At 63.9% G+C, this 57,671-nt stretch carries 48 protein-coding genes and 1 tRNA gene (1 of these 49 running past the window's edge); 17 read left to right on the plus strand and 32 right to left on the minus strand.

Annotated features, from left to right (window positions below):
* Nucleotides 1-95: 95 nt before the first annotated feature.
* Nucleotides 96-980 (minus strand): alpha/beta fold hydrolase, encoded by an 885-nt coding sequence (locus A3AC_RS0110220; RefSeq protein ID WP_025598717.1) that lies wholly within the window; start codon nt 978-980, stop codon nt 96-98.
* 84 nt (nt 981-1,064) lie between these two features.
* On the minus strand, nt 1,065-1,988 hold the full coding sequence (locus tag A3AC_RS0110225) for a ferritin-like domain-containing protein (protein ID WP_025598718.1): 924 nt from the start codon (nt 1,986-1,988) through the stop codon (nt 1,065-1,067).
* Between the two features lie 353 nt (nt 1,989-2,341).
* Here A3AC_RS0110225 and A3AC_RS0110230 point away from each other — a divergent pair, with 353 nt between their 5' ends.
* The 3 genes from A3AC_RS0110230 to A3AC_RS0110240 all read left to right on the plus strand — a co-directional run bounded on the left by A3AC_RS0110230 (nt 2,342) and on the right by A3AC_RS0110240 (nt 4,435).
* Nucleotides 2,342-2,866, plus strand: coding sequence for a gamma carbonic anhydrase family protein (locus A3AC_RS0110230; protein WP_025598719.1), 525 nt, complete (start codon nt 2,342-2,344; stop codon nt 2,864-2,866).
* A gap of 72 nt (nt 2,867-2,938) precedes the next feature.
* Nucleotides 2,939-3,889, plus strand: a complete 951-nt coding sequence (gene hslO, locus A3AC_RS0110235) for an Hsp33 family molecular chaperone HslO (protein WP_025598720.1) — start codon at nt 2,939-2,941, stop codon at nt 3,887-3,889.
* Between the two features lie 159 nt (nt 3,890-4,048).
* Complete coding sequence (locus A3AC_RS0110240; protein WP_025598721.1) at nt 4,049-4,435, plus strand: hypothetical protein; 387 nt, start codon at nt 4,049-4,051, stop codon at nt 4,433-4,435.
* Nucleotides 4,436-4,638: 203 nt separating this feature from the next.
* Here the strand turns inward: A3AC_RS0110240 and ftsB are convergent, their stop codons facing one another.
* The 9 genes from ftsB to A3AC_RS0110285 form a co-directional block, all read right to left on the minus strand.
* Nucleotides 4,639-5,070, minus strand: a complete 432-nt coding sequence (ftsB, locus tag A3AC_RS0110245; protein WP_025598723.1) for a cell division protein FtsB — start codon at nt 5,068-5,070, stop codon at nt 4,639-4,641.
* A gap of 118 nt (nt 5,071-5,188) precedes the next feature.
* Nucleotides 5,189-6,472 (minus strand): phosphopyruvate hydratase, encoded by a 1,284-nt coding sequence (eno, locus tag A3AC_RS0110250; RefSeq protein WP_013588905.1) that lies wholly within the window; start codon nt 6,470-6,472, stop codon nt 5,189-5,191.
* Between the two features lie 186 nt (nt 6,473-6,658).
* A complete protein-coding gene (kdsA, locus tag A3AC_RS0110255) occupies nt 6,659-7,513 on the minus strand; it encodes a 3-deoxy-8-phosphooctulonate synthase (RefSeq protein WP_025598725.1) in 855 nt (284 codons plus the stop codon).
* Nucleotides 7,510-9,183, minus strand: coding sequence for a CTP synthase (locus A3AC_RS0110260; RefSeq protein WP_025598727.1), 1,674 nt, complete (start codon nt 9,181-9,183; stop codon nt 7,510-7,512). Before A3AC_RS0110260 ends, kdsA begins: the two co-directional genes overlap by 4 nt.
* Before the next feature lie 121 nt (nt 9,184-9,304).
* Nucleotides 9,305-10,108 carry an alpha/beta fold hydrolase gene (locus A3AC_RS0110265; protein WP_025598728.1) on the minus strand — a complete coding sequence of 268 codons (804 nt, stop codon included), beginning with the start codon at nt 10,106-10,108 and terminating at the stop codon, nt 9,305-9,307.
* A gap of 206 nt (nt 10,109-10,314) precedes the next feature.
* On the minus strand, nt 10,315-13,065 hold the full coding sequence (locus A3AC_RS0110270; RefSeq protein WP_025598729.1) for a ComEC/Rec2 family competence protein: 2,751 nt from the start codon (nt 13,063-13,065) through the stop codon (nt 10,315-10,317).
* 151 nt (nt 13,066-13,216) lie between these two features.
* Entirely contained in the window at nt 13,217-14,005 is a 789-nt protein-coding gene (locus A3AC_RS0110275) for a TatD family hydrolase (RefSeq protein WP_025598730.1), read from the minus strand.
* Between the two features lie 93 nt (nt 14,006-14,098).
* Complete coding sequence (gene lolD, locus A3AC_RS0110280) at nt 14,099-14,842, minus strand: lipoprotein-releasing ABC transporter ATP-binding protein LolD (protein ID WP_025598731.1); 744 nt, start codon at nt 14,840-14,842, stop codon at nt 14,099-14,101.
* The gene (locus tag A3AC_RS0110285; RefSeq protein WP_025598732.1) at nt 14,835-16,088 is read right to left on the minus strand and encodes a lipoprotein-releasing ABC transporter permease subunit; all 1,254 of its coding nucleotides are present in this window, start codon (nt 16,086-16,088) and stop codon (nt 14,835-14,837) included. Before A3AC_RS0110285 ends, lolD begins: the two co-directional genes overlap by 8 nt.
* Before the next feature lie 324 nt (nt 16,089-16,412).
* On the opposite strand from A3AC_RS0110285, the gene A3AC_RS0110290 reads away from it, so the two are divergent.
* From A3AC_RS0110290 to A3AC_RS0110315, 5 genes are all read left to right on the plus strand, one after another.
* Nucleotides 16,413-17,537 (plus strand): hypothetical protein, encoded by a 1,125-nt coding sequence (locus tag A3AC_RS0110290; protein WP_025598733.1) that lies wholly within the window; start codon nt 16,413-16,415, stop codon nt 17,535-17,537.
* A gap of 37 nt (nt 17,538-17,574) precedes the next feature.
* A complete protein-coding gene (gene recJ, locus A3AC_RS0110295) occupies nt 17,575-19,281 on the plus strand; it encodes a single-stranded-DNA-specific exonuclease RecJ (protein WP_025598734.1) in 1,707 nt (568 codons plus the stop codon).
* Between the two features lie 165 nt (nt 19,282-19,446).
* Nucleotides 19,447-20,551, plus strand: a protein-coding gene (gene prfB, locus A3AC_RS0110305; RefSeq protein WP_156924600.1) for a peptide chain release factor 2 whose coding sequence is annotated in 2 segments (ribosomal slippage) — nt 19,447-19,527 and nt 19,529-20,551 — 1,104 coding nt in all. Because the reading frame shifts where the segments join, the coding sequence is not laid out codon by codon here.
* Nucleotides 20,552-20,668: 117 nt separating this feature from the next.
* Complete coding sequence (lysS, locus tag A3AC_RS0110310; RefSeq protein WP_025598737.1) at nt 20,669-22,195, plus strand: lysine--tRNA ligase; 1,527 nt, start codon at nt 20,669-20,671, stop codon at nt 22,193-22,195.
* 270 nt (nt 22,196-22,465) lie between these two features.
* The gene (locus A3AC_RS0110315; protein WP_025598738.1) at nt 22,466-23,269 is read left to right on the plus strand and encodes a glycine zipper 2TM domain-containing protein; all 804 of its coding nucleotides are present in this window, start codon (nt 22,466-22,468) and stop codon (nt 23,267-23,269) included.
* A gap of 112 nt (nt 23,270-23,381) precedes the next feature.
* On the opposite strand, the gene iscX is transcribed toward A3AC_RS0110315, so the two are convergent.
* The 10 genes from iscX to A3AC_RS0110370 all read right to left on the minus strand — a co-directional run bounded on the left by iscX (nt 23,382) and on the right by A3AC_RS0110370 (nt 30,531).
* Nucleotides 23,382-23,579 carry a Fe-S cluster assembly protein IscX gene (iscX, locus tag A3AC_RS0110320; RefSeq protein ID WP_013338769.1) on the minus strand — a complete coding sequence of 66 codons (198 nt, stop codon included), beginning with the start codon at nt 23,577-23,579 and terminating at the stop codon, nt 23,382-23,384.
* A gap of 15 nt (nt 23,580-23,594) precedes the next feature.
* Complete coding sequence (gene fdx, locus A3AC_RS0110325; RefSeq protein ID WP_013338768.1) at nt 23,595-23,936, minus strand: ISC system 2Fe-2S type ferredoxin; 342 nt, start codon at nt 23,934-23,936, stop codon at nt 23,595-23,597.
* A 158-nt stretch (nt 23,937-24,094) separates the two neighbouring features.
* Nucleotides 24,095-25,966, minus strand: a complete 1,872-nt coding sequence (gene hscA / locus A3AC_RS0110330; protein ID WP_025598741.1) for a Fe-S protein assembly chaperone HscA — start codon at nt 25,964-25,966, stop codon at nt 24,095-24,097.
* Nucleotides 25,967-26,103: 137 nt separating this feature from the next.
* A complete protein-coding gene (hscB, locus tag A3AC_RS0110335) occupies nt 26,104-26,631 on the minus strand; it encodes a Fe-S protein assembly co-chaperone HscB (RefSeq protein ID WP_025598742.1) in 528 nt (175 codons plus the stop codon).
* 109 nt (nt 26,632-26,740) lie between these two features.
* A complete protein-coding gene (gene iscA, locus A3AC_RS0110340) occupies nt 26,741-27,064 on the minus strand; it encodes an iron-sulfur cluster assembly protein IscA (protein ID WP_013338765.1) in 324 nt (107 codons plus the stop codon).
* Between the two features lie 131 nt (nt 27,065-27,195).
* Nucleotides 27,196-27,609, minus strand: a complete 414-nt coding sequence (iscU, locus tag A3AC_RS0110345; protein WP_025598743.1) for a Fe-S cluster assembly scaffold IscU — start codon at nt 27,607-27,609, stop codon at nt 27,196-27,198.
* 82 nt (nt 27,610-27,691) lie between these two features.
* Nucleotides 27,692-28,915: an IscS subfamily cysteine desulfurase gene (locus A3AC_RS0110355; RefSeq protein ID WP_025598744.1), complete on the minus strand. Its 1,224-nt coding sequence runs from the start codon at nt 28,913-28,915 to the stop codon at nt 27,692-27,694.
* Nucleotides 28,916-28,988: 73 nt separating this feature from the next.
* Nucleotides 28,989-29,519 carry a Fe-S cluster assembly transcriptional regulator IscR gene (gene iscR, locus A3AC_RS0110360; protein WP_013338762.1) on the minus strand — a complete coding sequence of 177 codons (531 nt, stop codon included), beginning with the start codon at nt 29,517-29,519 and terminating at the stop codon, nt 28,989-28,991.
* Between the two features lie 133 nt (nt 29,520-29,652).
* Nucleotides 29,653-30,150, minus strand: a complete 498-nt coding sequence (locus A3AC_RS0110365; protein ID WP_025598745.1) for a low molecular weight protein-tyrosine-phosphatase — start codon at nt 30,148-30,150, stop codon at nt 29,653-29,655.
* Nucleotides 30,151-30,291: 141 nt separating this feature from the next.
* Nucleotides 30,292-30,531, minus strand: coding sequence for a hypothetical protein (locus tag A3AC_RS0110370; RefSeq protein ID WP_025598747.1), 240 nt, complete (start codon nt 30,529-30,531; stop codon nt 30,292-30,294).
* A 269-nt stretch (nt 30,532-30,800) separates the two neighbouring features.
* Between A3AC_RS0110370 and A3AC_RS30970 the strand changes: the two genes are divergently transcribed.
* The gene (locus tag A3AC_RS30970) at nt 30,801-31,316 is read left to right on the plus strand and encodes a hypothetical protein (RefSeq protein WP_025598748.1); all 516 of its coding nucleotides are present in this window, start codon (nt 30,801-30,803) and stop codon (nt 31,314-31,316) included.
* Between the two features lie 82 nt (nt 31,317-31,398).
* On the opposite strand, the gene A3AC_RS0110380 is transcribed toward A3AC_RS30970, so the two are convergent.
* On the minus strand, nt 31,399-32,814 hold the full coding sequence (locus A3AC_RS0110380; protein WP_025598750.1) for a lactate utilization protein B: 1,416 nt from the start codon (nt 32,812-32,814) through the stop codon (nt 31,399-31,401).
* 10 nt (nt 32,815-32,824) lie between these two features.
* Nucleotides 32,825-33,547: a (Fe-S)-binding protein gene (locus tag A3AC_RS0110385; protein WP_025598751.1), complete on the minus strand. Its 723-nt coding sequence runs from the start codon at nt 33,545-33,547 to the stop codon at nt 32,825-32,827.
* A 180-nt stretch (nt 33,548-33,727) separates the two neighbouring features.
* Here A3AC_RS0110385 and A3AC_RS0110390 point away from each other — a divergent pair, with 180 nt between their 5' ends.
* Nucleotides 33,728-34,540 (plus strand): IclR family transcriptional regulator, encoded by an 813-nt coding sequence (locus A3AC_RS0110390; protein WP_025598752.1) that lies wholly within the window; start codon nt 33,728-33,730, stop codon nt 34,538-34,540.
* Between the two features lie 102 nt (nt 34,541-34,642).
* On the opposite strand, the gene pbpG is transcribed toward A3AC_RS0110390, so the two are convergent.
* Nucleotides 34,643-35,824 carry a D-alanyl-D-alanine endopeptidase gene (gene pbpG, locus A3AC_RS0110395; protein ID WP_025598754.1) on the minus strand — a complete coding sequence of 394 codons (1,182 nt, stop codon included), beginning with the start codon at nt 35,822-35,824 and terminating at the stop codon, nt 34,643-34,645.
* A 752-nt stretch (nt 35,825-36,576) separates the two neighbouring features.
* Between pbpG and A3AC_RS0110400 the strand changes: the two genes are divergently transcribed.
* The gene (locus A3AC_RS0110400) at nt 36,577-37,149 is read left to right on the plus strand and encodes a phasin family protein (RefSeq protein ID WP_006051259.1); all 573 of its coding nucleotides are present in this window, start codon (nt 36,577-36,579) and stop codon (nt 37,147-37,149) included.
* A gap of 355 nt (nt 37,150-37,504) precedes the next feature.
* Here A3AC_RS0110400 and lpdA read toward each other — a convergent pair whose 3' ends face one another.
* From lpdA to aceE, 3 genes are all read right to left on the minus strand, one after another.
* Nucleotides 37,505-39,286, minus strand: coding sequence for a dihydrolipoyl dehydrogenase (gene lpdA, locus A3AC_RS0110405; protein WP_025598755.1), 1,782 nt, complete (start codon nt 39,284-39,286; stop codon nt 37,505-37,507).
* Between the two features lie 213 nt (nt 39,287-39,499).
* Entirely contained in the window at nt 39,500-41,167 is a 1,668-nt protein-coding gene (gene aceF / locus A3AC_RS0110410; RefSeq protein WP_025598756.1) for a dihydrolipoyllysine-residue acetyltransferase, read from the minus strand.
* A gap of 96 nt (nt 41,168-41,263) precedes the next feature.
* Complete coding sequence (gene aceE / locus A3AC_RS0110415; RefSeq protein WP_025598757.1) at nt 41,264-43,960, minus strand: pyruvate dehydrogenase (acetyl-transferring), homodimeric type; 2,697 nt, start codon at nt 43,958-43,960, stop codon at nt 41,264-41,266.
* Between the two features lie 275 nt (nt 43,961-44,235).
* Between aceE and fixL the strand changes: the two genes are divergently transcribed.
* From fixL to folD, 3 genes are all read left to right on the plus strand, one after another.
* Entirely contained in the window at nt 44,236-46,752 is a 2,517-nt protein-coding gene (gene fixL / locus A3AC_RS0110420; protein WP_035475014.1) for an oxygen sensor histidine kinase FixL, read from the plus strand.
* A complete protein-coding gene (gene fixJ / locus A3AC_RS0110425) occupies nt 46,749-47,393 on the plus strand; it encodes an oxygen response regulator transcription factor FixJ (protein WP_006051254.1) in 645 nt (214 codons plus the stop codon). Before fixL ends, fixJ begins: the two co-directional genes overlap by 4 nt.
* Nucleotides 47,394-47,753: 360 nt before the next feature.
* Nucleotides 47,754-48,614 (plus strand): bifunctional methylenetetrahydrofolate dehydrogenase/methenyltetrahydrofolate cyclohydrolase FolD, encoded by an 861-nt coding sequence (gene folD / locus A3AC_RS0110430; protein ID WP_025598759.1) that lies wholly within the window; start codon nt 47,754-47,756, stop codon nt 48,612-48,614.
* Between the two features lie 247 nt (nt 48,615-48,861).
* Here the strand turns inward: folD and A3AC_RS0110435 are convergent, their stop codons facing one another.
* Nucleotides 48,862-50,016 (minus strand): acyltransferase family protein, encoded by a 1,155-nt coding sequence (locus A3AC_RS0110435; RefSeq protein ID WP_025598760.1) that lies wholly within the window; start codon nt 50,014-50,016, stop codon nt 48,862-48,864.
* 304 nt (nt 50,017-50,320) lie between these two features.
* Here A3AC_RS0110435 and A3AC_RS0110440 point away from each other — a divergent pair, with 304 nt between their 5' ends.
* Nucleotides 50,321-52,429 carry a M3 family metallopeptidase gene (locus A3AC_RS0110440; protein WP_025598761.1) on the plus strand — a complete coding sequence of 703 codons (2,109 nt, stop codon included), beginning with the start codon at nt 50,321-50,323 and terminating at the stop codon, nt 52,427-52,429.
* A gap of 141 nt (nt 52,430-52,570) precedes the next feature.
* On the opposite strand, the gene A3AC_RS0110445 is transcribed toward A3AC_RS0110440, so the two are convergent.
* Complete coding sequence (locus A3AC_RS0110445; protein WP_025598762.1) at nt 52,571-53,863, minus strand: amidohydrolase family protein; 1,293 nt, start codon at nt 53,861-53,863, stop codon at nt 52,571-52,573.
* 215 nt (nt 53,864-54,078) lie between these two features.
* Here A3AC_RS0110445 and A3AC_RS0110450 point away from each other — a divergent pair, with 215 nt between their 5' ends.
* Complete coding sequence (locus A3AC_RS0110450; protein ID WP_025598763.1) at nt 54,079-54,777, plus strand: aspartate/glutamate racemase family protein; 699 nt, start codon at nt 54,079-54,081, stop codon at nt 54,775-54,777.
* Nucleotides 54,778-54,878: 101 nt separating this feature from the next.
* Here the strand turns inward: A3AC_RS0110450 and A3AC_RS0110455 are convergent.
* Both A3AC_RS0110455 and A3AC_RS0110460 read right to left on the minus strand, forming a co-directional pair.
* Nucleotides 54,879-54,955, minus strand: a tRNA-Met gene (locus tag A3AC_RS0110455).
* Nucleotides 54,956-55,047: 92 nt separating this feature from the next.
* Nucleotides 55,048-55,335 (minus strand): hypothetical protein, encoded by a 288-nt coding sequence (locus A3AC_RS0110460; RefSeq protein WP_025598764.1) that lies wholly within the window; start codon nt 55,333-55,335, stop codon nt 55,048-55,050.
* A gap of 191 nt (nt 55,336-55,526) precedes the next feature.
* Here A3AC_RS0110460 and xth point away from each other — a divergent pair, with 191 nt between their 5' ends.
* Entirely contained in the window at nt 55,527-56,303 is a 777-nt protein-coding gene (gene xth / locus A3AC_RS0110465) for an exodeoxyribonuclease III (protein WP_025598765.1), read from the plus strand.
* Between the two features lie 6 nt (nt 56,304-56,309).
* On the opposite strand, the gene A3AC_RS0110470 is transcribed toward xth, so the two are convergent.
* Nucleotides 56,310-57,671: the 3' portion of a prolyl oligopeptidase family serine peptidase gene (locus A3AC_RS0110470; RefSeq protein ID WP_025598766.1), read on the minus strand. Its footprint extends 783 nt past the window's final position; the window shows 1,362 of its 2,145 coding nt (coding positions 784-2,145); the start codon falls outside the window, past its right edge — the gene reads right to left on this strand; its stop codon occupies nt 56,310-56,312.

Raw genomic sequence — 57,671 nt, forward strand, 5'->3', positions numbered from 1 at the left:
CCCGCCTCTCGCCTCCCGCCTCTCGCCTCCCGCCTCACGCCTCCCGCCTCCCGCCTCCCGCCTCCCGCCTCTCGCCTCTCGCGCCACCGCCTGCGCTATGCGCAGAATCCCTCGATCAGCGCGGCGACCTGTTCCGGCTGATCGTGGTGCACCATGTGCCCCGCCTCATCGATGATCTTCTCGCGCCAGTCGGCAAACGCCTGAAAGCGCGCCTTGAATTCGTCGAGCGGAATCTCGCCGGCGAGTGTGGCAAGCGTCGGCGAATTGGCTGCTTCCACGTGCAGCACTTTCGCGCTCACCTTGCGCCAGACGGCCATCACCTCGTCCAGACGGTACAGCGTCGGGCCGCGCAGCTTGTGCGCCGGATCCGCGAGCAACATGAAACGGCCCTCACCGTCCGGCTTCGACCAGTGCTTTGCCAGGAACTGTGCGCGAGCCCGGGCAAGCCGAGGATTCGTTTTGACGAGCCGCCCGGCGACTTCATCGAGCGACGCGTAGCGCTTCAGTTGCGGCGGATCGCGCAACTCGTCGAGCCAGTTTTGCAGACGTTTCGGGGCTTGCGCGGCGTGCGCGGGCGCGAGTCCAAAGCCTTCCAGATCCACCACGCGCCGCACGCGCTCGGGCCGCGCGCCCGCATACAGGCAGACGACGTTCGCACCGAGGCTATGCCCGATCAGGTTCACCTGACCGGTCGGCGCGTAATGGTCGAGCAGCGCATCCAGATCGGCGAGGTAATCGTGGAACCAGTAATGCCCGCCGCCGCCTTGCGCGACAGGCCAGTCGGACAGACCGAAGCCGCGCATGTCGGGCGCGATGACCTGCCAGTCACCCCCGAGCGCATCGACGACAAACTGGAACGACGCCGCCACGTCCATCCAGCCGTGCAGCATGAAGAGCGCAGGCGCATCGGGATGCCCCCAGCGCCGCACATGCAGACGGATGCCGCGCACAGCGACGAACTCGGAGCGGGAGGTATTCATGGTGGGACGCACGCCGGAAAAGAATGATCGTTCGATTATAACGAGATAAGCGGACGGCAGGCGGCAACCAACTGATGGAACAAGTCAGTCGCGAGGCGCCGGCCCGATCTGCGCGTTGTCGACCTCGACACCCGCGAAAGCCGCCAGTTCGGCGAGTTCGGCGTCATCGAAACCAGCGTCGCGGCGTGCCTCGAAGTTGAACGGACCGCGCAATTTCGGCGCGTGATACTCAGTGGCAAGGCGCGTGTAGGTCGCATGCGGATCCAGCCCGCCCTCGTCGCACAGATGACGGAACCAGCGGTTGCCGATCAGCACGTGACCGATTTCGTCGCGCAGTATCACGTCGAGAATCGACGCCGACTGCTGGTCTCCCGCCTGCAGCAGACGCGCACGAATGGGCGGCGAGGCATCGAGGCCGCGCGCTTCGAGTGTGCGCGGCACCAGCGCCATGCGCGCGAGCACGTCGCCGCGGGTGCGCTCGCACATGTCCCACAGACCGTCGTGGGCGGGAAAGTCGCCGTACGCATGACCGTACTCCGCGAGCCGCGCGCCAAGCAGCGAGAAGTGGTAGGCCTCTTCGGCGGCGACTTTCAGCCAGTCGGTGTAGAAGGCAGCGGGCATGCCGGCGAAGCGCCACACGGCGTCGAGCGCCAGATTGATCGCGTTGAATTCGATATGGGCCAGCGCATGCAGCAGCACTGCGCGCCCTTGCGGCGATTGCATGCTGCGCCGTCCCAGCTGGCGCGGCTCGACGAGTTCCGGGCGCGCGGGCCGGCCGGGCAGTCCCGGCGGTTCGTCCAGCGTGATATTCGCGTCCCACGGCAAGTTGCCGTCGACCACCGCTGCGTGGAGGGCGCGCGCGGCGCCTGCCTTCTTCGCCGGATCGGCTTCGCGTAGCGCGGCGAGCGCCGCCGTACGCGCGCAACGCGGCTCGCCGCTCGTCGCGAGCGCGGACTGAACGGGCGAAGCGGAGGGCGCGAAGCAACCAGGTGTGGCGGCGGACATCATGAAAACGTAGTCGGCAAAGTTAATGAACGTGACGGATATCGCGTGAATGACGCGGACGGCGGCAGCGCGCGGATGGAACGGGCGCCGGTTGGCGAGCGTTTGCGGGCCTGACGTGCGAGTCAAGCTGAGCGCTCGGCCTGTCCAGGAGCGACGGCAGCCCAGCCGGCAACCCAGGCCACGGCGCCCACCGTGAGGCACATACGGCGAAGCGGCCGAACCACACAACCGTTTACAATACTCGATTCGACGTTCCCAGGCGCCCAAAAGCGCCGACCGAGAACCCGCGAAGAGCCGTCGAACCCGACACGCCGCGAGCCGTCCCCCGCCCGGCGACCGATCCACGAGGAGACAACGTGACCATTTACAAGCTTGGCGACGCCGCACCGAACATCCATGAAAGCGTGTTCGTCGCGGATTCCGCGACCATCCTCGGCAACGTGACGCTGGAAGAAAATTCGAGCGTCTGGTTTGGCGCGACGCTGCGCGGCGACAACGAGCCGATCACGCTCGGCGCCGGCAGCAACGTGCAGGAAAACGCGGTCTTGCACACCGACCCCGGCTTTCCGCTGACGATCGAGGCCAACGTGACAATCGGCCATCAGGTCATGCTGCATGGCTGCACGATCAAGGAAGGTGCGCTGATCGGAATTCAGGCGGTGGTCTTGAATGGCGCGGTAATCGGCCGCAACTGTCTGGTCGGAGCGGGCGCCATCGTAACCGAAGGCAAGGTGTTTCCCGACAATTCGCTGATTCTCGGCGCGCCCGCGAAAGTGGTGCGCGAACTGACCGAGGCGGACATCGCCAACATGCAGCGCGGCACGGCAAGTTATGCCGAGCGCCGCGAGTATTTCAAGGCGCAGCTCGTGCGCATCGGCTAAACCGGCCGGGCGCGCGGCGCACGGCGCATGCACGCATTTCGCCGTGCTGCGCCATTCGATAGAGGAAAAGTTGTGAGCGACCAGTTGCAAAAATTCATGTTCAGCGCGGCGCCGGTGCGCGGCGAAATCGTTTCGCTGCGCAATACGTGGCAGGAAGTGCTGACGCGCCGCGAGTATCCGGCGCCGGTGCGCACGATCCTCGGCGAAATGATGGCGGCCTGCGCGCTGCTGTCGGCGAATCTGAAGTTCGACGGCACGCTGATCATGCAGATTTTCGGCGACGGCCCGGCCAAGATGCTGGTGGTTCAGTGCAGCTCAGACCTGTCGATGCGCGCGACCGCCAAGCTTTCCGGCGACGAAGGCAGCACGATTAGCGAGACCACCTCGATGGTGGAGCTGCTCAACGCAAGCGGTCACGGTCGTTGCGTGATCACGCTCGATCCGCGCGACAAGAAGCCCGGTCAGCAGCCGTATCAAAGCATCGTGCCGCTTTCAGGCGAGAACGGGCCGCTTGGCTCGATGGCCGAAGTCCTCGAGCACTACATGCATCACTCGGAGCAGCTCGACACGCGTCTATGGCTCGCGGCGAACTCCGAGCGCGCGGTCGGCATGCTGCTGCAAAAGCTTCCCGGCGACGGCGGCATCGTCCCACATCCGGGCGAACTCGACGCGGACACGTGGGAGCGCGTTTGCACGCTCGGCGGCACGCTGTCGCAGGACGAGTTGCTGAAGGAGGAGCCGGAAACCGTGTTCCGCCGCCTGTTCTGGCAGGAGAACGTTCAGCATTTCGAGCCGGCCACCGCGCGATTCGAATGTACCTGCTCTCGCGAAAAAGTCGGCTCGATGCTGAAGATGCTCGGTCGCGACGAAGTGGACAGCGTGATCGCGGAGCGCGGCCACGTCGAGATTCATTGCGAATTCTGCAACCAGCGCTACGAGTTCGACCCGGTCGACGTGGCGCAACTTTTTCTCGCCAATGCACTCTCACAAGGTGTGACGCCGGCCGCCGAGCAACGGCACTGAAACGGCCGGCGGGCCGGCGCTTGCGCATGTGCCTGAGGTTCGCCCGGCGGCTGGCCGGCGTGCGCTTTGTGTCTGGTTGGGGGGCGCCTGGTTGCGGCCTGGTTGCCGCCTGGTTGCCGCTTCATGTCCGTTTAGGTATCCGATCTATCGAGACTCAACATGAGCATTTCCACTTCGTTGCCAGGTGCCGCACGCACGCTCTCCGTGCTGACGGTGCTCGCGGGCCTCGCGGCACTGACCGGTTGCATGATGGACCCGCCCGGCCCGTCGCCCATCTACAGTCGGCTGCCTGCTGACCAGTCGGACATGGTGAGCACCGCCCAACCGCTGACGCCGGCCGAGCGCCAACGTTACGATGCGATCGATCAGCAGGTCATGGCCGAGCAGAATCAGGCGATTGCCGCTGAAAACGCCGCGCAGGCCTGGTCGCGTTATTACAGTCCGCCTGTACCCGTCTCCGTGTACGGCAGCTACTACGGCGGTGGATGGGGACACGGCTGGGGCACGGGAGTTGGCGTCGGCTTCGGGCCGTACTGGGGCTGGTGATGAACTGACCGGCGTCATGCCTGCATGCACGGATGCCGGCGAATGACGCTTTTCCGCGGATTTTCAGCTGTTGCACGGCCCATGCATGCAAAAAGGCGCGGTTCACACCGCGCCTTTTTACGTTCCGGCTCTGTGTTGCTGTTGGCCTTGCGCAGCCCTTCACCCTCCTGAACCGCCGCCACGCACAACAATTGCCGTCAAGCTCAGTGCGCGGGCTTCTTCTCTTTTGCCGCCTTGCCGCCGTGCTTGCGCTCAGGCCTGGCACGCGACTCCGGATTCGGCACCACGTGCAGCGGCGCGGCAGACACCTCGCCGCGAGTCGACGTGGTGGCCGAAGGCGCGTTGGCGGTCGGCAACGGTGCATTCGGCGACACGAACTGCACGAACACTTCGCCGTCCTTGACCATGCCCATTTCGTAGCGGGCGCGCTCTTCGACGGCAGCCGTGCCGTTCTGCAAGTCTTGCACCTCGCCTTGAATGCGCTCGTTGCGCAGCTTCGCGTCGGCGTTCTTTTGCACCTGCTGCGCGAGTTGCTGCTGCAGTTCGTGAACGCGCAACCATCCGCCATGGCCCCACCACAGCGGATACTGGATCAACACCAGCAGAACGATCAGTACAGCAGTGACGAGCCGCATGAAGTAAGCACAATAAATACGCGCCGCCCTGCGCTTTACGCAGGGCGGCGAGGTCAATCAGACACGAAGAAAAACCGGCTCATCGGTCAGCGCAGAAAACAGTGGTCACAACCATTGATTAGCGCAGATTGTAGAACGCCGACTTGCCCGGATAGCTCGCGATATCGCCGAGGTCTTCTTCGATACGCAGCAGCTGGTTGTACTTCGAGATACGGTCCGAGCGCGACAGCGAACCCGTCTTGATCTGCCCGGCGTTCAGGCCGACGGCGATATCCGCAATGGTCGAATCTTCCGTTTCGCCCGAGCGGTGCGAGATCACAGCCGTGTAGCCCGCGCGCTTCGCCATTTCGATTGCGGCGAAGGTTTCGGTCAGCGTGCCGATCTGGTTGATCTTGATCAGGATCGAGTTCGCGATGCCCTTCTCGATGCCTTCCTTCAGGATGCGCGTGTTGGTGACGAACAGGTCGTCGCCCACCAGCTGGATTTTCTTTCCGAGCTTTTCCGTGAGGAGCTTCCAGCCTTCCCAGTCGCCTTCGTGCATGCCGTCTTCGATCGACACGATCGGGAACTTGTCGGCGAGCGTGGCCAGATAGTCGGTGAATTCCGCCGACGACAGTTGCAGGCCTTCGCCCGCCAGCTGGTACTTGCCGTCGTGGTAGAACTCGCTTGCGGCGCAGTCGAGCGCGAGGAGCACGTCTTCACCGGCGCGGTAGCCCGCTTTCTCGATGGCTTGCAGGATCGTGGACAGGCATTCGTCGTTGCTGCCGAAGTTCGGCGCAAAGCCGCCTTCGTCGCCCACCGCCGTGCTCATGCCACGGTCCGACAGAATTTTCTTGAGCGCGTGGAACACTTCGGCGCCGCAGCGCAGCGCTTCGCGGAAGGTCGGCTGACTGACCGGGACGATCATGAATTCCTGGATGTCCAGGCTGTTGTTCGCGTGCGCGCCGCCGTTGACGATGTTCATCATCGGGACCGGCAGTTGCATTGCGCCCGAGCCGCCGAAGTAACGGTAGAGCGGCAGGCCGGCTTCTTCTGCGGCGGCCTTCGCGACGGCCATCGAAACGGCCAGCATCGCATTTGCGCCGAGGCGCGACTTGTTGTCCGTGCCGTCGAGCTCCAGCAGGGTCTTGTCGAGGAAAGCCTGCTCGGAAGCGTCGAGGCCCATGATCGCTTCGGAGATTTCGGTGTTGATGTGCTCGACTGCCTTCAGCACACCCTTGCCGCTGTAGCGGCCAGTTTCGCCGTCGCGCAGTTCGATCGCTTCGCGCGAGCCGGTGGACGCGCCCGACGGCACCGCGGCGCGTCCCATCGTGCCGGACTCGAGCAGCACGTCGCATTCGACGGTGGGGTTGCCTCGCGAATCGAGAATCTCTCGACCGATGATATCTACGATAGCACTCATGGTTTCCTCAAGAAATGACGATGAATTCGTTACTGTGACACTGCACCTGGCGCTTGCCGTGGCGTTGCCCGACCACCCCGACAGACAACTTGCGCGCCGATACGTTCGACAACCACTGTGTGCATTTGCCGCGCGCCTACTGTGGACCGGCTGATGATGCGAGCCGACGCGCGGCGAATGCCTGAATCAGTTGAAATCGCTTTCGAGGAACGGCGCGCGCTTTACCGCCTGATCGAGCGTAACGAGCGTCTCCAGCAGATCGGCCATGCGGTTGAGCGGCACGGCGTTCGGGCCGTCGGACCTGGCTTCTGCCGGGTTCGGGTGCGTTTCCATGAAGAGGCCCGCCACGCCGACTGCCACTGCCGCACGCGCGAGCACCGGCACGAATTCGCGCTGACCGCCCGAACTCGTGCCCTGCCCGCCCGGCAATTGCACCGAGTGCGTGGCGTCGAACACGACCGGCGCATTGGTTTCGCGCATGATCGCGAGCGAGCGCATGTCCGAGACGAGATTGTTATAACCGAATGACACGCCGCGCTCGCAGGCCATGAAGCGGTCTTCGGAAAGACCCGCCTCGCGTGCCGCGTCGCGCGCCTTGTCGATCACATTCTTCATGTCGTGCGGCGCGAGAAACTGGCCTTTCTTGATGTTGACCGGTTTGCCCGAACGCGCGCAAGCGTGAATGAAATCGGTCTGACGGCACAGAAAAGCCGGCGTTTGCAGCACGTCGACCACCGAGGCGACCTGTTCGATCTCGTGCTCGGCATGAACGTCGGTCAGCACCGGAAGACCGAGCTGACGTTTCACTTCCGACAGAATGCGCAATCCTTCGTCCATGCCAAGACCGCGGAACGACTTGCCGCTGCTGCGATTGGCCTTGTCGTACGACGATTTGTAGATGAACGGAATGTTCAGCTTCGCGCAGATTTCCTTCAGGCGGCCCGCAGTGTCGATCGTCATTTGCTCCGATTCGACAACGCAAGTGCCCGCGATCAGGAAAAACGGCTTGTCGAGCCCGATTTCGAAATCGCCCAGCTTCATGCTTTCTCCCCGACTTCGTTCGCGATGCGCGACTGCTGATGCGCAAGCGCTGCCTCGACGAACGACTTGAACAGCGGATGGCCGTCACGCGGCGTGGACGTGAATTCCGGGTGGAACTGCACGCCGACGAACCACGGGTGCATGCTGCGCGGCAATTCCATCATTTCCGGCAGGTCTTCACTCGGGGTACGGGCGCTGATGATAAGACCACCGGCTTCGAGCTGGGGCACGAAGCGGTTATTGACTTCATAACGGTGACGATGGCGCTCGTTCACATCGCGGCCGTAGATCTCTTCGGCCATGGTGCCTGGCTTGATCGGGCAGCGTTGTGAACCGAGGCGCATCGTGCCGCCGAGATCGGATTCTTCAGTGCGCTTTTCGACCCGGCCTTCGCGGTCGTACCACTCGGTGATGAGCGCGACGACGCGGTTCGGTGTTTCCTGATCGAACTCGGTGCTGTTCGCGTCTTTCAGGCCCACCACGTCGCGTGCGAATTCGATCACGGCCAGTTGCATGCCGAGGCAGATGCCGAGGTACGGCACCTTCGCTTCACGCGCATAGCGGATTGCAGCAATCTTGCCTTCGGTGCCGCGCCGGCCAAAGCCGCCAGGCACGAGCACGGCGTCCAGATGCTTGAGACTGTCGACGCCCTGCGTCTCGATCTCTTCCGAATCGATGTACTCGATGTTCACGCGCGTCGACGTATGCATGGACGCGTGGCGCAGCGCTTCGATCAGCGACTTGTACGATTCCGTCAGATCGACATACTTGCCGACCATGCCGATCGTGACTTCGTGTTCCGGGTTCTGCAGCTTTTCGACGAGCTCTGCCCACATGGACAGGTCGGCAGCCTTCGGCGTGAGCTTGAGTTCTTCGCAGATGATCGCGTCAAGACCCTGGTCGTGCAGCATCTGCGGAATCTTGTAGATGCTGTCCGCGTCCCACACGGAAATGACGGCGTCTTCCGGGACGTTGGAGAACATGGAGATCTTCGCGCGTTCGTCGTCCGGAATGCGGCGGTCGGCACGGCACAGCAGCACGTGCGGCGAAATACCAATTTCGCGCAGCTTCTGCACGCTGTGTTGCGTGGGCTTGGTTTTCAGTTCGCCGGCGGTGGCGACCCAGGGCACCAGCGTGAGATGCACGAAGCATGCACTGTTGCGGCCCATGCGCAGGCTCATCTGACGCGCGGCTTCGAGGAACGGCAGCGATTCGATGTCACCCACCGTGCCACCTACTTCGACGATCGCGACATCCGGCTCGCCGCAGGTGGCGGAAGCCGCGCCGCGCTCGACGAACGCCTGGATTTCATTTGTGATGTGCGGAATGACCTGCACCGTCTTGCCGAGATAATCGCCGCGGCGTTCCTTGCGGATCACCGATTCGTAGATCTGGCCTGTGGTGAAGTTATTGGCCTTGCGCATCTTCGTGCTGATGAAGCGCTCGTAGTGGCCAAGGTCGAGGTCGGTCTCCGCTCCGTCTTCCGTCACGAACACTTCGCCGTGTTGGAACGGGCTCATCGTGCCGGGGTCGACGTTGATGTAGGGATCGAGCTTGAGAAGGGTGACTTTAAGACCGCGCGATTCGAGGATCGCGGCGAGGGAAGCGGCGGCAATACCCTTGCCGAGGGAAGATACTACGCCGCCGGTGACGAAAACATATTTGGTCATCGCTGGATGCTCGCGGGAAAAACGGATTATACCGTAAAGCAGGGTCCCAACCGAGCAAAATGCGAGCAACCCCGGCGCGCCCACGCGCCGTGCAAACCGCCCGTGATCGACGAGCGCCGCCTCAGCCGCGCGCGTTCAGTTCGCGCAACATCCGCTGCACGGCGCGCGCGGTTTCGATCGGCTTTTCCATCGGAAAGAGATGGCTGCCCTCGATCCATTCGATATGGCCGCCCGTCGCGCGGCGCGTGGCGCTCAAACCAACCTGGCGGATCTCTTTCGACCGCGTGCCGGCGATGAAACCGACCGGTACCGGCGCGCCGCGCGCGAGCCGCGCGCCGAGCGTGTGCGGCAAGGTTCGGTAGATCTGATATTCGATGCGGCGATCGAACGCGAGGCTGCGCGAGCCGTCATGCGAAACCTGCGGAATGCCGAAGTCGATGTAGTCGGACAGCATGCGCTCGTCCCAGCGCGCGAACGCGGGCTTCGCATGGAAATGCCGCCATACCTCGTCGCGGCTCGCCCAGTGCGTGCGGCGCGTGCGCGTGGCGGCCGCGGGCGAGAGCCGCTCGTCGAGCCCCGTCCACTGCGAGACGCGCAGGATGCTGCTGCGCCAGCCCGCGACCACCGGAGAATCCAGCATCACAACGCCCCTCACCCACTGTGGCTTTTTCAGCGCGGCCATCAGCGACAGATAGCCGCCGAGCGAATGGCCGACGAGCCACACGGGCTCCTCGTAGCTGCGACCGATGTCGTCGAGCAATTGTTCGACGAGATGCGGCCAGTCCTGCGTCACCGGAAAGCGCGGATCGTGCGCGATGCGTTCGATATAGCGCACCTCGTAGTCATCGGAGAGTTCGGCGAAAATCGTCCGGTAAGTCGAGGCCGGAAAGCCGTTCGCGTGCGAAAAGTGAATGATGTTTTTCAACTGCGGTTGTCTCCCTTCTGTTTTCTCGCAGCGGATGAAGCTTTGCCGCATACGGCAGATGTGTTGCGATGCGGTCGTGGCGACGCGTGCTGTGTGGCTCGCTGCCCACGTGTGGAAACGCGTGTGGAAACCGCCACTCTTTAGCCTGTCCTTTTGTGATGTTTCCGTGATCCCCGGCCACGATCTATGAATGGCCGAGCGAGCAATCAACGATCCATCCAGTAGCGCCGGTGCGTGTCGCGATAACGCTCGACCGTGAGCGCGGCGTCTCGCGCAGACGGGCCTTCACGCGTCGCGAAGTATGGATCGACGAAAACGCGCACCGCGCCGTCCGCATCGCTCCTGCCCAGCTCGATATGCCGCGCCGAATAGCGCGCCAGCACGCCCGCACTCGGATGATGAAAGCGGTTGCGATAGCCTACCTGAAATAGCGCGACGAGCGGGTCGATAGAATCGAGGAACGGTTCGGTCGACGAAGTCTTGCTGCCATGATGCGGAACCACGAGCACCTGGGCGCGCAGCATTTCGCGATCGCGCGACAGCAGCATGCGTTCGGCGGGGGCCTCGATGTCCGCCGTGAGCAGAGCGGCAAGCGGCGCCTCTGCGGCTTGCGGGTTTGGAGTGCCGGTCGGTCCGCCGTGCTGCTCACTATTTGCCTGGCTATCCGCCGCGCTGACCATTGCGTCACGCGCAGCCGACCCGGTCACCGCCCGAGGCAACGTGCTCACGCGCAGCACGCAGCAATGCGCGTTCGGCTTTCCTTGCAGCGGCCCCGCGTCGGGCCAGAGCATCGCGAACTCGACGCCGTCCCATTGCCAGCGCTGCCCAGCGGCGCACGGCAACGTATCCGCGCCGCGTTGCCGCGCATTCGCCCACAGCGCGTTAGCGGGCGCAAGTGCCGCGACCATCTGACGAACCTCGATTGCGTCCAGCACGGCCGGCGCGCCGCCCGAGTGGTCGGAATCCGCATGACTGACGATCAGGGTATCCAGCGCGTTCACGCCTTGCGCGCGCAAGAACGGCACCACCACTCGCTCGCCCGCATGGGTCGATTCGGGCCCCGGCCCGGTATCGAACAGCAGCGCATGATGCGCGGTCTCGATCAGCACGGAGGTGCCTTGCCCGACATCCAGCGCGGTCAACCGGAAGCTGCCGTGCGGCGGCCCGGACGGTGCCGGGACAACCAGCGGCAACCACGTGAGCGGCGCCGCCCAGCGCAGCGGCCAGCCGCGCGGTGCGAGACACCACAGCACGCCCGCCACGGCGGCGGCGAGCGCCCAGCCATCCGGCTGCGGCAGCCACCAGAGCATCCAGCGCGGGCCGGAGAGCCACTGCAGTCCCGTCATCATCACGTCGAGCAATGCGTGGGCGGTTCGCAGCGCCCATGCATCCAGCGGCGCGGGCAGCGCCATGCCGGCCAGCACCGCAGGCGTGACGAACACGCTGACCCACGGAATGGCGAACGCATTCGCGAGCGGCCCGATCAACGGAATCTGCGCGAACCACAAGACGGTCAGCGGCGCGAGCGCGAGCGTTACCGCAAGCTGTACATGCGCGGCACCACGAAGCCGTTCGCCGAAGGCCCGCATGCGCCGCGCGGCAGCGGCGCGCAAGCGCTGGAGGCGCAACAAGCGCAAGAAGCCCGAGGAGCGCGAGGAGCGCGAGGAGGGGCCGGGTACGGCGTCGTTTTCGTCGTCGATCTCGTCAGTGTGCTGCTCATGGTTCTGCACGCGTGGCCGCCCCGACGCGGCGTAAAGAATCGCCGCGACCGCGCAAAACGACAACCAGAATCCCGCCGACACCACCGCCCACGGATCGATAAGCAGCACGAGCCCGAGCGCCCATGCAAGCACGGCCGAGCGCGGCACATTGCGCCCGCTCACGTAGGCAAGCGCGACGACGCTCGCCATCCATAGCGCGCGCTGCACCGGCACGTTGAATCCGGCGAGCGCGGCGTGCAACGCGGCAAATAGTGTGCCGCCCATCACCGCGACGATTTGCGCGGGAAGCCGCAACGGCCAGTGGCGGCCTATCCATCCGGAGCGTCGCCAGACAGTGCCGACAAGCCACGCCGCAAGGCCCGCGGCAAAGCCGATATGCAAACCGGAAATCGCCACCAGATGACTGGTGCCGGTGGCGCGCATCAGTTGCCAGTCGGCGGCGCTGATTTCGTCCTGTGCGCCGATCGAGAGCGCGACCACGATGCCGCGATGCGCCGCGCTCGCGAGCACGGTGTCGATCCGCGCTCGCAGCGTCGCGCGCCAGCGGTCCACGGTCACGCCGATGCCACGTGCGTCTTTGGGCAACCTGGCCGCCTGCGCCGCCGCGCTCACATAGCCGGTGGCCCGCACGTTGCGCGCAAGCAACGCAGCTTCCGCGTCGCGCAGACCGAAATTCGCATTGCCATGCGGCCGTTTCAGACGCACCCGCAAACGCCAGCGCTCGCCCGGCGCGAGCGGCGGTGCGGGCGCTTCGTCGTCGATCCATGCGAGCTGAATCACGCGCGGAAAAGCGGCCGCCGCGGATGAAGCAAGGCCAGGCGGGAGCGCCTCGGTCGACTCCACCTCGAAAAGAAAGCGCACGCCCTGGTCGTCGCGCACGGGCAAGCCTTTAATGCTGCCGACCACGTCGATGTCGCGCCCCTCCCACGCAAGCGGCAAGCTCGACGCAAGCCGTGCCTCGGCACGCCACGCGGCATAGCCGAAGCCCGCGCACCAGGCCGCACAGCATAGCGCGCCCCAACCGGCGCAGGACCGCCAAGGTGAAAATGGCCCATGCGCGGACGCGCCGTGCCCGTCGCGCGGCCCATGAAAACGCTCGCGCAGGCCCCAGATGGCGGCAGCCAACGCCGCACAGCCTACCGAGACAAGCGCGCACCAGCCGCTCAAGCCCGGCAGCACCGCCTGCTGCTGCAGCCACACGACGCCCAACGCAAACCCACACCACCATGCACGCATCCGCCCTCCGCCCGCCATGCGCCGGACGCACGAGCCACGCCTACCACCCGGCGTACTGGACGCGAGGCACGACCCGCACGGCGCGCGAGCGCAGGCATGGCCGGGGCGTGGGTTTCGCCCGGCGCGAACCACTGTGAATCAACCGCTTGAATTATGCAGAGGAAAGTGCGAGCCGCGGCAGCGCGGCGAGCGCGTTAGCCGTTGTGCGTAGGGCGGTTTCGTCGACGGCAGTGCCGCGCAACTTCGCAAGGCCCGCGCCGATGCCGGGAATCTGCTCGGGCGAGTTGCGCTGCTTGTAGATCCAGGCCGGCGGGATGTCGGGCGCGTCCGTCTCGACCACTAGCGCGTCGAACGGCAACTGTTCAGCAAGCCGGCGAATCTGCCGCGCGCGCTCGAAAGTCAGATTGCCGCCGAAGCCGAGATGCATGCCCTGATCGATATACGCCTCGGCCTGCTGGAAGCTGCCGTTGAACGCGTGCGCAATGCCGCGGTGAATCTGGTGCCGGCGCAGTCCCTTGATCACCTGGTCCTGCGATTTGCGCACATGGCAGATTACCGGCAGATCGAATTCGCGCGCGATCTCGAGTTGGCCGTTGTAGAAGAATTGCTGGCGGGCGTCGTCGAGCCCGTCGACGAAATAGTCCAGACCGATTTCGCCGATGCCCACGAAACGCGGATCATCGAGACTCGCCTCGATTTCCGCGCGCAGCAATTCGAGATCGTGGTCCTGTGCGGACGGCGTGAAGAGCGGATGAATACCGAGCGCGTAGGCACCGCCCTCGAAGCTATGCGCGAGCTCGCGCACGGTCGCGAAGTTCTGCCGGCCGATCGCCGGAATCACGATACGCCCGACGCCCGCGCTTTGCGCCGCCGCTGCGACACGCTCGCGGTCGGCGTCGAATTCCGAAGCGTCGAGATGGCAGTGCGTATCGATCCACATGACTTGCCTCGCTTACAGAGCTGATTATGCCGGCCTGAGGGCCAACACCCGGGGTCACAAACGCCCCGCGCGTCGGTCAATCGGGCCGCGCAGTCACACCGGCACCGGCGGCTCTTCGTGCAGCACGCCGTCGCGCAGCCGCATGATCCGGTCGCACCGCCCCGCCAGTTCCGGGTCGTGCGTGACGATCACAAAGCTCGTTTCGAGCGTTCGCGACAATTCGAGCATCAGGTTGAAGACCGTGTCGGCCGTGCTGCCGTCGAGGTTGCCGGTCGGTTCGTCGGCGAGCACGCACGCCGGCTTTGTGACCAGCGCCCGCGCGATCGCGACGCGCTGACGCTCGCCGCCCGACAGCTCGCCCGGCCGATGTTTCGCGCGATGCGCCATGCCGACGCGCTCCAGCACGGCGAGCGCTTCGCGACGCGACGCCTCCGTCGTCATGCGGCGGATGCGCAGCGGCATCGCGACGTTGTCGAGCGCGGAAAACTCCGGCAGCAGATGATGGAACTGATACACGAAGCCGAGCGCGCGATTGCGCAGGTCGTTGCGTTCGCGCTCGGACAGCTTCGTGAACGGCTTGCCCATTACCGAGACATGGCCCGCGCTCGGATCGTCGAGACCGCCGAGCACGTGCAACAGCGTGCTCTTGCCCGAACCCGACGCACCGACGATGGCGAGTTTCTCGCCGCGCCGCACGCTCAGTTGCGTATTGTTGAGCACCTGCACGTTCAGGCCGCCCTGCACGAACGACTTCGAAATGCCGGTCGCTTCCAGCACATAGGGATGGGGCGTCATGTCCTGAGCGGCCACGGATAAGGTTGCCGAGCGGTCATTCATAGCGCAGCGCCTCCGCGGGACGGACCTTCGCACCGCGCCAGCTCGGATAGAGCGTCGCCACCGCCGACATCAGGAATGCAATGATGCCGATGCGCGCGACGTCGGCGGGAATCAGCTCGGACGGCAACTCGCTGATGAAATACACCGACGGCGGCAGGAACTGCACGCCGAGCGCATGCTCGATCATCGGCACGAGCCACGGAATGCTCCACGCGATCAGGCAACCGAGCGCAACGCCGGTTGCCGTGCCGATGAAGCCGATGGTCACGCCCTGCACGACGAAAATCTTCATGATCGAACGCGGCTGCGCGCCGAGCGTGCGCAAAATCGCGATGTCGGCCTGCTTGTTGGTCACGGTCATCACGAGCGAGGACACCAGGTTGAACGCCGCGACCGCGATGATCAGCGTGAGGATGATGAACATCATGCGTTTTTCGATCTGCACGGCCGAGAACCAGGTCTTGTTCTGCTGGGTCCAGTCGCGGATATACAGGTCGCCCGACAGACTGCGCGCGAGCTGATGCGCGACTTCGGGCGCCCGCTGCATGTCGACGAGGCGCAGCCGCACGCCGGTCGGCGCGGGCAGCCGGAACAGCGCCTGCGCGTCCTTGATGTTGATGAGCGCAAGCGTGCTGTCGTACTCGTAATGCCCGGATTCGAAAATGCCCACCACCGTGAACTGCTTCAGGCGCGGCAGCATGCCGGCCGGCGTGATCGTGCCTTCGGGCGCGACGAGGGTGATCTTGTCGTTGACGGCCACGCCGAGATTGGTCGCGAGATCCGCGCCCAGCACGATGCCGAACTCCCCCGGCACCAGATTGGTCAGCTTGCCGCCTTTCATTTCCTTGCCGATGTCCGACACCTGCGGCTCGAGCGAGGGCTCGATGCCGCGCAGCGCGACGCCGCTTACCGCATCCTGGCGCGTGAGCAGCGCCTGCGCTTCGACATAGGGCGCCGCGCCGATCACTTCCTTGTTCTGGCGCGCTTCCTGAGCGGTGAGCTGCCAGTTGGGCATCGAGCCTGTCGGCGAAAAAATTTCGACGTGCGCTAGCACCGACAGCATCCGGTCTCGCACTTCTTTCTGGAAGCCGTTCATCACGGAGAGCACGACGATCAGCGCGGCCACGCCTAGCGCGATGCCCGACATCGAAACGAGCGCGATGAACGAAATGAAGCCGTTGCCGGTCGTGCGTTTGCCGGCGCGCGTGTAGCGCCAGCCGATCTGCCATTCGTAGGGAAATTTCAAGCGAGTCCTTTTCTGCGTTCTTCGGCCACCGGAGATGCCGCACCGCGCGGCTGCCGTTGCTCACCTCTGCCTGCGCGTGCTTGCGGTTGCGCGGCTGCGCGGCCCCGAGTGCCCTGATCATTGGTGTCGCGGCAATCGGGATGGTTCCGGGCGGGGCTTCGGCCTGAAGTCCGCTACGGATTGCCGATGCCGCCACCGTCAACCAAGCGCGAAGTTTGCCATACAATGCCGCGCCGCCGCGTAATGGGAACGGTTGAGGGCTGCCGGGCGTAGCTGCGGGCGCGGAGCCGCATCACTCGAAACCGCCGCGCGCTTTGCCCTACAATGCGCAGCATCATGCACGCCAACCGCCTCCATCTGCTGCTTCCTTTCGCGCTGCCCGCCGCAGCCGACGCCGCCACCGCCCTGCACGACATCCGCAGTCCCGCCCTGGACCGCCTGATCGCCCGCGCGACGCTGGTAGAGCGCGTGATCGGGGAAGATTTTCAGCGCACGCTGCCGCATGAACGCTGGATCGCCCGCCAGTTCGGCGCGTTATCCGGCAGCGCGACAGGCGCCACCGGCGCGCCAGCCGCCGACGAAGCCCCGCTCGCCCCTTACATGCTGCGCGCCGACGGCGGCGATCCCGGCGACGCGACCTGGGCCTGCGTGCAGCCGGTGCACGTGCGCATCGCGCATGACCACCTGGTGCTGATCGACCCGGCCTCGCTCGAACTGTCGGACGATGAAGCGGGCGCGCTGCTCGCGGTTGCGAGACCGCTGATCGAGGAACTCGGCGTGCGTATCGAAGCGCCGAAGCCCACCCGCTGGTATCTGTCGGGCGACGACTTCGGCGCGCTCGCCGGCGCGTCGCCGTTGCGCGCAAGCGGCCGCAACATCGAAATCTGGTTGCCGCACGAGGCGCATTCCGGCGAGCGTTCGCGCGCGTGGATGAAGCTGCAGAACGAAGTGCAGATGGCGTGGTTCGAGCACCCCGTCAACGAGGCGCGTGAAGCGCGCGGCCTGCCCGCCGTCAATTCGATCTGGTTTCATGCGCAAGGCGCGGCAGGCCCGGTGCGCAGTCCTTTCACGCAGGTATTCTCCGACGCCGCCGCCACACGCGGCCTCGCGCTCACGGCGGGCGCGCGCGTCGCCGCGCCGCCAGCGTCATTCGCGGCGCTGACGTCCTTGATCGACGCGAACGGCAGTGCAAACAACACGGCGCTCGTCGAGCTCGATCCGTTCTCGGCACCATTCATCGAGCAGGATTGGGCGCGCTGGAACGCGGCCTTCTCGGCCCTCCAGGGCGACTGGCTCGAACCGGCGCTCGCGGCGCTCGAATCCGGCGCGCTCGCGGAACTCGGCCTGACGCTGTGCGGCGACACCGGCTCGGTCACGCTCCGCGTGACGCGTGGCGATCTGCGCAAATTCTGGCGGCGGCGCGTGCTGGCCTCGCTCTTCATCGAATGAACGATTGCATGACCGACCCTACTCACGGCCTTTCAGAATGACCCGAATCGTTACGCGCGCCTGTTCTCCCGCCGACGCCGAAGCTTTGGTTCGCCACGGCCTGCATCCGGTGCTGGCGCGTCTCTATGCGGCGCGCGGCGTGTGCCTGCCCGATGAAATCGAAACCGGCCTCGCGCGCCTCGTGCCGCCCGCCGCGCTGAAGGGCTGCGACGACGCCGCCCTCCTCCTCGCGGACGCAATCCAGCAGCAGCGCCGCATGCTGGTAGTCGCCGACTACGATTGCGACGGCGCCACCGCCTGCGCGGTCGCGGTACGCGGACTGCGAATGTTCGGCGGCAAGATCGAATATCTGGTGCCGAACCGCTTCGAATACGGCTATGGCCTCACGCCCGAGATCGTCGCACTGGCCGCGCGGAGCGCCTCGGGCAAGCCGGATCTGCTGATCACAGTCGACAACGGCATTGCGAGCGTGGACGGCGTCGAGGCGGCCAACGCGCTGGGCATCGACGTACTCGTCACGGATCACCACCTGCCCGGCGATGAGTTGCCGGCCGCCCGTGCAATCGTCAACCCGAATCAGCCGGGCTGCGAGTTTCCGAGCAAGTGCATTGCGGGCGTCGGCGTGATGTTCTATGTGCTGCTTGCGTTGCGCGCGGAATTGCGCCGGCGCGGCGCGTTCGGCGACGGCTTTCCCGAGCCGCGTCTGGACGGCCTGCTCGACCTGGTCGCGCTCGGCACCGTCGCCGACGTGGTCAAGCTCGACGGCAACAACCGCGTGCTCGTCGCGCAAGGTTTGCAGCGCATTCGTAAAGGCAAGATGCAGCCGGGCATTGCCGCCCTCTTCCGCGCGGCGGCGCGCGACGCGCGCAACGCGTCCGGCTTCGACCTCGGCTTCGCGCTCGGCCCGCGGCTCAATGCGGCGGGACGCCTGTCGGACATGTCGCTCGGCATCGAATGCCTGACGACCGACGACGTCGGCCGCGCGTGGGAGCTCGCGCAGCAGCTCGACGCGATGAACCGCGAGCGGCGCGAAATCGAAGCGGGCATGCAGCAACAGGCGCTCGACGATCTCTCGTCAGTCGACCCCGACGGCGCCACCACCATCACGCTGTTCAATCCGGCCTGGCATCAGGGCGTGATCGGCATCGTCGCGGGACGCCTGAAGGAGAAGTTTCACCGCCCCGCGTTCACGTTCGCACCCGCAGACGACAGCGGCCAGCTCGTCAAGGGCTCCGGGCGTTCTATCGCGGGCTTTCATCTGCGTGATGCGCTCGATCTGATTTCGAAGCGCGAGCCGGGGCTCATCGTCAAGTTCGGCGGCCACGCGATGGCGGCGGGGCTCACGCTCGCCGCCGCCGACGTGCCGCGCTTCACCGCCGCGTTCGAAGCGGTCGGCCGCGAGTGGCTGAGCGACGACGCGCTCTCGCGCACCGTCGAAACCGACGGCGAGCTCGAGGACGCATACTTCACGCCGCAATTCGTCGAAATGCTGGACGCGGCCGTGTGGGGCCAGGGTTTCCCGGTGCCGGTCTTTTCCGGCGAATTCGACGTCGCCTCGCAGGCGCTCGTGAAGGACAAGCACCTGAAGCTGCAACTCATGCGCGGCCGTCAGCGTTTCAACGCGATCTGGTTTAACCACACGGACACGCTGCCCGCGCGCACCGTGGTCGCGTACCGGCTCGCAAGCGACACGTGGAACGGCGTCTCGCGCGTGCAACTGATCGTCGAGCACGCCGCGAGCTAGTTCGCCTCACGGCGAGCCGCCCGGCGCCCGCGTGCAAACCTCGCGCGGGCGTCGAAAATCGCCGCAAAATCAACCGCGAACACGCGCCGGGTCGCCGACAGGCCGCCGGCGCGGCACGCCGATCGGCTATAATTTCCCCTTTTTACGAAGCCACACAAGATCGACATGGAAGCGGAACGTCTCAACGCGATCGAAGCCTCTCTGGCGGACCTGCGCACGCGCGCGGCCGACCTACGGGGGTATCTTTGACTACGACGACAAGTCACGTCGTCTGATCGAAGTCAACCGGGAGCTTGAAGACCCGGACGTCTGGAACGACTCGAAACACGCCCAGGCACTCGGCCGGGAAAAGAAACTGCTGGACGACACGGTGGGCAAGCTCACGTCGCTCCACAACGACTTGCGCGACACGCAAGACCTGTTCGAAATGGCGCGCGAAGAAGGCGACGACGAAACGCTCCTCGCCTGCGAAGCGGACGCGCAAGCGCTCGAGCAGCGCGTCGCCGACATGGAATTTCGCCGCATGTTCGCGAATCCCGCCGACCCGAACAACGCGTTCCTCGACATCCAGGCGGGCGCGGGCGGCACCGAGGCGTGCGACTGGGCGTCCATGCTGCTGCGCCAGTATCTGCGCTACTGCGAACGCAAGGGCTTCAAGACCGAAGTGCTCGAGCAGACCGACGGCGACGTCGCGGGCATCAAGAACGCCACGATCAAGATCGAAGGTGAATACGCATACGGCTTTCTGCGCACCGAAACCGGCGTGCACCGGCTCGTGCGCAAGTCGCCGTTCGATTCTTCGGGCGGGCGTCATACGTCGTTCTCGTCGGTGTTCGTGTATCCGGAAATCGACGATTCCATTGAAGTGGACATCAATCCGGCCGATCTGCGTATCGACACCTACCGCGCGTCCGGCGCGGGCGGTCAGCACATCAACAAGACCGACTCGGCGGTGCGGATCACGCACCTGCCCTCGGGCATCGTCGTGCAGTGCCAGAACGACCGCTCGCAGCACCGCAACCGCGCCGAAGCAATGGCCATGCTGAAGTCGCGCCTGTACGAAGCGGAAATCCGCAAGCGTCAGGAGGAGCAGGACAAGCTCGAAGCCGGCAAGACCGATGTGGGCTGGGGTCACCAGATCCGCTCCTACGTGCTGGACAACAGCCGCATCAAGGACCTGCGCACCAACGTCGAAATCAGCAATACAAAGAGCGTGCTCGACGGCGATCTCGATCCGTTTATCAGCGCAAGCCTGAAGCAAGGCGTCTAAGCGACAACCGGCGCGGCATGCATAGCCGCGCCGCATCTTTTTATTGCCTGAGGTTTTTCACCGACTGGCTGTTCGCAAGCGGATCAACCCACGCGGACCACGAACACCAAGACCATCATGAACGAACCGATCCAACCGAACCTCGTGCCCGAGGTGGACGACAACAAGATCATCGCGGAGCGCCGCGAAAAGCTGCGCGAGTTGCGCGAGCAAGGCGTCGCCTATCCGAACGATTTTCGCCCCACGCATCACGCGGAAGATCTGCAGGCGCAATTCGAGCACGCCGACAAGGAAGCGCTCGAAGCCAACCCGCTCGAAGTCGCGATTGCCGGCCGCATGATGCTCAAGCGCGTGATGGGCAAGGCGAGCTTTGCGACCGTGCGCGACGGCTCGGGTCAGATCCAGTTCTTCATTACGCCGGCCGACGTCGGCCAGGAAACGTACGACGCCTTCAAGAAGTGGGACATGGGCGACATCGTCGCAGCGCGCGGCGTGCTGTTTCGCACCAACAAGGGCGAGTTGTCGGTGCGCTGCACGGAACTGCGCCTGCTTTCGAAGTCGCTGCGTCCGCTGCCCGACAAGTTCCACGGTCTGTCGGACCAGGAAATGAAGTATCGGCAGCGCTATGTCGATCTGATCGTCACGCCGGAAACGCGCAAGACTTTCGTCGCGCGCACCAAGGCCATTTCGTCGATCCGGAAATTCATGGCGGACGCCGGCTTCATGGAAGTCGAAACGCCGATGCTCCACCCTATTCCCGGCGGCGCGGCGGCCAAGCCGTTCACCACGCACCACAACGCGCTCGACATGCAGATGTTCCTGCGCATCGCGCCTGAGCTGTATCTGAAGCGCCTTGTGGTCGGCGGCTTCGAGCGCGTGTTCGAGATCAACCGTAACTTCCGCAATGAAGGCGTGTCCGTGCGCCACAATCCGGAATTCACGATGATCGAGTTCTACGCGGCCTATACCGATTACAAGTGGCTGATGGACTTCACCGAGCAGTTGATCCGCCAGGCGGCCATCGACGCATTGGGCACCGCGACCATCACCTATCAGGGGCGTGAGCTGGATCTTTCAAGGCCGTTCCACCGTTTGACAATCACGCAAGCTATCCAGAAATACGCGCCGCAGTACACGAATGAGCAGCTCGCCGACAGCGCGTTCCTGCGCACCGAACTGAAGAAGTTCGGCGTGGATGCGTCGCAGCCGCAGTTCCTGAACGCGGGCGTGGGTTCGCTGCAACTGGCGCTGTTTGAAGAGACCGCCGAGTCGCAATTGTGGGAGCCGACGTACATCATCGACTATCCGGTCGAGGTGTCGCCGCTCGCGCGCGCGTCGGACAAGGTGGAAGGCATTACCGAGCGCTTCGAGCTGTTCATTACCGGCCGTGAGATCGCCAACGGCTTCTCGGAACTGAACGATCCCGAAGACCAGGCTGCACGCTTCAAAAAGCAGGTGGACCAGAAAGACGCCGGCGACGAAGAAGCCATGTTCTACGACGCCGACTACATTCGCGCGCTCGAATACGGCATGCCGCCGGCGGGTGGCTGCGGCATCGGCATCGACCGTCTGGTGATGATGCTGACGGACAGCCCGAGCATCCGCGATGTGATCCTGTTCCCGCATCTGCGCCGCGAAGATTAAGCGCGGCGCGCTTGCCGCGGTTTGTCGCGGTTTGTCGCGATTCGCTGACTGACGCCCGGCTCGCCATGCCGGGCGTTTTTGTTTGTGCGTCCGTGGCATGGCTGCACAGCGGCCTCCACGCGCTTTGTAACGGCAGGTAAAAGGCGTCCGGCAAGAGCCGCGCTATAACCCCGCTTTCGGCAAATCGTTACAATTTGAAACGCGTAAGGGATCGAATTGGGCGAGACTGGGTCTCAACCAGAAGTCACTCTGCAAAAGACGGAGGTCGAAATGGACAAACCCACCACGCAACCCGCCACACAAGCCACGCAGCCGGCGCCACCGGCACAGCGGCGGCTTCATCCGCTCGTCGCGACTGCGGCGGGCGCGGTGATCATCGCAAGCCTCGTCGCTACGGCGGCGGTCACGGGCATGTTCCCGAGGGCGTCCAGCACCGGCGAGCCGACTAGTCAGACGCAAGCTGCCAAGATTGTGCCGCAGACGGGCCAGCAAGCCGTGGTCGACTCCGCGGCACCCGCGAATCTCGCCGCACAGCAGAGCTCGCAGCAACCTGCGCAACAGGCTGGGCAACAAGCGGCGCAGCAAGCCGCCCAACAACCCGCGGAACCGCAGCCGCAACGCGCACCGGCTCCCGCGCCCGCCGAGCAGCAATACGCCCAACAGCAACAGCAATACGCGCCGCAGCAACAGGCCCAGCCGGCGCCCCAATACACTCAGCGGCAGCCCGCACAGCCGGCGCATTGCTCGACCTGCGGCACGGTGGTCGCGATTTCGGCGGCGCGCCAGGAGGGCCACGGCACCGGCATCGGTGCCGTCGGCGGCGCGGTGGCAGGCGGCGTGGTCGGCAATCAGTTCGGCAGCGGCAACGGCCGCACGGCAATGACGCTGCTTGGCGCGCTCGGCGGCGGGCTGGCCGGCAACTCAGTGGAAAAGCATCTGCGCAGCACCACGTCGTATTCGGTGCGTGTGCGGATGGAAAACGGCAAGACGCGCTACTTCAGCTATCACGAAGCGCCGCCCTTCCAGCAGGGCCAGCGCGTTCGGGTAGAAAACGGCACGCTGGTCGCGGACTGACCGCGGCGCGGCGCGCATCGCTGCTGCACGGGTCACGCGCATGAAAAAGGCGACTCCAGTGGAGTCGCCTTTTTTTTGCAGTGCCGGCATGACGGCTAGCCGGCTCGCGAACTCAGTAATCCGAGTCTTCAATCCATGCAGCCTGAATCGCCTCGAGGATCTTTTCGTTCGACCGGTTCGGGTCGTCGTCGAATCCTTCCAGCTCAGTGACCCACCGGTGCAGGTCCGTGAAGCGCACCTGCTGCGGATCGATGTCCTGATACTTGTCGGTCAGGGCCATCGCGATGTCTTGCGTATCGGTCCACTTCATGGCTGCGTCCTCCGGTTAGTGGTTTTCCTTCGCGTGATTGATCGAGTAACGCGGAATTTCGACGACCAGGTCCTGCTCGGCCGGCACGATTGCCTGGCACGACAGACGCGAAGCCGGCTCGAGCCCCCACGCCTTGTCCAGCAGATCGTCCTCGTCTTCTTCGGACGGCGTCAAGGCGGCGAAACCCTCACGCACGATCACGTGACAGGTCGTACACGCGCACGATTTCTCGCAGGCGTGCTCGATTTCAATGCCGTTATCGAGCAGATTGTCGCAAATGCTCTTGCCGGGCACGGCATCGATCACCGCGCCTTCCGGGCAGAGTTCGACGTGAGGCAGCACAACGATTTGAGGCATACATGTTCCGTTTGGTCTGAGGCGCGGCCTCAAACAGGCTTCGCACCATTTTACTGGCGACACGCCCAGTTGTTAAAGCCCGCGTGTCTTCAATCAAGTCCGCATCGCGCTTGTGCGATGACGGGGAGCCCGCGCGCGGCCGCGCAATCTCGCGAGTATCAGATCTCGTCGAGTTTGCGGCCGGCCAGTGCGCGGCGAATGCCCTTGTTCATGCGGCGGGCGGCGAATTCGTCGGTGCCCTCGGCAAGCTTTTTGGTCGCTGTTTCGATTGCGTCGACGTCTTCGCTCTGCGCAAGTTCACGCAAACCGCTCAGCAGCGCGTCGAGCTCGGCGCGTTCGCTTTCGTCGAGCAATTCGGCGTCGGCGGCGAGCGCGGCGTCGGTCGCTTCGACGAGACGCCGCGCCTCCACTTGCGCCTCGCGCAGCGCGCGGGCGCGCATGTCCACTTCGGCGGTCGAGAAACTGTCCTCCAGCATTCTGGCGATGTCGTCATCCGCGAGACCGTACGACGGCTTCACGACCACCGACGCCTCCACACCCGACCCGAGTTCGCGCGCGAACACGGACAGCAGGCCGTCGGCGTCCACCTGATAGGTCACGCGGATGCGCGCGGCGCCGGCAGCCATCGGCGGAATACCGCGCAACTCGAAGCGCGCGAGCGACCGGCAGTCGCTGACAAGCTCGCGCTCGCCTTGCACGACGTGGATCGCCATCGCGGTCTGACCGTCCTTGAAGGTGGTGAAATCCTGCGCGCGCGCGACCGGAATCGTCGAATTGCGCGGGATGATCTTCTCGGTCAGCCCGCCCATCGTCTCGACGCCAAGCGACAGCGGTATCACGTCGAGCAACAGCCAGTCGTCGCCGTCGGCACCGCGGTTGCCCGCGAGCAGGTCGGCCTGGATCGCCGCGCCCAGCGCGACGACCTGATCCGGGTCGAGATTGGTCAGCGGCGGCTGGCCGAAGAACGCTTCGACCGCGCGGCGAATCACCGGCATGCGGGTCGCGCCGCCGACCAGCACCACGCCCTTGATGTCCTTCGTCGTGACCTTGGCGTCGCGCAGCGCTTTTTTGGTCGGGCCGAACGTGCGCTGCACGAGCGACTGGGTGATGGCCTCGAAAGTGCCCTCCTCGATCGTCAGATCGAGCCTGGTGCCGTTCGAAAGCGTCGCGGCGAGGGTAGCCTTGGGCGCGTCCGAGAGCGCCTCCTTGGTCGCGCGCACGTTGTCGAGCAGCAGCCGTACGTCTTCCGGTGCGAGCGATTGCGGCGCGATGCCCGCCTGCTGCAGCACGTGACGATACAACGCGTGGTCGAAGTCGTCGCCGCCGAGCGCGGAGTCGCCGCCAGCCGCCAGCACTTCGAACACGCCCTTGGTGAGCTTCAGAATCGACAGGTCGAAGGTGCCGCCGCCCAGGTCGTACACCGCGTACAACCCTTCCGAGCCGTTGTCGAGGCCGTAGGCGATCGCCGCTGCTGTCGGTTCGTTCAACAGACGCAGCACGTTGAGGCCCGCGAGACGCGCGGCGTCTTTGGTCGCCTGGCGCTGCGCCTCGTCGAAGTACGCAGGCACCGTGATCACCGCGCCGACCAGCTCGTCGCCGAGCGTGTCTTCGGCGCGCTGGCGCAGCGTCGCAAGGATTTCCGCCGACACTTCGACCGGGCTCTTCACGCCGTCGACGGTGCGGATCTGCACCATGCCGGGCGCGTCGATGAAATCGTACGGCGCGTTTTCGGCGCCTTCCACTTCCGCCTTGCCGCGTCCCATGAAGCGCTTGACGGAAACGATCGTATTGCGCGGATCGGTCGCCGCCTCGGCCTTGGCCGTGCGGCCGATGCGCCGGCCGCCCTTCTCGAGATAGCGCACGACCGAAGGCAGCAGCACATGGCCGTCTTCGTCGGGCAGCACGTCGGGCACGCCGCTGCGCACGGCGGCGACGAGCGAGTTGGTCGTGCCGAGGTCGATGCCGACCGCGAGACGCCGCTGGTGAGGCGCCGGCGCCATGCCGGGTTCGGAGATTTGCAGTAAGGCCATCTGGATCTTCTCGGAGCCGCGAGGCCCCGTCCTGAATTTTGCGTTGCTGGATGTGGATGCCAAAGCCGCATTCAAAGCCACCTGAGCGCCGCTGCAATGCGGCGGCACCTGAGGCGAGTCAGGCGACTGGCGCGAGCCTAGCCCTCGAGCCGCTCGATCTGCGAGCCGATTTCCGACGCCACCCGTTCAATGAACATCAACTGCCGCACCGCCTCGCCCGCCGCCTGATTCGCGCCGCTGTCGAGCAACGCGCCGAGCTTTTCGAAACGTACGCGCTCTTCGTCGCGCAATTCGGCGAGCAAGGCATCTAGCGCGTCAACGTTCTTCGCTGCGGCGGCGTCTTCGATACTTTCGCGCCATTCCATCTGCTGCATTAGAAACGCCGGCTCCATAGCCGTGTTGTCATGCGCGCCGACGTCGATGCCGCGCAGGTGCAACAGATAGGTCGCACGCTTTAACGGATCGCGCAGCGTCTGGTACGCCTCGTTCGCGCGCGTCGCCCATTGCATCGCGATGCGCTTTTGCGCGTCGCCGGCTGCCGCAAAGCGATCCGGATGCACTTGCGCCTGCACCGTGCGATACGCGTGATCGAGCGCAGCCGGATCGAGCGCGAATTGCGCAGGAAGGCCAAAAAGGTCGAAGTGGCTATCGTTCAGCGAGGCCATCGGATCATATTTTTTCGTTCAGAGAAGCACACCAAAGTGCAATTTCGCGCGGCAAACTAAAAAGGCGGCCCGCGCCGCCTTTGGTCCGCTGCACGCGGAGTTGCTCCCGCTACACGCGGAACGACTCGCCGCAACCGCACTCGTCCTTCACGTTCGGATTGTTGAATTTGAAGCCTTCGTTCAGGCCCTCACGCGCGAAATCGAGCTCGGTTCCGTCGATATAAGCGAGGCTCTTCGGGTCGACAATGATCTTCACGCCGTTGCACTCGAACACCTGGTCCTCGGGCGCGAGTTCGTCCACATATTCGAGCTTGTAGGCCAAGCCGGAGCAGCCGGTGGTGCGCACGCCCAGACGCAGACCCACGCCTTTGCCGCGACGGGTCAGATACTTCTGCACGTGCTGTGCTGCCTTTTCGGTCAACGTAATTGCCATAGCGTTTCTCATTGCGCGGTGCGTGCGGATGCACCGCTACCCTGCCTGAATCAAATGTCGCTCATGCCTCGCGGCGCCTCTTCGCGCCGTCTGCTTTTTTCACTTCACCCGACCGCTCTCGAACCGAAGCCTCAGGCGTGCTGCTTGTCGCTTTCGGCGACTGCTTCACCGTGACGCTGCTTGTAGTCGGCGACCGCTGCCTTGATGGCGTCTTCCGCGAGAATCGAGCAGTGGATCTTCACCGGCGGCAACGCGAGTTCTTCTGCGATCTGCGTGTTCTTGATCGACATTGCCTGATCGAGCGTCTTGCCCTTCACCCACTCGGTGACGAGCGAGCTCGACGCGATTGCCGAACCGCAGCCGTACGTCTTGAACTTCGCGTCTTCGATGATGCCGTCCGCGCCCACGCGGATCTGCAGCTTCATCACGTCGCCGCAAGCGGGCGCGCCGACCATGCCGGTACCGACCGCGTCGTCGTCCTTCGAGAACGAGCCGACGTTGCGCGGGTTTTCGTAGTGGTCCAGAACCTTGTCGCTATAAGCCATGATTACACTCCTTGATTCGTTTCGATCTGCTGTTCGGTTGAACGCGCGGTAGACTGCGCGAAATTTTCGACTAGCCGGCGCGTCAGTGCGCGGCCCACTGGATAGTCGAAATGTCGATGCCGTCCTGGTGCATTTCCCACAGCGGCGACAAGTCGCGCAGCTTCGCAATTTTCGTCTTCAGCAGATTGATCACATAGTCCACGTCCTGCTCGGTCGTGAAGCGGCCCACCGTGAAGCGGATCGAGCTGTGCGCGAGTTCGTCGTTGCGGCCAAGCGCGCGCAACACGTACGACGGTTCCAGCGAAGCCGACGTGCACGCCGAACCCGATGACACCGCCACGTCCTTCACCGCCATGATCAGCGATTCACCTTCGACAAAATTGAAGCTCACGTTCAGGTTGTGCGGCACACGCTTTTCCATGTCGCCGTTCACATACACTTCTTCGATTTCCGACAGGCCGCGCAGCAAGCGGTCGCGCAGCATGCGGATGCGCTCGTTCTCCGTTGCCATCTCTTCGCGCGCGATGCGGAACGCTTCGCCCATGCCGACGATCTGGTGCGTAGCCAGCGTGCCCGAACGCATGCCGCGCTCGTGACCGCCGCCGTGCATCTGCGCTTCGATACGCACGCGCGGCTTGCGGCGTACGTACAGCGCGCCGATGCCCTTCGGGCCGTAAGTCTTGTGCGCCGAGAAGGACATGAGGTCGACCTTCAGCTTTTGCAAATCAATGTCGATCTTGCCGGTGGCCTGGGCCGCGTCCACGTGGAAAATGATGCCTTTTTCACGGGTGATTTCGCCGATCGACTCGATGTCCTGAATCACGCCGATCTCGTTGTTCACCGACATGACCGACACGAGAATGGTGTCCGGGCGCAGTGCGGCCTTGAACTTCTCGAGGTCGATCAGACCGTCTTCCTGCACGTCCAGATACGTGACTTCGAAGCCTTCGCGCTCCAGCTCGCGGCAGGTGTCGAGCACGGCCTTGTGCTCGGTCTTCACCGTGATGATGTGCTTGCCCTTGCTCTTGTAGAAGTGCGCGGCGCCCTTGATCGCGAGGTTGTCCGACTCGGTTGCGCCCGAGGTCCAGATGATTTCGCGCGGATCGGCGTTCACGAGCGCGGCGACGTTCTCGCGCGCTTCTTCGACCGCGCGCTCCGCCGTCCAGCCATACGAATGGCTGCGCGACGCGGGGTTGCCGAACTGCTCGCGCAGATACGGAATCATCTTGTCCACCACGCGCGGGTCGACCGGGGTCGTGGCGCTGTAGTCCATGTAAATGGGCAGGTGGGGAATCTCGTTGTTCATCTATCGCTCCGGGGACGTCGTGTGCTCTGGCTTCTGAATTCGCTATCGCGCCGCGGTAATGCCGCGCCGCGTCTTACGAACCGGCCATGTTGAAAACGGAATTGGGACCTTTGGGCGCGACGCGCACCGGCTCGACCGCCGGCGCCTCGCTTCGCCTGTCGCGCAGAACTGCCGGCGCGCCTTCGCGCGAGCGCTGCTGATCGACCAGATCCTTGAGGGAGACGGAGTCCAGGTACTCGACCATTTTCTGGTTCAGCGTGGACCACAGCTCGTGAGTCATGCAATGGCCGTCGTGCTGCTTGGTGCCTTCGCACGAGCCCTTACCGCCGCATTGCGTGGCGTCGAGCGGTTCGTCCACCGCGATGATGATGTCGGCCACCGTCACGTCTTCGGGGCGGCGCGCGAGATTGTAGCCGCCGCCCGGTCCGCGCACGGACTCGACGATTTCGTGGCGGCGCAGCTTGCCAAACAGCTGCTCGAGGTAGGACAGGGAGATATGTTGGCGCTGGCTGATACCCGCAAGCGTCACCGGGCCCTGCTCCTGGCGCAGCGCCAGGTCAATCATCGCCGTGACGGCGAAACGGCCTTTCGTGGTGAGTCTCATATGTATGGGGAACCGCTATTCTCGACAAGTTTTGTCAAGTATAAATACATGAGCGATTTAGTCAAGTATCCCTGCCGCGAAGTGGGTCATTTACTTAAATGCTCGCGCACCTTGCGGCAGCCGGGCGTCGAACCTAGCCGATCAATTGGGGACGCAATGCGGCGATAAGGCCGCGGCAGGCCGCCTCGCATTGATCAAGGACCTGTTCGAAACCTTCCGCGCCGCCGAAATACGGGTCGACGATTTCGCGCGCGCCGCTCCAGCGAACGTCGCTTTCGGGCACGAACTCCATCAGCAGGCGGATCTTGTCCTGCTGCTCTGGCGGGCAGACCTGGCGCAGCGCGGCGACGTTTCTGTCGTCCATCGCGATGAGCAGGTCGAAGCGGTCGAAGTCGATGTCCGCAATCTGCCGTCCGCGCAATGCCGCGAGGTCGTAGCCGCGGCCTCGCGCGGCGTGCTGCGCCCGTTCGTCCGGCGGCTGGCCGATGTGCCAGTCGCCGGTGCCGGCGGAGTCGATCAGAATCCGCTCAGCGAGCCTCGCCTCTTCGACGAGACGGCGCATCACCGCTTCCGCGGTCGGCGAACGGCAGATGTTCCCGAGGCAGATAAAGCAGATGGACACAGTTTTCATCGGAGGCTTCTTGTCGCGCCTTGCGGCGCAGTGAGGGCGACCGACGTCAAATGTGACGCCGCCGCGCGGTGCCGCGATTATACAAAGCCGCGCGAAATCGCGTCGGCCCGCCGCGCGGCGCCCGCCGCGCGGCTCGCAGCTTCAGGAGGCTTGCGCCAGCGGCAGCGCGGGCATCGGGCGCAAGGGCTTGACCGGGGCTGACGAGGCATCGTCGATCATGCCGTATGACACAGCCCGCGCGAGTGCCGCGCTCAGTTGATCCGCCGCCAGCGGCGTCTGCGAGCCGCGCGCCGCCGCATCGCTGCAAACGTGCAGATACGCTGCCGCCGCGAGGCCGATAACGAGCGCGAGGAGCCAGTACATCGCTATTGTCTTTCTCATGATGTCTCATTTCCAGAGAATGGCTAGCGAGTGCGTTACCCACTATGCCCATCACGAATGCTATAGAAATCGACAATCGGGAAAAACCCGCTTCGCCGCGATACAGCGTTGTCTGAAATGGAACAGTGAACGACACGACCACGTGCACGCGCCCCGCCGCGCGACGCCTGGCACGAAAAATAAGTCCTTACAAAAGCATACAAAGCTAGCGCGACAGATGCGCATAATTGCGGTCTCATAGTTATGAAACCTCTTGCCTCGGGCTTGAAATGAAACGCTTCGCACTTTTAGCCGCCGTCGCCCTCGCCGCTCTGCTGGGCGGCTGTGCTGTCTATCCGGACGGCACCCCGATGTACAGCAACGGCTACAGCACCTATGACGGCTACGACGCGTACGGTGTGCCGGTCGCGCCGCAGACCAACGTCTACATGGGCTACAGCAATTATTACGGTCCGGGTTATTACGACAGTCCGGGACGCTACTACGGGCCGGGTCCGGGATATCGGGGCTACCCGGGGCGCCCGTATCATGACGGGGATAACGGAAATCGGGGCGGATACGGCGGCTCCCGCGGCCAGCCGAGCGGTGGACAGCCGCCGCAAGGCGCGGTGGCAGGCCCGCGCGGACCGAGCGGTTCGAATGCGCCGCGGCCCGGCGTGGCGCCCCCGCCGCCACCGCCGGCACCTGCCCAGCAGGCAGGCGGCGGTGGCGGTCGCGGCAACGGGGGCGCGCCCATAGTGAGAGGTAATCCAAATCGGCCCTCGGGCGGCCCGACGGATCATTAACACTGCTCTCTAGCGGTGCACCGTGCCGCGTCTTTTGGGCGCGCCGCGCGCGTACCTGCCGGCTCACGCCGGGCGAGCTTCATCAACCGATATGGCTGCGCTGAGCGGCGTACAACTCCCTGAACGTACGCCCGACCGGGGCCGGCATGTCACGTGTGTCGGTCCAGCCGGCGCCGGCCAGAGGCAGCTTCGCGATCGACCGGTTTTTCCCGCCCATACGTTCCAGCACGCGCACGGCGAGCTTCGTGACGAGCGCATAGGCGTCTGGATGCATCGCCAGAAAGCCCCACACCGCGAGCCCCGCCCGCTCTTTCCACGGACGCAGGCGCCGTTCGACCTGCTTCTCGCGCAGCTTGCGCAGCAGATCGGACAACGGAATGCCGACCGGACACACGCTGTTGCACTCGCCGCATAACGTGGCCGCTTGCGGCAGATCGAGCGCCTTATCGAGCCCGACGTAGCTCGGCGTCAAGACGGAGCCCATCGGGCCCGGATACACCCATCCATAAGCGTGGCCTCCGACCTTCTGATACACCGGGCAATGGTTCATGCACGCGCCGCAACGAATACAGCGCAGCATCTCCTGAAAATCGCCGCCAATGAGGCCTGTGCGTCCGCCGTCGACAAGCACCACGTACATGTGCTCCGGCCCGTCCTGGTCGCCCTCGCCTCGCGGCCCGGTCAGCACGGAAAAATAATTCGATGTGGTCTGGCCCGTCGCGGAGCGCGGCAACAGGCGCATGGCTGTCGCCAGGTCCTCGAGCGTGGGCAACACCTTCTCGATACCGGTTACGGCAACATGCACGCGCGGCATGACCGTGCACATGCCTTCGTTGCCCTCGTTCGTGACCAGCACAACAGAGCCGGTCTCCGCGATCACGAAGTTGCCGCCGGTCACGCCCATGTCCGCGCTCATGAAGTGCGGCCGCAGCATCTGCCGGGCTTCGAGCGTCATGTCCGGAATTTCGGTGAGACGCGGCCGGCCATGCGTCCTGGCGAACAGGTCGGCAATCTCGTCCTTATCCTTATGGACGACGGGCGCGATGATATGGCTCGGCGGCTCATTGCCGTTGATCTGCAGGATGTACTCGCCGAGATCGGTCTCGATGGATTGCACGCCCAGTTGCCCGAGCACTTCGTTCAGGCGCATTTCCTCGGTGACCATCGACTTCGTCTTGATCACCTTCTTCACGTCGTGGCGGCGCGCAATATCGCCGACAAGCCGCGCCGCCTCCTGCGTGGTCTCGGCAAAGAGCACGGTGACGCCGCGCCGGGCCGCCTCGCGCTCGAAGGTCTCGAGCCACACATCCAGATTCTCAAGCGCGCGGTTGCGGCGCTCCTTGAGCGCGGCGCGCGTGGCCGAAAAGTCGATCGCCGTCAGCGCCGTGGCGCGCGCCGAGACGAACTTGGTGGAGAGTTTGGTGAGGTTCTGCTGCAGCCGCTGGTCCGCGAGCTTCTGGCCGGCGCGCGCCTTGAATTGCATTGACTGGATTTGCATGGCTTTGCCCTCACACGTCGCCGGCCAGTACCTGTGCGATATGCAGCACGCGCGTGGCGGTGTCGCCGGTGCGCCGCAGACGCCCTTCTATATTGAGCATGCAGCCCAAGTCGCCCAGCACCACTGTGCCGGCGCCGCTCTCACGGATATTGGCGCACTTTTCGTCGACGATTGCCGTGGAAATGTCGCCGTACTTGACCGCGAAGGTACCGCCAAAGCCGCAGCAATGCTCGCAGCCTTTCATTTCCGTCACCGCTACGCCCACTTGCGCGAGAAGTTCGCGCGGCTGCGCCTTCACGCCGAGCTCGCGCAGGCCGGAACACGAATCGTGATAAGTGACCTGTCCTGTGAATTCGCCAGGCTGCAACTGCACTTTGGCAACGTTGACAAGGAAATCGGTCAGCTCAAAGACCTTGGCGCGGAGTCGGCCAAAGCGGTTCATCAGTTCGGGATCGTCGGCGAAAAGGTCGCCGTAATGCGCGCGTATCATGCCGCCACAGGAGCCCGACGGCACGACGACGTAGTCGAACTGTTCGAACTCGCGCAGGGTCTTCTCGGCCAGGTCGCGCGCGATGCGCCGCTCGCCCGAGTTGTACGCAGGCTGGCCGCAGCAGGTTTGCGCCGGCGGCACCACCACCTCGAAGCCGGCGCCTTGGATCAGCTTGATCACCGAAAAACCGATTTCGGGCCGCATCAGGTCGATGAGGCAGGTGACGAACAATCCGACTCGCATGAGCGCTCCTCCGGGAAAACGTCCCTGATTATCCGCTGTTTGGCGCACAATACCAACGCCCCGGAAGGCATAGGACGAATGCGTCGCCGAATTGGAAGAGCGCTTCCAAGTGCGTTCGCTTTTTTCACGATACGAGATACAATCAATTTCCGCTGTTTGACGCGTCAACTGATTCTTCTTATGAGCGACACGAACCCGGATCCCAAAACATCGATCCAGGTGATCGAACGCATGATGCGCCTGCTCGACGCACTCGCCGCGCATAGCGACCCGGTCAGCCTGAAAGAACTCGCCATCCGCACGGAACTGCATCCGTCCACCGCGCACCGCATCCTGAACGATATGGTGATGTGCCGCCTCGTCGACCGGTCCGATCCCGGCACGTACCGGCTCGGCATGCGCCTGCTCGAGCTCGGCAACCTCGTGAAGGCGCGCCTCTCCGTGCGCGATGCGGCGCTCACGCCGATGCGCGAACTGCATCGCCAGACGGGGCAGACGGTGAACCTGTCGGTGCGTCAGGGCGACGAGATCGTCTACATCGAGCGTGCATATTCCGAGCGTTCCGGTATGCAGGTGGTGCGAGCCATCGGCGGGCGCGCGCCGCTGCATCTGACCTCGGTCGGCAAACTCTTTCTCGCCGCCGACGAATCGACACGCGTGCGCGCCTACGCCACGCGCACGGGCCTGTCCGGCCACACGCAAAACAGCATCACCGACCTCGCCAAGCTCGAGCGCGAGCTTTCGCACGTGCGCCAGCAAGCCTGCGCGCGCGACAACGAAGAACTGGAATTAGGCGTGCGCTGCATCGCCGCGGGCATCTACGACGACACCGGCAAGCTGGTCGCGGGATTGTCGCTCTCGGCGCCGGCCGACCGTCTGCAGGATTCCTGGCTTGGTCAGCTCAGCCAGACGGCGCTGGTGATTTCCGAGGCGCTCGGATATCGGCCGCAAACTTCGCAGAATCAGGGCCAACATTCGAACTCGCACGCGTAAGCCGCTCGGCAAATCAGCCGACTCGGAATGAAAAAAGCCCCGCAATCGCGGGGCTTTTTTCATTGGCGGTGGCGGGTCATGCAACGGCCACAAGCTCACACATCAGGTGCCGGGACCGCCTGCGTCCGCGCTGGTGATACGCGCCTGATCGCCGCCGTTATCCAGCCACGTGCGCAACCGCGTGGCGTCCGCGAACCGCGAGTACTTGCCCGACGAATCCAGCAACACCAGTACCATCGGGCGGCCGTGAATGTTGGCTTGCATCACGAGGCACTCCCCCGCTTCGTTGATGAAGCCGGTCTTTTGCAGACCGATGTCCCACGTCGGGTTACGCACGAGCGCATTGGTGCTGTTGTAGGCCAGCGTGCGCTTGCCGGTGTACACCTCGTAGCTGTGGTCCGTGGAAAACCGGCGGATCAGCGGATATTGATACGCCGCGTTGACCATCTTCACCAGATCGCGCGCGCTCGACACGTTCTGGCTCGTCAAACCGGTGGGGTTCTCGAAGTGCGTGTCGGTCATGCCGAGTTGCCGCGCCTTGGCGTTCATCGCGGCAAGGAACGCCGGCCGGCCGCCCGGGTAGTAGCGCGAAAGCGCGGCGGCAGCACGGTTTTCCGACGCCATCAGCGCGATGTGCAGCATGTCTTCGCGCGAAAGCACCGAGCCGACGGACAAACGCGAGCCGGTGTTCTTTTCGTAGTCGCGGTCTTCGTCCGTGACTTCGAGTTGATCGGTCATTGGCTCTTTCGAATCGAGCACGACCATCGCAGTCATCAGCTTGGTGATGGACGCGATCGGCACCACGGCGCGCGAGTTCTTGTCGAAGAGCGGCTCGCCCGTGTTCTGGTCCACCACATAGGCGACGCTCGAGCGCAGCATCAGCGCGTCCGGCGTCTCGTGCAGCCCAAACGCCTGGCCGACGCTCGGCGGACGCGGCTCATAGGCGACACGCCGCACAACCGTGTGATGACGGCCATTCGCGGTATAGGTCACGCGTTTGCGTTTGACGCTCGCGCGGGGTGCGTCGTCATCCGCGGCGGCTGTTTTTGCGGCCGCAGTCTTGCCGGCTTTCGCAGCCTTGCCGGAAACCCTGGCTGCGGCGGCGGGTTTCTTGCCCGCCTTCGCCTGCTTCGAGGTTTTGGCGGACGCAGCGGGCGTAGCGGCAAAGGTGCTTACTGGCGCGGCAAGCGCCGCCGCAAGGACCATGGAGGCGGCAACCGACAGAGCGGTGCTGCGCGCCGCGCCGTGGATCACTTTCAGCGACGAAAACATGTCGGTTTTCATGGGTGTTCTGTAGGGAGCGGCGAGAGGGTTCCGCAAGTGTATTAAAACAACGAAAAATTAGCAATTTGAAGCACTTATGGGCGCTCTTTAAACCAGCTTGTAAGCTCCGATTGCAAAAACGCAAATAAGTGCCGCGTCCCGATCGATAAAAACGATCAAGGCGCTGCGCCTCGCCAGGCCGCCACCCTCAAAAGGGGTGTGGTCCCTTTAGCATAACGGCAATTTCGAGACAACCTTGATGAGGGGAAACGCGGCTCTCGCGCGAAACGAAGTCCAGCGCGGCGCCCCGCCGCGCCGGTGCCGCATGCGTCGCAGACCGTGTTAAACGCCTGTTGCAAATCAGAGACGCGCATTTGACTGGCATCAACAATTAACGTTCCGTGACACTCTATGGTTTACATCAATTCGCGTAGGCGCCGACCTTTTGTTAAATTTTGCAGTGCATCGCGGGGACGTCGAACACGCCCTCAAATGCCGGAATAAAGTACCGAAACGGGCTCCATTGCCTCGGCGTTGCGGTCAATTATGCCGCGTCACGCCGTTGTCATGCGTGCCGCATAAGCTCTTGTTTTCTAAGCGGTTTCTTAAGATTGTGCATTGCACAAAAAGCGCTTGACATTCCCCGGCGCCATCCTAAAATAGAACCCATTGCTGCGATGCACAAAACATCGCGGTCCGGGCAGACGATCTTGTGCGTCTCGCCACCACCAATGCGGTCCGCAAAGATCGGCCGCGATCCAGGAGCGTAAACCATGACTCTGCTGACTCCCGAGCAATTCGCTGCAGCTCAGAAAGCCAACTTTGAAACGCTGTTCGGCCTGACCACCAAGGCATTCGAAGGCGTTGAAAAGCTCGTCGAACTGAACCTGCAAGTCGTGAAATCGACCCTCGCGGAAAGCCAGGAAAATGCCCAACGCGCGCTGTCGGTGAAAGACGCGCAAGAGTTGCTGGCACTGCAAGCGAGCCTCGCCCAGCCGGTCGCTGAAAAGGCGCTGTCGTATGGCCGTCACGTGTACGAAATCGTCTCGGCAACGCAAGGCGAGTTCGCCCGCGTAGCCGAAGCACAGTTCGAAGAGCAGAACCGCAAGGTTCAATCGCTCGTCGAAAACGTCGCGAAGAACGCGCCGGCCGGTTCGGAAACCGCCGTCGCCGTGATCAAGTCGGCTATCACCGCCGCCAACACGACGTACGAAACGGTTCACAAGGCGACCAAGCAGGCTGTCGAAATCGCGGAAAGCAACTTCAACGCAGCCGCCACGGCCGCGTCGAAGGCTGCTTCGCAAGCCGCTGCGCAGGCATCGCGCTCGGCCAAGAAGCCGGTCTAAGTTTCCGGTTCTCTTGTCAGGCCTCGCTTGCGGGGCCTGCATCATTGCCTGATTTCGGGCATCGTCTGCGCCGGCCCAGCGTATCCGCTGCGCCGGCGCTGCTGTAAGCAACAGCGTCGTGCCGTTGCCGCTCACACGGCTCCAATTGGCCGAACGCTCCGATACGTCGAGTGACGTATCGTTTGCCCGGCGAAGCGCCGGGATTTTTTTTCGTAGTGCTTCTTCGAGCTCGCTGCTCGAGAGCAACGCGCCGGCAGACAGACTGCGCTCGCGACTCCAGATAAAAACGGCGCGCCCATAAAGGGCGCGCCGTTTTCTTTGCGCCATCCGCACGCATGCGGATGAGCCGAACGCCTTACTTCTTTTTCTGCGGTGGCAGATCGGTACACACGCCTTCGTACAGCTCGGCGGCCATGCCGATCGATTCGCCGAGCGTCGGATGCGGATGAATCGTCTTGCCGATGTCCGTCGCGTCCGCGCCCATCTCCACCGCCAGGCACACTTCGCTGATCAGATCGCCCGCATTCAGACCGACGATACCGCCGCCGATCACGCGATGCGTTTCCTCGTCGAACAGCAGCTTCGTGAAGCCCTCGTCGCGGCCGTTGGCAATCGCGCGGCCGGAAGCGGCCCACGGGAACACAGCTTTGCCATACTTGATGCCGGCCGCTTTCAACTGGTCTTCCGTCTGGCCGGCCCACGCCACTTCAGGATCGGTGTAAGCCACCGACGGAATCTGGATCGCGTCGAAGTACGCCTTCTCGCCATGCGCCGCTTCTGCTGCAACGTGGCCTTCGTGCACGGCCTTGTGCGCCAGCATCGGCTGACCGACGATATCGCCGATCGCGAAAATATGCGGCACGTTGGTGCGCATCTGCTTGTCGACTTCGATAAAGCCGCGATCAGTCACCGCCACCCCGGCCTTTTCCGCGCCGATCTTCTTGCCATTCGGCGAGCGGCCCACGGCGACGAGCACGAGGTCATAGCGCTGCGCTTCCGCCGGCGCCTTCTCGCCTTCGAACGACACGTAGATGCCGTCTTCTTTGGCTTCTGCCGCCGTCGTTTTGGTCTTGAGCATGACGTTCGCGAAGCGCTTCGCGTTGTACTTCTCCCAGACCTTCACGAGATCGCGGTCCGCGCCGGCCATCAGGCCGTCGAGCATTTCGACCACGTCGATCTGCGCGCCAAGCGTCGCGTAGACCGTCGCCATTTCGAGCCCGATGATGCCGCCGCCGATCACCAGCATGCGCTGCGGAATCTGACGCAATTCGAGCGCGCCGGTCGAATCGACGACACGCGGATCTTCCGGAATGAACGGCAGCTTCACCGCTTCGGAACCCGCCGCGATGATCGCCTGCTTGAACTTGACGACCTTTTTGCCGCCTTCGGTCTGCACTTCCATGTGGTTCGGATCGACGAACGCGCCGGTACCCGTCACGACCTCGACCTTGCGCATCTTCGCCATGCCGGCGAGACCGCCGGTCAGCTTCTTGACGACGCCCGACTTGAAGTCGCGCAGCTTGTCCAGATCGATCTGCGGCTTTGCGAACGTGATGCCGTGCGCGCCAAGCGCTTCGGCTTCGTCGATCACGAGCGCGGTGTGCAGCAGCGCTTTCGACGGAATGCAGCCCACGTTCAGGCACACGCCGCCGAGCGTCGAATAACGTTCGACGAGCACGGTCTTCATGCCGAGGTCCGCAGAGCGGAAGGCGGCCGAATAACCGCCCGGGCCGGAACCGAGCACGAGCATGTCGCATTCGATGTCCGCGCTGCCGCTGAAGCTGCCCGCTTGCGGCGCGGGCGCGGCAGCCTTGGGCGCAGCGGCAGCCGCAGGAGCGGGTGCAGGAGCCGGTGCAGGCGCAGCAGCCTTCGGCGCTTCTTTCGCCGAGGACGCTTCGCCCGACGTTTCGACGAGCGCGATCACGGTGCCTTGCGAGACTTTATCGCCGGCCTTGATGCGGACTTCCTTGACGGTGCCGGCGATGTCGCTTGGCACTTCCATGGAAGCCTTATCGGACTCGAGCGTCAGCAGCGACTGTTCCTGTTCGATCGCATCGCCCGGCTTGATATTGACTTCGATGACATCGACGTCCTTGAAGTCGCCGATATCCGGCACTTTTACTTCGACGAGACTCATAGTGTCCCCTTCTCCTGTTGATCGTGATGAGCGAAGAACCCGCCTCAAAAGTCGAAAAAAGCTGGCGGCCCGGCGCACAACAACGTCCTTGCCGTCCGCCGAAGGACGCGCCGTTGCCCCGCACAGGAGCAGCGCTAATAGACCGACACGAAAGCAGGTTCTACAGAAACGCGCGGATTACCGACAAAAGCCAGTGCCCCGCGCAACATCACATCAAAGAATCACACGCCGGAAATCGGCAAGAATCGACCCGAGATACGCATTGAAGCGTGCAGCTTCGGCGCCGTCGATCACACGATGGTCGTAAGACAACGACAGCGGCAGCGTGAGACGCGGCACGAACTGCTTGCCGTCCCACACGGGCTTCATCGCACCGCGCGACAAACCGAGAATCGCGACTTCAGGGGCGTTGATGATCGGCGTGAAGTTGGTGCCGCCAATGCCGCCCAGCGACGAAATCGAGAAGCAGCCGCCTTGCATCTGGTCGGGCTTGAGCTTGCCTTCGCGCGCGGCCTTCGACAGGTCGGTCATTTCCTTCGCGATCTCGACGAGGCCCTTCTTGTCGGCATCGCGAATCACCGGAACCACGAGACCGTTCGGCGTGTCCGCAGCAAAACCAATGTGGTAGTACTGCTTGAACACGAGGTTGTCACCGTCGAGGCTCGCGTTGAAGGTCGGGAATTTCTTCAGCGCCGAAACCACCGCCTTGATCACGAATGCGAGCATCGTGATTTTTACGCCAGCCTTTTCGTTTTCCTTGTTCAACTGCACGCGCAGCGCTTCGAGTTCGGTGATGTCCGCTTCGTCGTTGTTCGTGACGTGCGGGATCATCACCCAGTTGCGGTGCAGGTTCGCGCCGGAGATCTTCTTGATGCGCGACAGCGGCTTCGCCTCGAACGGGCCGAACTTCGAGAAGTCGACCTTCGGCCACGGCAGCAGATTCAGCTCGCCGCCGCCTGCCGCCGCAGGTGCGGCAGCACCGGCGGGCGCCGCGCGCTGGCCCGTCATCACGCCCTTGATGAACGCGGTGACGTCCGCTTGCGTGATGCGGCCTTTCGGACCCGTGCCCTGCACTTGCGTGACGTCGACGCCCAGTTCGCGCGCGAACTTGCGCACCGACGGCGAAGCGTGGCTCGTGCGGCGTGTGCCGCCCTCGCCTGCCGGGATCAGCGGCGCCTGTGCGAGCGCAGACGGCGAGGCCGGTGCGGGCGACGGCGCAACCGGCGCGTCCGACGGCTTCTCGGCTTCGTGTTTCGGCGCCGCGGCGGGTGCCGCAGCCGGCGCGGCAGCAGCGCCCTCAGCTTCCACTACGACGATCACCGAGCCTTCCGACACCGTATCGCCGACCCTGACCTTCACTTCCTTGACGACGCCGGCCGCCGAGCTCGGCACGTCCATGGTCGCCTTGTCGGATTCGAGCGTGACGAGCGACTGCTCTTTCTCGACGCGATCGCCGACCTTCACCGCGACTTCGATCACGGGGATGTCTTTGTAGTCGCCGATGTCCGGCACTTTCACTTCCTGCAGGCCGCCGCCGGAGGCGGGAGCAGCGGCGGGCGCCGGTGCCGGCGCAGGTGCAGCTGCAGGTGACGGCGCCGGTGCGGCAGCCGGTGCTGGCGCCGGCGCAGCCGCGCCGCCCTGTGCGCCGTCCAGCACGACGATCAGCGAACCTTCCGACACGTTGTCGCCGACCTTGACCTTCACTTCCTTGACGACGCCGGCGGCCGAGCTCGGCACGTCCATCGTCGCCTTGTCGGATTCCAGCGTAACGAGCGATTGCTCTTTCTCGACGGTATCACCCGCCTTGACCAGCACCTCGATCACAGGAATGTCCTTGTAATCGCCGATGTCCGGCACCTTGACTTCGATCGCTTGACTCATTGTTAGTGTCTCCTGGGCCGCGCACGCAGCCTGCCTGCGCCGATCGGAATCGGTCAGGGGCAGGCGCGCACGCCGTGGCACACGGGGAATGATGCCTTAGACGGTCATCGGGTTGGGTTTGGCGGGATCGAGGTTGTACTTCTTGAGCGCCTCGGCGACCACCTTGCGTTCGATCGTGCCTTCGTCTGCCAGCGCATTCAACGCGGCAACCGTGACCCAGTAGCGGTCGACTTCGAAAAAGTGGCGCAGCTTCTCGCGCGTGTCCGAGCGGCCGTAGCCGTCCGTGCCCAGCACGACGAAACGTTGCGGCACGAATGCGCGGATCTGCTCGGTGAGCGCGCGGACGTAATCGGTCGATGCGATCACCGGGCCTTGCGCGTCCTTCAGCAGCTTCTCGACGTGCGAGAGCTTTTTCTCTTCCGTCGGATGCAGCAGATTCCAGCGCTGCACCTCGTGGCCTTCGCGCGCGAGTTCAGTGAAGCTCGGCACGCTCCAGAGGTCCGCGGCGACGCCCCAGTCGTTCTTCAGCAGGTCGGCGGCGGCGATCACTTCGTTGAAGATCGTGCCCGCGCCCATCAACTGAACGCGCGGCGCCTTGCTATCGGCTTCGGCTTTGCGGAACGCGTACATGCCCTTGATGATGTCGGCCGCTACGCTCTCGCCCTGCGGGATCGCCGGGTGCTCGTAGTTCTCGTTCATCACCGTGATGTAGTAATACACATCTTCCTGCTCTGCGACCATGCGGCGCAGGCCGTCCTGCATGATGACCGCGAGTTCGTAACCGAACGTCGGGTCGTAGCTGATGCAGTTCGGCACGGAAGCCGCCCACAGCAGCGAGTGGCCGTCTTCGTGTTGCAGACCTTCGCCGTTTAGCGTCGTGCGGCCCGCTGTGCCGCCGAGCAGGAAGCCGCGCGAGCGCATGTCGCCCGCGGCCCATGCGAGGTCGCCAATGCGCTGGAAGCCGAACATCGAATAGAAGATGTAGAACGGGATCATGATCTCGCCGTGCGTCGAGTACGACGTCGCCGCTGCGATCCAGTCCGACATGCCGCCGGCTTCGTTGATACCTTCCTGCAGAATCTGACCGGTTTCCGACTCACGGTAGAACATCAGCTGGTCGGAATCTTCCGGAATGTACTTCTGGCCGTCCTGATTCCAGATGCCGATCTGACGGAACAGACCCTCCATGCCGAACGTACGCGACTCGTCCGGTACGATCGGCACGACGCGTTTGCCGAGCGCCTTGTCCTTCAGCAGGATGTTCAGGATCCGCACGAACGCCATGGTCGTGGAAATCTCGCGGCCTTCGCCCGTGCCCTTGAGCAGCGGCTCGAACGCCGACAGTTCCGGCACCGGCAGCGACTCCGCCTTCTGGCGGCGCGCCGGCAGATAGCCGCCCAGTTCCTGGCGGCGAGCGCGCATGTACTCGAGTTCCTTCGAACCTTCTTCGAACTTGATGTACGGCACGTTGACGATGTCTTCGTCGGAAATCGGCAGACGGAACTGGTCGCGGAATTTCTTCAGCTGCTCCACCTGCATCTTCTTCTGCTGGTGGGTAATGTTCATCGCCTGGCCGGCTTCGCCCATGCCGTAGCCCTTGATCGTCTTCGCGAGGATGACGGTCGGCTGGCCCTTCGCCTGCGTGGCTTCGTGGAACGCCGCATAGATCTTGTGCGGATCGTGGCCGCCGCGGTTCAGGTTCCACACGTCTTCATCCGACCAGTCGGCGACCAGCGCCTTCAGTTCCGGCGTATTGAAGAAGTGCTCACGAACGAACGCGCCCGACTCCGACTTGTACGTCTGGTATTCGCCGTCGACGACTTCCATCATGCGGCGCATCAGCGCGCCCGACTTGTCGCGCTGGAACAGCGCGTCCCAGCGGCTGCCCCACACAACCTTGATGACGTTCCAGCCCGCGCCGCGGAATTCGCTTTCCAGTTCCTGGATGATCTTGCCGTTACCGCGCACCGGACCGTCGAGGCGCTGCAGGTTGCAGTTGATGACGAACACGAGGTTGTCGAGCCGTTCGCGGCCGGCCATGCCGATTGCCCCGAGCGATTCCGGTTCGTCCGTTTCGCCGTCGCCGAGGAACGCCCAGACCTTGCGGCCCTCGGTCTTCGCGATGCCGCGCGCCTGCATGTACTTCATGAAGCGCGCCTGGTAGATCGCCATGATCGGGCCGAGGCCCATCGAGACGGTCGGGAACTGCCAGAAATCGGGCATCAGCCAAGGGTGCGGATACGACGAGATGCCCTCGCCGCCCACTTCCTGGCGGAAGTTGTCGAGCTGCTGCTCTGTCAGGCGACCGAGCAGGAACGCGCGCGAGTAGACGCCCGGCGACGAGTGACCCTGCACGAAGACGAGATCGCCGCCATGCTCGGGCGACGGTGCGTGCCAGAAATGGTTGAAGCCGACGTCATACAGCGTTGCGGCCGACGCGAACGACGCGATGTGGCCGCCGACGTTGGTGTCCTTGCCGGCGCGCAACACCATGGCGATGGCGTTCCAGCGCGTGTACGAACGGATACGGTGCTCGATGTCCTGGTCACCGGGGATTTTCGCCTGGCGCGCGACGGGAATCGTGTTGATGTAAGGGGTGTTGGCGGAGAACGGCAGATGTTCGCCGTGCACACGGGCAAACTCGATCTGCTTCTCGATCAGGTAGTGGGCACGGTCGGGGCCAACAGCAGAAATCACGCCATCCAGCGCTTCCAGCCATTCGCCGGTTTCCTGGGGATCGTCGTCTTTTTCAGCGGCGACATATTTCATGACTTCGTCGGGTACAGCGGACATGCTCGTCTCCTGGATATAGAGGAACGCTCTTTGAACAGACGACGCGGACGAAGCACGGCCGCGGCAGCTTCGGCCGATTGTAATAAGGGTCCCGACGTCCACGCAACAAAATTTTCGAATTACGAGATCGGTTCTCATAATGCGGAAAATTGCTGCGGCGCAACCTGATTTGACTGCCTTTGCGTGGATACGTCGGCTAGTGTGCGCCGATTAACGGGACTATCCGTGATTTTTTGCGCCATTTGCCAGCTACGCGCTGCGCTACAATGCCACGCATGTTGACCGAACGGCTTTTCGCTCGATCGGCGCGCACCGCTGGTTCGCCGGCGGATTCGTCGCCGTCCTCCCGCTGGCACCATGGACCATGGTGGTCCAATTCCTATTTGCTGACGCCGCTTCTGTCGATCCTGGTGTTTCTGGTCGTCATGAGCCTGATTCTGTGGAGTCTGAATCGCCGCGAGCAGCAACAGCAGGAAGACACGCTTTACCGTAACGTCGCGTGGGCGCAGCAGCAGATTCGCCTCTCCATGACAGGGGCGCAGGAGCAGATCCAGGCGCTCGCGCGCGACCTCGCCGCCGGCCATGCCGATCCGCATTCGTTCCAGGTGTCCACCACGGACATCATGCAGGGGCATCCCGAGATCCTCTACATGAACTGGTACACGAGCCAGCAGCAGCCGCGCTGGCCCAATACGGCGCTGCCCGTGTTCGGCCAGCGTCTTGCCAAGCCCAACGACACGCAAATGGACGAAGCGGTAAAAGCCGCCTTCGCCGAGGCGCGCAGCACGCGCCGCCAGGTGTATTCGCCGCTCATCTACGACGACGTCGGCAACGGCTACATCACATTGCAGACACCGGTTTTCCGCGACCGCGACTTTCTCGGCTCGATTGCCGCCGTGTTTTCGGTGGAAGGCATTCTCAAGCACGACATTCCGCCCGAGCTGTCGGCCAAGTACAAGATCTCGATCATCGACGCGAACAACCGCGAGCTGACCACCACGTCCACGCGGCCGCGCCTGCCGCGCGACATGTTCTACGACCTGCCGCTCGACCCGCCGGGCCAGGGCGTCTCGGTGCGTGTCTACGCGTTCCCGCAGATGACCAACTTCACCAACAACACGCTGGTGTGGTTGGTCGCGGGTCTGTCGTGCTTCGTGCTGTGGAGTCTGTGGAGCCTGTGGAAGCACACGCGGCAGCGCTTCGAGGCGCAGCAGGCGCTCTATGCGGAAGCGTTTTTCCGCCGCGCAATGGAAAATTCCGTGCTGATCGGCATGCGCGTGCTCGACATGCATGGCCGCATCACTCACGTGAATCCGGCGTTCTGCCGCATGACCGGCTGGGACGAAAGCGACCTCGTCGGCAAGACGGCGCCCTTCGCCTACTGGCCGCGCGACGCCTATCCGGAAATGCAGCGCCAGCTCGACATGACGCTGCGCGGCAAGGCGCCCTCGTCAGGCTTCGAATTGCGGGTGCGCCGCAAGGACGGCTCCATGTTCCATGCGCGCCTCTATGTGTCGCCGCTGATCGACAGCTCGGGCCGTCAGACCGGCTGGATGTCCTCGATGACCGACATCACCGAGCCGAAGCGCGCGCGCGAGGAACTCGCTGCCGCGCACGAGCGCTTCACTACCGTGCTCGAGAGTCTGGACGCCGCGGTATCCGTGCTCGCCGCCGACGAGGCCGAACTCCTGTTCGCCAACCGCTATTACCGGCACCTGTTCGGCATTCGCCCGGACGGCCATCTGGAACTGGCTGGCGGCGGGTTCGACAGCACGCAGGCGTCGTCGGATTCGATCGACATGGTGGACACGTACGCCGGGCTGCCCGCCGCCGCGTTGACAGAGAGCACGGCCGACGCGCAGGAAGTCTATGTAGAAAGCATCCAGAAGTGGTTCGAAGTGCGCCGTCAGTACATTCAGTGGGTGGACGGCCACCTCGCGCAGATGCAGATCGCAACCGACATCACCACGCGCAAGCAGGCGCAGGAACTGTCCCGCCAGCAGGACGAAAAGCTGCAATTCACGAGCCGCCTGATGACGATGGGCGAGATGGCCTCGTCGCTCGCGCACGAGCTCAATCAGCCCCTCGCCGCGATCAACAACTATTGCTCCGGAACCGTTGCACTGGTTAAATCGGGTCGGACAACGCCTGACAATCTGCTGCCGGTGCTCGAAAAAACCGCCCAGCAGGCGGTGCGCGCGGGCATGATCATCAAGCGCATCCGCGAGTTCGTGAAACGCAGCGAGCCAAAGCGTCAGGCTACGCGCGTCTCGGACATCGTCGCGGACGCCGTGGGTCTCGCCGAAATCGAGGCGCGGAAGCGGCGCATTCGCATCGTCACGGACATGCGCTCGCGGCTGCCGGTGATTTATGTCGACCCGGTGCTGATCGAGCAGGTGCTGGTCAACCTGTTGAAGAACGCCGCCGAGGCAATGGCCGAAGCGCGGCCCAATGCAGTCGATCCGGTGATCCGCGTGGTCGTGCGGCTGGAAAGCGGCTTTGTCTGCATCAGCGTGGTCGACCAGGGGCCGGGCGTCGACGAAGCAACGGCCGAGCGGCTGTTCGAACCGTTTTACAGCACCAAGTCCGACGGCATGGGCATGGGGCTGAACATTTGCCGTTCGATTATCGAATCGCACCGCGGTCGTCTGTGGGTGGTCAACAACGTCGAATCCGACGGCCACATCACAGGCGCCACGTTCCACTGCAGTCTGCCTATTGGAGAGCCTGACGGCCCGAGCAACGGCGGGTCCGAGGCGCCGACACCACAAACCGTTACGGGAGAGCTATGAACAGCCCAGTCACCACACAGGAAACTGTCTTTGTCGTCGACGACGACGAGGCCGTGCGAGATTCGCTGCGCTGGCTGCTGGAGGCGAACGGCTACCGCGTGCAGTGCTTCTCCAGCGCCGAGCAGTTTATCGACGCATGGCAGCCGCATCAGCATCCGGGCCAGATCGCCTGCCTGATTCTCGATGTGCGGATGTCCGGCATGAGCGGACTGGAACTGCAGGAACGCCTGATCGCCGACAATGCGTCGCTGCCGATCATCTTCGTGACCGGTCATGGCGACGTGCCGATGGCCGTGTCCACGATGAAAAAAGGCGCGATGGACTTCATCGAAAAGCCGTTCGACGAAGCCGAACTGCGCAAGCTCGTGGAGCGCATGCTCGACAAGGCGCGCAGCGAAAGCACCAGTGTGCAGCAGCAGCGCGCGGCCGCCGAGCGTCTCGGCAAGCTCACCGCGCGCGAGCATCAGGTGCTCGAGCGCATCATCGCGGGCCGCCTGAACAAGCAGATCGCCGACGACCTCGGCATCAGCATCAAGACAGTCGAAGCGCACCGCGCCAACATCATGGAAAAGCTCAACGTCAACACGGTCGCCGACCTGCTGCGACTCGCGCTGTCCAACAAGCCGCAACCGGCGCAATAAGCGCCGGCGGCGCGCGCGGCATTCGCCGCGGCGCGCCGCGCACGACCGGCCGGACTGCGCAGTCCGGCTTCTTACCAGCCTCTTACCCGCCTCTTACCGGCCTCTTACCGGCCTCTTACCGGCTCCTAGTCCGGATCTTCCCGCTATTTCTTCCGCCCCCAAGCAGCGGCGCCACACGTCCGGCGACGCGGACGTCATGGGCCTCGCCGCTTGCGCCGGTATAATGACGGACTTTGCAGCGACGCCTATCGCCAATTGGCGTCGCGCGCTTTTCGTGTGCCGACCCGTTGCTGCTGAAAAACGCCATCGTGCACGTCACGCGCGCTGCTCCGCTTACCACACTGCCCCTCTCGACCGACCATGACTGCCAAATTGATCGACGGCCTCGCCCTCTCCAAGACACTGCGCGCCGACGTCGCCGCGCGCGCCGCCGCCCTGACCGCCAGCGGCCATCAGCCGGGGCTAGCCGTCGTGCTGGTCGGCGACAATCCGGCCAGCGAAGTCTACGTGCGCAACAAGGTGAAGGCGTGCCACGACAACGGTCTTGGTTCGTCGCTCGACCGTTATCCGGCGGACCTGCCGGAAGCGGAGCTGCTCGAGCGCATCGACGAGCTCAATCGCGACCCGCGCATTCACGGCATTCTCGTGCAGCTGCCGCTGCCGCCGCATATCGACAGTCACAAGGTGATCGAGGCAATCGCGCCGGAAAAGGACGTGGACGGTTTTCACGTCGCCAATGCCGGCGCGCTGCTGACCGGCCAGCCGCTGTTCCGCCCATGCACGCCGTACGGCGTGATGAAAATGCTCGCCGCTTATGAAATTCCGCTGCAAGGTGCGAACGCTGTGGTGATCGGCCGCTCGAACATCGTCGGCAAGCCGATGGCACTGCTGCTGCTCGAAGCGGGCGCAACCGTCACGATCTGCCACAGCAAGACGCGCGATCTGGCCGCGCATACGCGCAACGCCGACATCGTGGTGGCGGCCACCGGTCTGCGCAACATTCTCACCGCAGACATGGTGAAGCCGGGCGCGGCCGTGATCGACGTCGGCATGAATCGCGACGAGGCGGGCAAGCTGTGCGGCGACGTGGATTTCCCGGGCGTGAAGGACGTGGCCGGATACATCACGCCGGTTCCGGGCGGCGTCGGCCCGATGACCATCACCATGCTGCTCGTCAATACGATCGAAGCCGCCGAGCGCGAGGCAGCGAAGAAGGGCTAACACGAAAAAGGAAAGCGCTGGGCACCTGCTAGCCCGGCGCTTTCAACTCGCTACGCAATCGGCTTCACACGCTGCTGCTTGACCCGCCACTCAATCGGCTGCTACCGCTTCCGCTTCTACCGCTTCTACCGCTGCTTCGGCATCCGCGTGCGCTTGTCCAAACACCTACGGATTGCAAGAGTCGGCGTCGCTCCCGCACCTCTCGTCTCACACTCATGGCGGTTCGAATCGACCGCTCGCTGCCTCTTCAGCGAACGGTTTGACGCGCGCCCCGCTCCGCTATAGACGGCGCTTCAGCCAGCGCCGCCCGCCGGCGTGCAAGACGCCCACGGCACCACATCAGCACCGGCCGCTCGACACAGTGCCACGACACAGCCGCACAAAGCAGGATCACCGGCGCGGCGATCAGAACCGCCGTCACATGGCTCAACTGCGGCGCGATATTGGCCACGCATTGCTGCACCATGAAGCCATACAGATAGATCCCATACGAGTAGTCATGGCGCGGCACGAACCGCCGCAACAGCGGTGTCGTCCCGACCCACAGCACGCCGTACACGAAAGCCAGATAGAACAGCGGTTGCGCGCCCGCCGTATCGCGGAACACCAGAAACACCATCGTGAACGCGAGCGCGGCCAGACCGTTGATGCTGATGCGCTCGCACAAGCCATACAGCAGCATGCCGAGCATGAAGAACGGCTCCGGCCAGAACGAATAGCCGCCGGGTGTCTCGCTGAAATCGCGCAACCCGATCTGCACGAGCGGCAGGGAATGCGGCGTCAGATGAGGCGGCAAATGCACGCGCAACACGAAGGCGGCAATGCCTAGCGCCGCCGCCAGCGCCGCACCGCGCGGGCTCGACAGCAGCCCGAGCATGCCGGTCACGAGCACGATCAGATAGCAGCGCACTTCGAGCGGCAGCGTCCACAGCGGACCGCACACGGAGACGGCAAAGCGGTTGTGCTCGAAGACGCCCGGCAACGCCCAGCCGGTTTTCATCACGATGGTGGAGAAGTTGTCGAGGTTCGACCACGTCATGGCGGAACTGAAATACTCGCGCAGCGGCAGCGTCGTGAACAGCGGCCCGACGACGAACACCGTCACCAGCGAGCCGAGCGCGACCGCCGGCCAAAGGCGCGCGATGCGCAACACCGCAAAGCGCGGCACCGAGCGTTGACGGTCGAAACTCGCAGTCACGAGCATGCCGCTCAAGAGGAAGAACGCATAGACGCCGAGCGCGCCGAAGCCGTCGAAACCGAGTGCGTTTTCGACCCAGTCGCTCGTGCCGTCCGGCGCCTGCAGAAGATACGAATGGCCATATACGACAGACACGGCGGCCATGAGCCGCACCAGGTCGAAGTTGTTGCCGTTGCGCGATAGAGCGTGCGAAAGCGGGTACATCGATACCTCAGGCAGAAAAGCGTCGGGAAGCATTGCAAAGCGCCGCTTCAGTTGCTGTGCGATCACCCGGCAATCGGGCGAGAGACACGTCAGGATGCGGCGCGGCACCATTTCGCACCGTTCGCTTTCGCACAGAAGCGCCGTGGGCCGCCACATCTGGTAATTTGTATGCCGACGATTGGAATCGGCATGCCGTGCCCCAATAATGTCCGTGTCAGGTGCAAGATGGCGCGACCGCGCGCGCCGCACCGAGCACCGGTTAAAGTACCGAATACCCGTTCACCCGCGTCAGACAGGAAGCCTCATGTCCACTACCGTCTCCAATCACGACAATCCGCTCCTCGATTTCTCCGACCTGCCGCGCTTTGGCGAAATCCGCCCCGAACACGTCACGCCCGCGCTCGACGTGCTGCTCGCCGATGCCGCAGCCGCCGTCGGGCGCGCGGCCGAGCCGATGACGCCCGCTTCGTGGGCCGATGTCGTCGAACCCGTCGAGCGCGCCACCGAACCGTTGTCGCGCGCGTGGAGCGTGGTCGGCCACCTGAACGCCGTCGCGGATACGCCGGAACTGCGCGCCGTATATGGCGAAAATCTGCCGCGCGTCACCGAATTCTGGTCGAGCGTCGGACAAAACCTTGCGCTATACGAGAAGTACAAGGCGCTCAATGCCAGCGACGAATTCGCTTCGCTCACGAGCGAGCGCAAGAAGATTCTCAGCAACGCGCTACGCGACTTCCGCTTGTCCGGTGCCGAACTGCCCGAAGACCAGAAGCCGCGTTTCGCCGAATTGCAGGAACGCCAGGCGGCGTTGTCGAAGGCGTTTTCCGATCACGTGCTCGACGCGACCAACGCTTATGCGTATTTCGTCGAAGCCGGCAACGAGGCGGAACTCGCCGGCCTGCCCGAAGACGTGATCGAAGCCGCGAAAGAAGCGGCCGAGCGCGAAAGCAAGACCGGCTATAAATTCACGCTGCATTTCCCGTCCTATTTCCCGGTCATGCAGTACTCCGAAAACCGTCCGATGCGCGAGGCAATGTACCGCGCGTATGTGACGCGCGCCTCCGAACTCGGTCCGCAATACGGCAACGGCAAGCCCGAATGGGACAACACGTCCGTGCTCGCCGAGCAGTTGAAGCTGCGCGCGGAAGAAGCGCAGATGCTCGGCTATAAGAACTTCGCCGAAGTTTCGCTCGCGCCGAAAATGGCCGAATCGCCGGAACAGGTGATGACTTTCCTGGAAGATCTCGCCACGCGCGCGCGTCCGCACGCGGAGCAGGACTGGAAAGAGCTGCGCGAATTCGCAGCAGGCGAGCTCGGCCTTGCCGACCTGCAACCGTGGGACATGACGTTTGCCGCCGAGCGCCTGCGTCAGAAGCGTTATTCGTTCTCCGAAAACGAAGTCAAGCAGTACTTTCCGGAAGACGCGGTGTTCAAAGGCCTTTTCAAGGTCACGGAGACGCTCTTCGGCGTGCGCATTCGCCGCGATCAGGCGGCCGTGTGGCATCCGGACGTGCGCTTTTTCCGCGTCGAGAATCAGGACGGCGGCCTCGTCGCGCGGTTCTATCTCGACCTGTACGCACGCGAAGGCAAGCGCGGCGGCGCGTGGATGGACGACGCGCGTGGCCGTCACAAGCACACGCACGGCGGCGTGCAAACGCCGGTGGCGTATCTGACCTGCAACTTTTCGGCGCCGGTCGGCGGCAAGCCGGCCTGCTTCACGCACGACGAAGTGATTACGCTCTTCCACGAATTCGGCCATGGGCTGCATCACATGCTCACGCGTGTCGATGAGCTTGGCGTGTCCGGCATCAACGGTGTCGAGTGGGACGCGGTCGAGTTGCCGTCGCAGTTCATGGAGAACTTCTGCTGGGAGTGGGACGTGCTCTCCGACATGACGTCGCATGTCGAAACCGCACAGCCGCTGCCGCGCGAACTGTTCGACAAGATGCTGGCCGCAAAGAATTTCCAGAGCGGTCTCGGCACTTTGCGGCAGATTGTCTTCTCGATGTTCGACATGCAGTTGCATACCGGCTTCGACGCGAGCGGCACGAAGAACGCCACGCAGCTTGCGAGCGAGATCAACGAGCGCTTCCACGTCGTGCCGCAAGCGCCCTTCTCGCGTTGGCCGAACACCTTCAGCCATATTTTCGCGGGCGGCTATGCGGCCGGCTACTACAGCTACAAGTGGGCCGAAGTGCTATCCGCGGACGCCTACGCGGCATTCGAGGAAGCCGCGCAGTCGGCGAGCGGCAGCGTGCTCGACCAGACGACCGGCATGCGTTATCGCAAGGAGATTCTGGAAGTGGGCGGCAGCCGCCCGGCGATGGAATCGTTCAAGGCATTCCGCGGACGCGAGCCGAATATCGACGCGTTGCTGCGGCATAACGGCATGGCGCCTGGCGCGGCGCATTGATAGCTTGCAACGACGCGTTGAGAGAACGCGAGGCGTTGGTTCTCGTGTTCCAGCGCTGATAGAAGAAAGCCGGTGTTCCGCGCGAGCGGGCGCCGGCTTTTTGTTTTCTATCGGTGATCCGTTGGCCGCTGCGTGCAGCAGTCAATCGCGATGCAGCTTGAAATCCACCTCCGCAGGACGCCCTTCCAGCGACAAGGCGGCGCGCGCCGCCGGTGCGCGGCTCACCACTTTGCCGCGGCTTATCACCGCAAGGCGCGCCGCGCGCAGGCGAATCGCCTCGACGGGATCGCCCGCATCGAGCAGCACGAGGTTGGCGGCGCAGCCCGGCGCGACGCCGTAGTCGTCCAGACCGAGAATGCGCGCGCCGTTCACCGTGACCGCGTCGAAGCAATCGTGCATGCCTTGAACGCCCGTCATCTGCGCGACGTGCAAGCCCATGTGCGCGACCTCGAGCATGTCCCCCGAGCCGAGGCTGTACCACGGGTCCATCACGCAATCGTGGCCGAACGCGACGTTGATGCCTGCCGCAATCATCTCCGGCACGCGAGTCATGCCACGCCGCTTTGGATACGTGTCGCTGCGTCCCTGCAACGTGATGTTGATGAGCGGATTCGCGATGGCGGACACGCCGGATTCGCGCATCAGCGGCAACAGCTTGCTGACGTAGTAGTTGTCCATGGAATGCATCGACGTGAGATGCGAACCTGTGACGCGTCCCTGCAAGCCGAGGCGCAGCGTTTCGGCTGCGAGCGTTTCGATGTGTCGCGACAGCGGATCGTCGGACTCGTCGCAATGCATGTCCACGCGCAAGCCCTGCTCCGCCGCAAATTCGCACAGCATCCGCACGGATTGCGCGCCGTCGGCCATGGTGCGTTCGAAATGCGGAATGCCGCCGACCACGTCGACGCCCATTGCGATGGAGCGCTTGAGGTTCTCAAAAGCACCCGGACTACGCAGCACGCCGTCTTGCGGAAAGGCCACGAGTTGCAGGTCGAGATACGGCGCCACGCGGCGCTTCACTTCGATGAGCGCCTCGACGGCGAGTAAGCGCGGATCGCACACGTCGACGTGACTGCGGATCGCCAGCAACCCGCGCGCAACGGCCCAGTCGCAGTACTGGAGCGCGCGTTCGATCAGCGCCTCCTGCGTGAGTTGCGGCTTCAGTTCGCCCCACAGCGCAATGCCTTCGAGCAGGGTGCCCGACGCGTTCACACGCGGCAAACCGTAGGACAGCGTGGCGTCCATATGGAAATGCGGATCGACAAAGGGCGGCGTGACGAGCGAGCCCGCGGCGTCGATTTCCTCGCGCGCGACCGCGGCCAGATTGGCCTCCACAGCAACGATGCGCCCCGCTTCGATGCCGATGTCGACCGCATGTCTCGTTTGCGGCGCGAGGCGTGGCGGCAGCATCGCGCGGCGGATGATCAGGTCCATATCCCGCTCCTTTTTTGTGGGCTTCTGGTGTCGTGAGTGATGACGATTCTATCGGTGCCAGAAAGCCGGTGCGGGCTTTTGTGCGGCGTTTCTGCGCCGAATTTAATCGGGATTTCCGTACTGGCCGGCAGCGCAAAATCCGTATCGGCAACGCGCGCTGCGGCGCACCTATACTCGGCTGACTCTTACACATTTATTCATTCGGGAGCGCGCAGATGAAAACGATAGGTGTGATCGGCGGAATGAGTTGGGAGTCGTCCGCCGAGTACTACAGGCTGCTCAATCGTCACGCGAAGGCGCGCCTTGGCGGCCATCACAACGCGCGCAGCCTCATGCTCACCGTAGACTTTGCGCCGATCGAAGCGAATCAGCGCGCGGGCGACTGGGACGCACTCGGCGTGCAGATGGCCGATGCGGCGCGTCAACTCGAGCGCGGCGGTGCGCAGCTCGTGATGCTTGCCACCAACACCATGCATCGCGTGTATGAATCGATTGAACGGGCCATCAACGTGCCGTTTCTGCATATCGCCGATCCGACCGGCAATGCGTTGTGCGCGGCGGGCGTCGAGCGGGTCGGCTTGCTCGGCACGCGCTATACGATGGAGCAGGCGTTCTACACGGGCCGGCTACGCGAGCGCTACGGCCTGGATACGCTGGTGCCGGATGAAGCGGAACGCGCCGACGTGCATCGCATCATTTACGACGAGCTGTGTCACGGCAATGTGAACAGCGAATCGCGCGAGGTGTATCAACGTGTGATCGAATCGCTGCGTGCCCGCGGTGCGCAGGCGGTGATTCTCGGTTGCACCGAAATCACGTTGCTGATCAAGCCGGAACATTCGGCGCTGCCCGTTTTTGATACCACGGCGTTGCATGCGCAAGCGGCTGTGGAGTGGGCGATTGAAGGTGAGTGAATGATGTGCTTGCTGATAGTGACCACAGCACGCGGCGTCAATTCTCGCGCCGCAAATTAAAAGGCCCGCCTGGCTTGCGCCAGCGGGCTTTTAACAATGCTTGGTTGCGGGGACAGGATTTGAACCTGTGACCTTCGGGTTATGAGCCCGACGAGCTGCCAGACTGCTCCACCCCGCGTCAGAGAAAAGAGATTGTATAGGGACGTTGGCAAAACGTCAAACAATCGCACACGAATTCCGCGCGAAGCACGCAAGCCTGCACCGGCGCGATCAAAGATCCTGAACCGTCGCGCCCTCGACCTTGCCGTCGATAATGTCCGCACCATACTGGCTCGCGCTGCGTTTCGCCACGCCGAAATCCGCGAACGTGACAGGCAGCACGAGACGAAACACGCGGCTCGCCTTCGAACCGCTGATCGCGCCCGGCCGGCAGACGCGCACCGCGACGTCATAGCCTTCCGCATCACGCTTGTGACCGTCGAATTTGCCGAACTCCCGCGAGAAAACCAGCGGGTGCACTTCGAAGTCCTTATAAATATCTGGGTAGGTTCGAGCCATGATGCCCTCCGCTGCACGCCGGTGCCTGAGTAGTCAAACTGTGAGTGTGATCCCTACTATACGCTGCGCACGGCGCGCACCGGCTTTTTATTTTCGGTTCGCCGTGCGCGCCTTTGCCGCGCGAAAATAGTCCCCTGCGCATGCACGCTGGTAAGCTACGGCTCCTGCGCCATTCAGCCCGAGAATTTCCCGTGAAAATCGCTACCTGGAACGTCAATTCGCTCAAAGTCCGCCAACAGCATGTGATCGACTGGCTCGAAACAAGCCGCACCGACGTGCTGTGCCTTCAGGAACTGAAACTGCCCGACGAGAAGTTTCCGCGTGCAGAGCTGGCAGAAAAAGGCTACCGGAGCTGGTTCGCGGGCCAGAAGACGTACAACGGCGTCGGCATTCTCGTGCGCGAAGGGATCAGCGTGGATGAAACCAGCATCGTGCGAAACATTCCGGGCTTTGAGGATTTGCAGCAGCGCGTGGTGGCCGCAACCGTCGACGGTGTGCGCATCATTTCCGCGTATTTCCCGAATGGCCAGGCACCCGGCACCGACAAGTTCGCGTACAAGCTGCGCTGGCTCGCTGCGCTGCACGACTGGGTCAGAAGCGAGATGGCGCTCTATCCGAAGCTCGCGCTGCTAGGCGACTACAACATCGCACCGGACGATCGCGACGTGCATGATCCGAAGGCGTGGGAAGGCCAGAACCTCGTGTCGCCGGAAGAACGCGCCGAGTTCGTGCGCTTGACCGAACTGGGTCTTGTCGACGCGTTCCGTCAGTTCGAGCAGCCCGAGAAAATCTACTCGTGGTGGGACTACCGGATGATGGCGTTTCGCCGCAACGCGGGTCTGCGCATCGACCATATTCTGCTGTCCAGGCCGCTCGCCGAAACCTGCACGTCATGCGAAGTCGACAAGGTGCCGCGCAAATGGGACCAGCCGTCGGACCACGCTCCGGTCGTCGCGCTGCTCGGCTGATAGACCTCAGGCCGAAGCGCCCAGCGTCTCCCACAAAAACCCGAACACCATCGCATCATGCTCGGCCTGCTCCAGTTCGTCGGAGCCGCCGTGACCGCCTTCGGTGTTCTCGCGATACCACACGTTGTCCACGCCGAGCGCCTGCATGCGCGCGGCCATCTTGCGCGCATGGCCGGGATGCACGCGATCGTCGGCGGTCGACGTCGCGAACAGCACCGGCGGATATTTCACCCCCGCCGACACGCGGTGATATGGCGAGTAAGCGGCGAGCACACGCGCGTCGTCGGGATCGTCGGGATCGCCGTATTCGTCGATCCATGATGCGCCGGCATGCAACAGGTGGTAGCGGCTCATGTCGAGCAGCGGCACCTCGCAGACCACGGCGCCGAACAGCTCCGGACGCTGCACCATGCACGCCGCCACGAGCAGGCCGCCGTTGCTGCCGCCCTGGATGCCGAGTTGCGCGGCGCTGGTCACGCCGCTTGCGACGAGCGCTTCGGCCACCGCGATGAAATCGTCGAACGCGCGCTGCCGGTGTTCGACTTGCGCCGCCGTATGCCAGCGCGTGCCGAACTCGCCGCCGCCGCGAATGTGCGCGACCACATACACGCCTCCGCGCTCGAGCCAGCCGATGCCCTGCCCCGTCAGATAGCTCGGCAGCAGAGGAATCGCGAATCCGCCATACCCGCTCAGCAGGCACGGCCGCGCGCGCTGCACGGTGGCCGCCGGTTCAGGGTGATTCGCGCGCCCAGCGGCTTGCACGTCGCGCGGTCCGATCACCGTGTAAGGCACGCGTGTGCCGTCCGCCGAAACGGCATGGCCGCGCGTCACCGTGAATCGCGTCGCGTCGAATTGCGTCGGCCAGCGGTCGAGCAACTCCCAGTCGTTGAGATCGTCGCGCGCGAGATCGGTCAGCCAGTACGCGGGCGGCTGCAGATAGTCGTCGGTATCGACGAACACTTCGTCGTTCAGCGTCGACTCCACTGGCGAGACGTCGGCCTGCCCGTCCTCGCGCGACGGGAAGACGCGCTTATGCCACTGCCATGTCTGATCGACGGATTGTGTCGGCGCAAACAGCAAGGTCTTGTTCTGCACGTCTTCCAGATACGAGACGATGAGCTGGTTGCGCGTATGCGTCCACTCGCACGCGGAGGTCTGCGAAGTCGGAATGAACAGAGGCGTGACCTCGCGCTCGCCGCGCAGGAACGCGTCTTCGCGGATCGCCAGCAATGCGCCGCCGGCGTACACCACATCGTTGCAATGCCAGTCGAGGCGTGGCTCGAGCAGCAGCCAGCCCTGCCAGCCGCTGACCGCGACATGCGACGGCACGTCGTAACGACGCCAGGCATCGGCGGGCACAGAGGCGCC

This window comes from Burkholderia sp. WSM2230, assembly GCF_000472445.1.
GTDB lineage: Bacteria > Pseudomonadota > Gammaproteobacteria > Burkholderiales > Burkholderiaceae > Paraburkholderia.

Excerpts from the sequence above, each read along its gene's own strand:
- A3AC_RS0110355 (WP_025598744.1), bottom strand. The coding sequence starts at position 28,915 with ATGAACAACGAGATTCCCCACCTGCCCATTTACATGGACTACAGCGCC.
- A3AC_RS0110315 (WP_025598738.1), top strand. The coding sequence starts at position 22,466 with ATGGACAAACCCACCACGCAACCCGCCACACAAGCCACGCAGCCGGCG.
- aceE (WP_025598757.1), bottom strand. The coding sequence starts at position 43,960 with ATGTCCGCTGTACCCGACGAAGTCATGAAATATGTCGCCGCTGAAAAA.
- A3AC_RS0110385 (WP_025598751.1), bottom strand. The coding sequence starts at position 33,547 with ATGCGAGTCGGATTGTTCGTCACCTGCCTCATCGACCTGATGCGGCCC.
- A3AC_RS0110370 (WP_025598747.1), bottom strand. The coding sequence starts at position 30,531 with ATGAGAAAGACAATAGCGATGTACTGGCTCCTCGCGCTCGTTATCGGC.
- ftsB (WP_025598723.1), bottom strand. The coding sequence starts at position 5,070 with ATGCGGCTCGTCACTGCTGTACTGATCGTTCTGCTGGTGTTGATCCAG.
- iscU (WP_025598743.1), bottom strand. The coding sequence starts at position 27,609 with ATGGCTTATAGCGACAAGGTTCTGGACCACTACGAAAACCCGCGCAAC.
- fixL (WP_035475014.1), top strand. The coding sequence starts at position 44,236 with ATGTTGACCGAACGGCTTTTCGCTCGATCGGCGCGCACCGCTGGTTCG.
- fixJ (WP_006051254.1), top strand. The coding sequence starts at position 46,749 with ATGAACAGCCCAGTCACCACACAGGAAACTGTCTTTGTCGTCGACGAC.
- A3AC_RS0110445 (WP_025598762.1), bottom strand. The coding sequence starts at position 53,863 with ATGGACCTGATCATCCGCCGCGCGATGCTGCCGCCACGCCTCGCGCCG.
- lolD (WP_025598731.1), bottom strand. The coding sequence starts at position 14,842 with ATGAATGACCGCTCGGCAACCTTATCCGTGGCCGCTCAGGACATGACG.
- A3AC_RS0110400 (WP_006051259.1), top strand. The coding sequence starts at position 36,577 with ATGACTCTGCTGACTCCCGAGCAATTCGCTGCAGCTCAGAAAGCCAAC.
- lysS (WP_025598737.1), top strand. The coding sequence starts at position 20,669 with ATGAACGAACCGATCCAACCGAACCTCGTGCCCGAGGTGGACGACAAC.
- A3AC_RS0110380 (WP_025598750.1), bottom strand. The coding sequence starts at position 32,814 with ATGCAAATCCAGTCAATGCAATTCAAGGCGCGCGCCGGCCAGAAGCTC.
- A3AC_RS0110390 (WP_025598752.1), top strand. The coding sequence starts at position 33,728 with ATGAGCGACACGAACCCGGATCCCAAAACATCGATCCAGGTGATCGAA.
- A3AC_RS0110460 (WP_025598764.1), bottom strand. The coding sequence starts at position 55,335 with ATGGCTCGAACCTACCCAGATATTTATAAGGACTTCGAAGTGCACCCG.
- fdx (WP_013338768.1), bottom strand. The coding sequence starts at position 23,936 with ATGCCTCAAATCGTTGTGCTGCCTCACGTCGAACTCTGCCCGGAAGGC.
- pbpG (WP_025598754.1), bottom strand. The coding sequence starts at position 35,824 with ATGAAAACCGACATGTTTTCGTCGCTGAAAGTGATCCACGGCGCGGCG.
- recJ (WP_025598734.1), top strand. The coding sequence starts at position 17,575 with ATGACCCGAATCGTTACGCGCGCCTGTTCTCCCGCCGACGCCGAAGCT.
- kdsA (WP_025598725.1), bottom strand. The coding sequence starts at position 7,513 with ATGAAGCTGGGCGATTTCGAAATCGGGCTCGACAAGCCGTTTTTCCTG.
- A3AC_RS0110260 (WP_025598727.1), bottom strand. The coding sequence starts at position 9,183 with ATGACCAAATATGTTTTCGTCACCGGCGGCGTAGTATCTTCCCTCGGC.
- A3AC_RS0110275 (WP_025598730.1), bottom strand. The coding sequence starts at position 14,005 with ATGTGGATCGATACGCACTGCCATCTCGACGCTTCGGAATTCGACGCC.
- hscA (WP_025598741.1), bottom strand. The coding sequence starts at position 25,966 with ATGGCCTTACTGCAAATCTCCGAACCCGGCATGGCGCCGGCGCCTCAC.
- aceF (WP_025598756.1), bottom strand. The coding sequence starts at position 41,167 with ATGAGTCAAGCGATCGAAGTCAAGGTGCCGGACATCGGCGATTACAAG.
- iscA (WP_013338765.1), bottom strand. The coding sequence starts at position 27,064 with ATGGCAATTACGTTGACCGAAAAGGCAGCACAGCACGTGCAGAAGTAT.
- hscB (WP_025598742.1), bottom strand. The coding sequence starts at position 26,631 with ATGGCCTCGCTGAACGATAGCCACTTCGACCTTTTTGGCCTTCCTGCG.
- folD (WP_025598759.1), top strand. The coding sequence starts at position 47,754 with ATGACTGCCAAATTGATCGACGGCCTCGCCCTCTCCAAGACACTGCGC.
- A3AC_RS0110225 (WP_025598718.1), bottom strand. The coding sequence starts at position 1,988 with ATGATGTCCGCCGCCACACCTGGTTGCTTCGCGCCCTCCGCTTCGCCC.
- A3AC_RS0110220 (WP_025598717.1), bottom strand. The coding sequence starts at position 980 with ATGAATACCTCCCGCTCCGAGTTCGTCGCTGTGCGCGGCATCCGTCTG.
- A3AC_RS0110435 (WP_025598760.1), bottom strand. The coding sequence starts at position 50,016 with ATGTACCCGCTTTCGCACGCTCTATCGCGCAACGGCAACAACTTCGAC.
- A3AC_RS0110270 (WP_025598729.1), bottom strand. The coding sequence starts at position 13,065 with ATGCGTGCATGGTGGTGTGGGTTTGCGTTGGGCGTCGTGTGGCTGCAG.
- iscR (WP_013338762.1), bottom strand. The coding sequence starts at position 29,519 with ATGAGACTCACCACGAAAGGCCGTTTCGCCGTCACGGCGATGATTGAC.
- A3AC_RS0110290 (WP_025598733.1), top strand. The coding sequence starts at position 16,413 with ATGCGCAGCATCATGCACGCCAACCGCCTCCATCTGCTGCTTCCTTTC.
- A3AC_RS30970 (WP_025598748.1), top strand. The coding sequence starts at position 30,801 with ATGAAACGCTTCGCACTTTTAGCCGCCGTCGCCCTCGCCGCTCTGCTG.
- iscX (WP_013338769.1), bottom strand. The coding sequence starts at position 23,579 with ATGAAGTGGACCGATACGCAAGACATCGCGATGGCCCTGACCGACAAG.
- A3AC_RS0110365 (WP_025598745.1), bottom strand. The coding sequence starts at position 30,150 with ATGAAAACTGTGTCCATCTGCTTTATCTGCCTCGGGAACATCTGCCGT.
- eno (WP_013588905.1), bottom strand. The coding sequence starts at position 6,472 with ATGAGTGCTATCGTAGATATCATCGGTCGAGAGATTCTCGATTCGCGA.
- A3AC_RS0110240 (WP_025598721.1), top strand. The coding sequence starts at position 4,049 with ATGAGCATTTCCACTTCGTTGCCAGGTGCCGCACGCACGCTCTCCGTG.
- A3AC_RS0110450 (WP_025598763.1), top strand. The coding sequence starts at position 54,079 with ATGAAAACGATAGGTGTGATCGGCGGAATGAGTTGGGAGTCGTCCGCC.
- A3AC_RS0110440 (WP_025598761.1), top strand. The coding sequence starts at position 50,321 with ATGTCCACTACCGTCTCCAATCACGACAATCCGCTCCTCGATTTCTCC.
- lpdA (WP_025598755.1), bottom strand. The coding sequence starts at position 39,286 with ATGAGTCTCGTCGAAGTAAAAGTGCCGGATATCGGCGACTTCAAGGAC.